At 62.4% G+C, this 56,937-nt stretch carries 49 protein-coding genes and 1 pseudogene (1 of these 50 only partly in view); 20 read left to right on the top strand and 30 right to left on the bottom strand.

Annotated elements, in window-relative coordinates:
• The first annotated feature begins 89 nt into the window (after positions 1-89).
• A complete protein-coding gene (locus PSH78_RS16895; protein WP_305495603.1) occupies positions 90-791 on the top strand; it encodes a TetR/AcrR family transcriptional regulator in 702 nt (233 codons plus the stop codon).
• Positions 788-1,573 carry a pyrroline-5-carboxylate reductase gene (locus PSH78_RS16890; RefSeq protein ID WP_305495601.1) on the top strand — a complete coding sequence of 262 codons (786 nt, stop codon included), beginning with the start codon at positions 788-790 and terminating at the stop codon, positions 1,571-1,573. The genes PSH78_RS16895 and PSH78_RS16890 overlap by 4 nt, the downstream gene beginning before the upstream one ends.
• A 534-nt stretch (positions 1,574-2,107) precedes the next feature.
• Here the strand turns inward: PSH78_RS16890 and PSH78_RS16885 are convergent.
• On the bottom strand, positions 2,108-2,491 hold the full coding sequence (locus tag PSH78_RS16885) for a VOC family protein (RefSeq protein WP_305495600.1): 384 nt from the start codon (positions 2,489-2,491) through the stop codon (positions 2,108-2,110).
• A 130-nt stretch (positions 2,492-2,621) separates the two neighbouring features.
• Entirely contained in the window at positions 2,622-4,658 is a 2,037-nt protein-coding gene (locus PSH78_RS16880; protein ID WP_305495599.1) for an NADH:flavin oxidoreductase, read from the bottom strand.
• A 209-nt stretch (positions 4,659-4,867) separates the two neighbouring features.
• Here PSH78_RS16880 and PSH78_RS16875 point away from each other — a divergent pair, with 209 nt between their 5' ends.
• From PSH78_RS16875 to PSH78_RS16855, 5 genes are all read left to right on the top strand, one after another.
• Entirely contained in the window at positions 4,868-5,617 is a 750-nt protein-coding gene (locus PSH78_RS16875) for an electron transfer flavoprotein subunit beta/FixA family protein (protein ID WP_305495597.1), read from the top strand.
• Positions 5,617-6,552, top strand: a complete 936-nt coding sequence (locus PSH78_RS16870) for an electron transfer flavoprotein subunit alpha/FixB family protein (RefSeq protein ID WP_305495594.1) — start codon at positions 5,617-5,619, stop codon at positions 6,550-6,552. Before PSH78_RS16875 ends, PSH78_RS16870 begins: the two co-directional genes overlap by 1 nt.
• 292 nt (positions 6,553-6,844) lie before the next feature.
• On the top strand, positions 6,845-7,744 hold the full coding sequence (locus PSH78_RS16865; RefSeq protein WP_305495592.1) for a glycine betaine ABC transporter substrate-binding protein: 900 nt from the start codon (positions 6,845-6,847) through the stop codon (positions 7,742-7,744).
• Between the two features lie 125 nt (positions 7,745-7,869).
• Positions 7,870-8,154 (top strand): transcriptional regulator, encoded by a 285-nt coding sequence (locus tag PSH78_RS16860; RefSeq protein WP_305495591.1) that lies wholly within the window; start codon positions 7,870-7,872, stop codon positions 8,152-8,154.
• A 49-nt stretch (positions 8,155-8,203) separates the two neighbouring features.
• Positions 8,204-9,010 (top strand): DMT family transporter, encoded by an 807-nt coding sequence (locus PSH78_RS16855; protein WP_305495589.1) that lies wholly within the window; start codon positions 8,204-8,206, stop codon positions 9,008-9,010.
• A 220-nt stretch (positions 9,011-9,230) separates the two neighbouring features.
• Here PSH78_RS16855 and PSH78_RS26700 read toward each other — a convergent pair whose 3' ends face one another.
• Both PSH78_RS26700 and PSH78_RS26695 read right to left on the bottom strand, forming a co-directional pair.
• Complete coding sequence (locus PSH78_RS26700; protein WP_370871132.1) at positions 9,231-9,935, bottom strand: methyl-accepting chemotaxis protein; 705 nt, start codon at positions 9,933-9,935, stop codon at positions 9,231-9,233.
• Positions 9,936-10,139: 204 nt separating this feature from the next.
• Positions 10,140-10,994: pseudogene (locus PSH78_RS26695) on the bottom strand (cache domain-containing protein); the annotation flags it as partial.
• A gap of 450 nt (positions 10,995-11,444) precedes the next feature.
• On the opposite strand from PSH78_RS26695, the gene PSH78_RS16845 reads away from it, so the two are divergent.
• On the top strand, positions 11,445-12,476 hold the full coding sequence (locus PSH78_RS16845) for a GlxA family transcriptional regulator (RefSeq protein ID WP_305495587.1): 1,032 nt from the start codon (positions 11,445-11,447) through the stop codon (positions 12,474-12,476).
• Between the two features lie 3 nt (positions 12,477-12,479).
• Here PSH78_RS16845 and PSH78_RS16840 read toward each other — a convergent pair whose 3' ends face one another.
• Positions 12,480-13,691, bottom strand: a complete 1,212-nt coding sequence (locus tag PSH78_RS16840) for a YbfB/YjiJ family MFS transporter (RefSeq protein ID WP_305495586.1) — start codon at positions 13,689-13,691, stop codon at positions 12,480-12,482.
• Positions 13,692-13,802: 111 nt separating this feature from the next.
• Between PSH78_RS16840 and PSH78_RS16835 the strand changes: the two genes are divergently transcribed.
• Positions 13,803-14,678, top strand: coding sequence for a LysR family transcriptional regulator (locus tag PSH78_RS16835; RefSeq protein ID WP_305495584.1), 876 nt, complete (start codon positions 13,803-13,805; stop codon positions 14,676-14,678).
• A 153-nt stretch (positions 14,679-14,831) separates the two neighbouring features.
• On the opposite strand, the gene PSH78_RS16830 is transcribed toward PSH78_RS16835, so the two are convergent.
• Positions 14,832-15,554 carry a pirin family protein gene (locus PSH78_RS16830; RefSeq protein ID WP_305495582.1) on the bottom strand — a complete coding sequence of 241 codons (723 nt, stop codon included), beginning with the start codon at positions 15,552-15,554 and terminating at the stop codon, positions 14,832-14,834.
• A gap of 321 nt (positions 15,555-15,875) precedes the next feature.
• Here PSH78_RS16830 and PSH78_RS16825 point away from each other — a divergent pair, with 321 nt between their 5' ends.
• Together PSH78_RS16825 and PSH78_RS16820 are read left to right on the top strand one after the other, a co-directional pair.
• Entirely contained in the window at positions 15,876-16,826 is a 951-nt protein-coding gene (locus tag PSH78_RS16825) for a GlxA family transcriptional regulator (RefSeq protein WP_305495580.1), read from the top strand.
• A gap of 183 nt (positions 16,827-17,009) precedes the next feature.
• Positions 17,010-18,518 carry a winged helix-turn-helix domain-containing protein gene (locus PSH78_RS16820; RefSeq protein WP_305495578.1) on the top strand — a complete coding sequence of 503 codons (1,509 nt, stop codon included), beginning with the start codon at positions 17,010-17,012 and terminating at the stop codon, positions 18,516-18,518.
• On the opposite strand, the gene PSH78_RS16815 is transcribed toward PSH78_RS16820, so the two are convergent.
• The gene (locus tag PSH78_RS16815; protein WP_305495576.1) at positions 18,465-21,275 is read right to left on the bottom strand and encodes a winged helix-turn-helix domain-containing protein; all 2,811 of its coding nucleotides are present in this window, start codon (positions 21,273-21,275) and stop codon (positions 18,465-18,467) included. The genes PSH78_RS16820 and PSH78_RS16815 overlap by 54 nt on opposite strands.
• Before the next feature lie 361 nt (positions 21,276-21,636).
• Between PSH78_RS16815 and PSH78_RS16810 the strand changes: the two genes are divergently transcribed.
• From PSH78_RS16810 to PSH78_RS16780, 7 genes are all read left to right on the top strand, one after another.
• Entirely contained in the window at positions 21,637-22,458 is an 822-nt protein-coding gene (locus PSH78_RS16810) for an alpha/beta fold hydrolase (protein WP_305495574.1), read from the top strand.
• 70 nt (positions 22,459-22,528) lie between these two features.
• A complete protein-coding gene (locus PSH78_RS16805; RefSeq protein ID WP_305495573.1) occupies positions 22,529-23,476 on the top strand; it encodes a LysR family transcriptional regulator in 948 nt (315 codons plus the stop codon).
• Positions 23,473-23,886 (top strand): DoxX family protein, encoded by a 414-nt coding sequence (locus tag PSH78_RS16800; RefSeq protein ID WP_305495572.1) that lies wholly within the window; start codon positions 23,473-23,475, stop codon positions 23,884-23,886. The genes PSH78_RS16805 and PSH78_RS16800 overlap by 4 nt, the downstream gene beginning before the upstream one ends.
• Complete coding sequence (locus PSH78_RS16795) at positions 23,879-24,517, top strand: antibiotic biosynthesis monooxygenase (protein WP_305495571.1); 639 nt, start codon at positions 23,879-23,881, stop codon at positions 24,515-24,517. Before PSH78_RS16800 ends, PSH78_RS16795 begins: the two co-directional genes overlap by 8 nt.
• 118 nt (positions 24,518-24,635) lie before the next feature.
• Positions 24,636-26,474 (top strand): amidohydrolase, encoded by a 1,839-nt coding sequence (locus PSH78_RS16790; protein ID WP_305501304.1) that lies wholly within the window; start codon positions 24,636-24,638, stop codon positions 26,472-26,474.
• Positions 26,475-26,616: 142 nt separating this feature from the next.
• Positions 26,617-27,246, top strand: coding sequence for an isochorismate family cysteine hydrolase YcaC (gene ycaC / locus PSH78_RS16785; RefSeq protein ID WP_030141308.1), 630 nt, complete (start codon positions 26,617-26,619; stop codon positions 27,244-27,246).
• 249 nt (positions 27,247-27,495) lie between these two features.
• Positions 27,496-28,374, top strand: coding sequence for a LysR family transcriptional regulator (locus tag PSH78_RS16780; protein ID WP_305495569.1), 879 nt, complete (start codon positions 27,496-27,498; stop codon positions 28,372-28,374).
• Between the two features lie 56 nt (positions 28,375-28,430).
• On the opposite strand, the gene PSH78_RS16775 is transcribed toward PSH78_RS16780, so the two are convergent.
• The 22 genes from PSH78_RS16775 to PSH78_RS16670 form a co-directional block, all read right to left on the bottom strand.
• Positions 28,431-28,904, bottom strand: coding sequence for a hemerythrin domain-containing protein (locus PSH78_RS16775; RefSeq protein WP_305495568.1), 474 nt, complete (start codon positions 28,902-28,904; stop codon positions 28,431-28,433).
• A 420-nt stretch (positions 28,905-29,324) separates the two neighbouring features.
• Positions 29,325-30,788, bottom strand: coding sequence for an NADH-quinone oxidoreductase subunit NuoN (gene nuoN / locus PSH78_RS16770; protein ID WP_305495567.1), 1,464 nt, complete (start codon positions 30,786-30,788; stop codon positions 29,325-29,327).
• Between the two features lie 7 nt (positions 30,789-30,795).
• Complete coding sequence (gene nuoM / locus PSH78_RS16765) at positions 30,796-32,328, bottom strand: NADH-quinone oxidoreductase subunit M (protein WP_305495566.1); 1,533 nt, start codon at positions 32,326-32,328, stop codon at positions 30,796-30,798.
• 39 nt (positions 32,329-32,367) lie between these two features.
• Entirely contained in the window at positions 32,368-34,221 is a 1,854-nt protein-coding gene (gene nuoL / locus PSH78_RS16760) for an NADH-quinone oxidoreductase subunit L (RefSeq protein WP_305495565.1), read from the bottom strand.
• Positions 34,218-34,526, bottom strand: coding sequence for an NADH-quinone oxidoreductase subunit NuoK (nuoK, locus tag PSH78_RS16755; protein ID WP_003180046.1), 309 nt, complete (start codon positions 34,524-34,526; stop codon positions 34,218-34,220). The genes nuoL and nuoK overlap by 4 nt, the downstream gene beginning before the upstream one ends.
• 4 nt (positions 34,527-34,530) lie before the next feature.
• Positions 34,531-35,031, bottom strand: a complete 501-nt coding sequence (nuoJ, locus tag PSH78_RS16750) for an NADH-quinone oxidoreductase subunit J (RefSeq protein WP_030141317.1) — start codon at positions 35,029-35,031, stop codon at positions 34,531-34,533.
• A gap of 9 nt (positions 35,032-35,040) precedes the next feature.
• Positions 35,041-35,589 (bottom strand): NADH-quinone oxidoreductase subunit NuoI, encoded by a 549-nt coding sequence (gene nuoI / locus PSH78_RS16745; RefSeq protein ID WP_072392816.1) that lies wholly within the window; start codon positions 35,587-35,589, stop codon positions 35,041-35,043.
• Between the two features lie 11 nt (positions 35,590-35,600).
• Positions 35,601-36,608, bottom strand: coding sequence for an NADH-quinone oxidoreductase subunit NuoH (nuoH, locus tag PSH78_RS16740; protein WP_186609329.1), 1,008 nt, complete (start codon positions 36,606-36,608; stop codon positions 35,601-35,603).
• Complete coding sequence (gene nuoG / locus PSH78_RS16735; protein WP_305495564.1) at positions 36,605-39,319, bottom strand: NADH-quinone oxidoreductase subunit NuoG; 2,715 nt, start codon at positions 39,317-39,319, stop codon at positions 36,605-36,607. The genes nuoH and nuoG overlap by 4 nt, the downstream gene beginning before the upstream one ends.
• A gap of 142 nt (positions 39,320-39,461) precedes the next feature.
• Positions 39,462-40,820, bottom strand: coding sequence for an NADH-quinone oxidoreductase subunit NuoF (gene nuoF / locus PSH78_RS16730; protein WP_305495563.1), 1,359 nt, complete (start codon positions 40,818-40,820; stop codon positions 39,462-39,464).
• Positions 40,817-41,314, bottom strand: coding sequence for an NADH-quinone oxidoreductase subunit NuoE (gene nuoE / locus PSH78_RS16725; protein ID WP_003180060.1), 498 nt, complete (start codon positions 41,312-41,314; stop codon positions 40,817-40,819). Before nuoE ends, nuoF begins: the two co-directional genes overlap by 4 nt.
• Positions 41,315-41,316: 2 nt before the next feature.
• Entirely contained in the window at positions 41,317-43,098 is a 1,782-nt protein-coding gene (nuoC, locus tag PSH78_RS16720; RefSeq protein ID WP_305495562.1) for an NADH-quinone oxidoreductase subunit C/D, read from the bottom strand.
• A 73-nt stretch (positions 43,099-43,171) separates the two neighbouring features.
• Complete coding sequence (locus PSH78_RS16715) at positions 43,172-43,846, bottom strand: NADH-quinone oxidoreductase subunit B family protein (RefSeq protein WP_186609323.1); 675 nt, start codon at positions 43,844-43,846, stop codon at positions 43,172-43,174.
• A gap of 10 nt (positions 43,847-43,856) precedes the next feature.
• Entirely contained in the window at positions 43,857-44,270 is a 414-nt protein-coding gene (locus PSH78_RS16710) for an NADH-quinone oxidoreductase subunit A (protein ID WP_030141323.1), read from the bottom strand.
• A 630-nt stretch (positions 44,271-44,900) separates the two neighbouring features.
• Positions 44,901-46,226 carry an isocitrate lyase gene (aceA, locus tag PSH78_RS16705; protein ID WP_014337679.1) on the bottom strand — a complete coding sequence of 442 codons (1,326 nt, stop codon included), beginning with the start codon at positions 46,224-46,226 and terminating at the stop codon, positions 44,901-44,903.
• A 505-nt stretch (positions 46,227-46,731) separates the two neighbouring features.
• Positions 46,732-47,493, bottom strand: a complete 762-nt coding sequence (locus tag PSH78_RS16700; RefSeq protein ID WP_305495559.1) for a secretin N-terminal domain-containing protein — start codon at positions 47,491-47,493, stop codon at positions 46,732-46,734.
• 240 nt (positions 47,494-47,733) lie between these two features.
• Complete coding sequence (locus PSH78_RS16695) at positions 47,734-48,159, bottom strand: GNAT family N-acetyltransferase (protein WP_305495557.1); 426 nt, start codon at positions 48,157-48,159, stop codon at positions 47,734-47,736.
• On the bottom strand, positions 48,152-49,318 hold the full coding sequence (locus tag PSH78_RS16690) for a cupin domain-containing protein (RefSeq protein WP_305495555.1): 1,167 nt from the start codon (positions 49,316-49,318) through the stop codon (positions 48,152-48,154). Before PSH78_RS16690 ends, PSH78_RS16695 begins: the two co-directional genes overlap by 8 nt.
• An 84-nt stretch (positions 49,319-49,402) precedes the next feature.
• Positions 49,403-50,773, bottom strand: a complete 1,371-nt coding sequence (gene purB / locus PSH78_RS16685) for an adenylosuccinate lyase (protein ID WP_305495554.1) — start codon at positions 50,771-50,773, stop codon at positions 49,403-49,405.
• A gap of 247 nt (positions 50,774-51,020) precedes the next feature.
• Positions 51,021-51,644 (bottom strand): high frequency lysogenization protein HflD, encoded by a 624-nt coding sequence (gene hflD, locus PSH78_RS16680; RefSeq protein WP_305495552.1) that lies wholly within the window; start codon positions 51,642-51,644, stop codon positions 51,021-51,023.
• Positions 51,641-52,765: a tRNA 2-thiouridine(34) synthase MnmA gene (mnmA, locus tag PSH78_RS16675; protein WP_305495550.1), complete on the bottom strand. Its 1,125-nt coding sequence runs from the start codon at positions 52,763-52,765 to the stop codon at positions 51,641-51,643. The genes hflD and mnmA overlap by 4 nt, the downstream gene beginning before the upstream one ends.
• A gap of 59 nt (positions 52,766-52,824) precedes the next feature.
• Positions 52,825-53,271: an NUDIX hydrolase gene (locus PSH78_RS16670; RefSeq protein ID WP_305495548.1), complete on the bottom strand. Its 447-nt coding sequence runs from the start codon at positions 53,269-53,271 to the stop codon at positions 52,825-52,827.
• Between the two features lie 206 nt (positions 53,272-53,477).
• Here PSH78_RS16670 and PSH78_RS16665 point away from each other — a divergent pair, with 206 nt between their 5' ends.
• A complete protein-coding gene (locus tag PSH78_RS16665; protein WP_305501435.1) occupies positions 53,478-53,624 on the top strand; it encodes a hypothetical protein in 147 nt (48 codons plus the stop codon).
• Between the two features lie 285 nt (positions 53,625-53,909).
• On the opposite strand, the gene PSH78_RS16660 is transcribed toward PSH78_RS16665, so the two are convergent.
• Positions 53,910-56,135 carry an NADP-dependent isocitrate dehydrogenase gene (locus PSH78_RS16660; protein WP_305495547.1) on the bottom strand — a complete coding sequence of 742 codons (2,226 nt, stop codon included), beginning with the start codon at positions 56,133-56,135 and terminating at the stop codon, positions 53,910-53,912.
• A gap of 481 nt (positions 56,136-56,616) precedes the next feature.
• On the opposite strand from PSH78_RS16660, the gene icd reads away from it, so the two are divergent.
• Positions 56,617-56,937: the start of an NADP-dependent isocitrate dehydrogenase gene (icd, locus tag PSH78_RS16655; protein WP_305495545.1), read on the top strand. Its footprint extends 936 nt past the window's final position; the window shows 321 of its 1,257 coding nt (coding positions 1-321); the start codon lies at positions 56,617-56,619; its stop codon lies off the right edge, out of view.

Genomic DNA, 56,937 nt, shown 5'->3' with positions numbered 1-56,937 from the left:
GCGCTGCGTTGAGCAACTGTACTCAGGTGTACATTCGGCGGGCATCCGAGTACATTCGCGTTACGTACGTTCAACAAGGTGGATGCAAGATGCCCCAGGTAGGGAAGGCGCGCGGCAAGGCCCAGGACGCCGGCTGGCGAGGGTCGCCCGAAGGCTGGCTGGAAGCGGCCTACGAGGCCTTGAAGGAGTCCGGTATCGATGCGGTCAGGGTCATGCCGCTGGCCAAGCGTTTGGGATTGTCACGCACCAGCTTCTATTGGTTCTTCGAGGATCGTGAGCAGTTGTTGGCGGCTTTGCTGTCGCGCTGGCGCGAGACCAACACCGGTGGCTTGATCCGGCAAAGCGAGAGCTACGCCGAGAGCATTTCCGAGGCGATCCTGAATGTCTTCGAATGCTGGCTCAACCCTCAATTGTTCGATTCGCAATTCGAATTCGCCGTGCGCAGCTGGGCGCTCCAGTCCGCTGAAGTGGCGCAGGAAGTCGCCATCGTCGACGAGCAGCGAATGGGCGCCCTGGCGAGCATGTTCAAGCGCTTTGGTTATGACAGCCAGGGTGCCGACGCACGGGCCCGGACGATCTACCTGACCCAGATCGGCTACATCACCATGAACACCAGCGAGTTGATCACCGTGCGTTTCCAGCGCATCCCGCATTACGTGAGCATTTTCACCGGCAAAGTACCCAAGCAGCGCGAGCTGGATCGTTTCTACGGCAAATTCGGCTATGCCGAAAAAGAGCCGGGGATCTTTGTGCCGTTGACGGAAACCTTTGAAGAGACGGCCGGGAAATGAACGCGCCGACGCTGGGCATCATTGGCGGAACGGGCTGGCTGGGCGGGGCGATTGCCAAGGCTGTGTTGGCGCAGGCGCTGTTGCCGGCGGGTCACCTGGTTATCTCCAATCGCTCGGGTGTCCATCCTTTGGCGCAACAAGGCGTTTGTCTGGTCACGGATAACCAGGCGCTGGTGGACCGCAGCGACGTGATCATCATCGCGGTGCGCCCCGAGCAGTTCGCCGGCCTGAGCCTCAACGCTTCTGGCAAGACAGTCATTTCATTGATGGCCGGGATCACCGCGCAGGCCATTGCCGCCCGGACCTCGGCTTCGACGGTGCTGCGGGCGATGCCCAATGCGGCGGTGGAGATCGGGCAGTCGTTTACGCCTTGGTATTGCGCGGGTGTGGTGGATGCGGCGACTAAAGGCCTGGTTCAGCGCTTGTTCGAATGCGTGGGCACGGCTGCCGAGGTTCAGCAGGAAGACTTCATTGATTACCTTTCCGCGCTTTCCGGCACCGGCCCGGCCTTTCCAGCCTTGCTCATGACAGCTCTGGCCAATCAGGCGATGGAGGCCGGCATACCCGCCGAGATTGCGCAGCTTGCGGCGAAGAATGTCGTGGTCCACAGCAGCCAGTTGCTGGCCAGCCATGACGCCCGGCAGATGATCGACGCCCTGGTCGCCTACCGCGGCGTGACCGCCGCCGCCCTGCAAGCGATGACCGAAGGGCATTTCGAGGAGCAGGTGGGGAAGGCATTGCAAGCCGGCGCCGCGGTCGCCCGCCAGGGCCTTCAAGCCTGATTCACTGATCAGGCCTGTGGGAGCGTGCCTGCTCGCGAAAGCGTCAGCCAGTCCAACATCCCTGTCACTCAATCACCGCCATCGCGAGCAAGCTCGCTCCCACATTCTAATCTTTGACAGACACAGGGCATGTGCAACCCACAATCCCTTGTGGGAGCGAGCCTGCTCGCGAAAGCGTCCGTCAGTCCAACATCCCTGTCACTGAACCACCGCCTTCGCGAGCAGGCTCGCTCCCACATTCTAATCTTCGACAGGCACAGGGCATGTGCAACCCACAATCCCTTGTGGGAGCGAGCTTGCTCGCGAAAGCGTCAGCCAGTTCAACATCCTTGTCACTGAACCACCGCTATCGCGAGCAAGCTCGCTCCCACATTCTAATCTTTGACAGACACAGGGCATGTGCAACCCACAATCCCTTGTGGGAGCGAGCCTGCTCGCGAAAGCGTCAGCCAGTCCAACATCCTCGTCACTGAACCACCGCCTTCGCGAGCAGGCCAACACATTCGCCATGCTTGCCTACGTTAGCCCAGCGCCTTACTCAGCCTTGAAGCAATACACCGCCAGCTTGTTCCCATCCAGGTCCCGGGCATAAGCCGCGTAGGCATTCTCTGCCCAGCCACGGGAGCCCGGCAGGCCTTCACAAACGCCGCCATTTGCCAGGGCGGTGGAGTGGAAAGCGCGGACCGCCGCCCGGTTCGGCGCCTCGAAGCTTACGGTGACGCCGTTGCCGATGGATGCCGGATTGCCGTTGGCCGGGTTGAGGACAAAAAACGAAGGTTTGTCGGCGCCCCAGATGGAACCGGCATCATCAAGGTCGGCGACGCGCTTGAGGCCGATCTCTTTCAAAGTGGCGTCATAAAACGCACGGGCTTTCGCCAGGTTGTTGGTGCCGACGCTGACATGGGTGAAAACGGACATCTTGGTTTCCTTTCAGTTGGGGGAATTCGAAAGCGGGTCTGCTGCGCAGCCCAGCGGGAGCAAGCTCCCTCGCCACGGGCTTACCGATTTTCTTGTCAAATGCAGAGCCGGATCCTGATCCGGTCGCGCTTCAGATGTCCTTGACCAACCGCAGCGCATCGTAGATGGCCGCATGGGTATTGCGCGCCGACACCGCGTCGCCGATCCGGAACAGCTGGAAGCGGCCTGTGGGGTTGGTCACGATATTCTGGGTTTTCCCGGCGATCAGGTTGTGCTGCTCGACCGCGCCGTTGTTGCTCGAATGCGGCCGCAACTCAAAGTACAAATCGTCCAGGGGCAGGGTGCCGTGGTTGACCACCACCTGGTCGACCACCCGCTGCTTGTGCACCTGGCCGTAGTCGCTGCCGAAGTGCGCAACCAGTTGACCGTCGCGTTTTTCCACGGAGTCGACCCGATAGGTGACGGTGAAGGTGACGTTCAGGTCTTGCAGGCTGCGCATGTAAGGCACCAGGTTCATCGCCATCACCTCCGGTGCGAACGACCGGTCGGGCGTGACGATTTCCAGTTTCGCGCCGCTGCTGGCGATGATCTCGGCCGCCTGTAGCGCCGCGTGGTCGCCGGCATCGTCGAAGATCAGCACGTTCTGGCCGGGCTTGATATCGCCGGAAATGATGTCCCAGGTCGACACCACCAGCTCATTGCCTTGCTTGAGCACCTCGGTGTGGGGCAGACCGCCCGTGGCGACGATCACCACGTCCGGTTCCTCGGCCATCACCGTATCGGCCTCGGCCCAGGTGTTGAACTGGAACTTCACGCCGAGGCGTTCACATTGCGCCATGCGCCAGTCGATGATGCTGATCATCTCGCGGCGGCGCTCGCTCTGCGCGGTCAAGCGGATCTGCCCGCCTGGCTGGTCGGCCACTTCGAACACGGTGACGTCATGGCCGCGCTCGCCGGCCACCCGTGCCGCCTCCAGGCCCGCCGGGCCGGTGCCGATCACCACCACCTTGCGCTTGAGCGGCGCCTTGGGGATTTCGTGGGGCATGGTGGTTTCGCGCCCGGTGGCGGCGTTGTGGATGCAATACGCGGCGCCGCCCTGATAGATGCGGTCCAGGCAATAGTTGGCGCCAACGCAGGGGCGGATCTCTTCTTCACGTTTTTCGATGATCTTGCGCACGATATGCGGGTCGGTCATGTGCGCGCGGGTCATGCCGATCATGTCGACCTTGCCCGAGGCGATGGCGTGTCGCGCCGTGGCGACGTCCGGGATCTTCGCCGCATGAAAAGTCGGGAAACCGGTGGCGGAGCGGATCTCGCCAGCAAAATCCAGGTGCGGTGAGTTGCGCATGCCCTGGATCGGGATCACGTCGGTGAGGCCGGCATCGGTATCGATGTGCCCGCGTACGACGTTGAGGAAATCCACCAGCCCGCTGTCCTTGAGCATGTGGGAAATCTGCAGGCCATCGCTGGCGCCGAAGCCGCCCGGCAGGTCTTCGTCGCCGGTATAGCGCACCCCCAGCAGGAAGTCCTCACCGCAACGCTGGCGGATGCCGCGCAACACATCGAAAGTGAAGCGCATGCGGTTTTCCAGCGAACCACCGTAGGGGCCGTCGAGATCGTTGGTCAGTGGCGACCAGAATTGATCCATGAGATGCCCGTAGGCCTGCAGTTCCAAACCGTCGAGACCGGCGGCCTTCATGCGTTCGGCGGCGTCCACGTAGTCCTTGATGATCCGGTCGATGTCCCAGTCTTCCAGTTTTTTCGGGAAGGCCCGGTGGGACGCTTCGCGGCGATGGGACGGCGAGACGACCGGCAGCCAATCCGCCTTGTCCCAGCGCGTGCGCCGCCCCAGGTGGGTCAGTTGAATCATCACCGCAGCACCGTGTTCGTGGCATTCGTCGGTCAGGTCCTTCATCCATTTGACCACCTCGTCCTTGTACGCCAGCACGTTGTTGAACACCGGCGGGCTGTCCCGTGAAACCGCAGCGGAGCCCGCGGTCATGGTCAACGCAACGCCGGCCTTCGCCCGTTCGACGTGATAGGCGCGGTACAAATCCTTCGGCATGCCATCCACGGGATACGCGGGCTCGTGGGAGGTGGTCATGATCCGATTCTTGAGGGTCAGATGCTTGATCTTGTAGGGCTGCAGCAGAGGATCGCTGGACATGGTGTTGCTCCGGGAACAGAACATCAGGCTTGGTTTTGACATAACGGTATGTGCAATGTTCATGTGTGTCAACGATTGAGACATAGGTGTACATTTTTCTTGCGCGGGGGAAAAACCAGGATTACCATCCAGTCGAAACAGGGGTGATCCGGCGCGGGCGCGCCATTCATCCGGCATCGATCCAAGTGCGAGGGGGCTGTGCAAAGACCATGAAAGTGCTCGTTGCGGTAAAGCGCGCCATCGACCCGAATGTGAAAGTCCGGGTGAAGGCTGACGGTTCGGACGTTGAGCTCAACGGCGTGAAAATGGCCTTGAATCCGTTCTGCGAGATCGCGGTGGAAGAGGCGATTCGCCTTAAGGAGAAAGGGCTGGCAACCGAAGTGGTGGTGGTCTCGGTGGGCACTTCGGCCGCCCAGGAACAGCTGCGCACGGCGTTGGCACTTGGCGCGGACCGGGCGCTTCTGGTCGAGACCAGCGCGACTCTCGAGCCGCTCAACGTCGCCAAGTACCTGAGCAAAGTGATTGATCAGGAACAACCGCAACTGATCCTGTTCGGCAAGCAGGCGATCGACCAGGAAAACAACCAGGTCGGGCAAATGGTCGCGCAGTTGATCGGCAGCGGTCAGGCCACTTACGCCTCGGCAGTCAATCATGTCGACGGGCAATGGCTCGTCGAGCGTGAGGTCGATGGGGGCAGCCAGGTGGTCGCGCTCTCGACGCCGGCCGTGGTGACCTGCGATCTGCGCCTGAATCAACCGCGCTACGCCTCGTTGCCGAACATCATGAAAGCCAAGAAAAAGCCCTTGGAAACCATTGCCGCCGAGAGCTTGGGTGCGAGCGTGAAGCAACACGCTCGATTGCTGGGTGTTGTCGCTCCACCTGTACGCAAAGCAGGGATCACGGTCGCTTCGGTGGTCGAGTTGGTGGATAAACTGAAAACCGTTGCGGGGGTGATTTGATGCGCACATTGGTGATCGCCGAGCACAGTGCCGGTCAACTGACGGCAGGCACCCGGAGCGCCGTGAGCGCCGCCGTGGCGTTGGGTGCTGAAACGGATCTGCTGGTGATGGGCGGGACGGACGCCTCGGCCGTGGCGCAACAGGCAGCGCTGGCCCAGGGCCTGGACCGGGTGCTGCTCGCACAAGCGGCGGTGTTCGAAAATGCCCTGGCTGAAAACGTCCAGCCGCTGATCACTTCGCTGGTGGCCGAGGGGTATACACACGTCGTTGCCGATGCCAGCAGCATGGGCCGCAATCTGCTGCCACGGGTCGCGGCGAGCCTGGATGTGGGCATGCTTTCGGACGTTACCCACATCGTCTCGGCGGACACTTTCCAGCGGCCTGTTTATGCCGGCAATGCCATCGCCACGGTGCAGTCGCTGGATCCGATCAAGTTGCTCACGGTGCGCGCTTCGGCATTCGCCCAAGCGTTATCCCATGACAAACCCTGCGAAGTGGTTGCAGTGGACGGCGGACAAAGCGCCAGCAACGTACGTTTGGTGAGCGAACAACTGACGGCCAACGAACGGCCCGATCTGTCGAGCGCCCGCGTCGTCGTTTCCGGTGGCCGCGGGATGCAGAGCAAAGAGAACTTCGCCCTGATCGAGCGGGTGGCCGACAAGCTCGGCGGTGCCGTGGGGGCCTCCCGCGCTGCTGTTGATTCGGGGTTCGCACCCAACGATTTGCAGGTCGGGCAGACGGGCAAGATCGTCGCGCCAAAGCTTTACATTGCCGCAGGCATCAGTGGCGCCATACAACATCTGGCGGGCATGAGCGGTTCAAAGGTCATCGTCGCGATCAACCAGGACGCCGAGGCACCGATTGCCCAGGTGGCGGATTACCTGTTGGTGGCGGATCTGTTCGAGGCGTTGCCGGCACTCGAAAGGGCATTGTGAATTCACGACGTAAAACGACGAACCCGTGGCGAGGGAGCTTGCTCCCGCTCGGCTGCGCAGCAGCCGCAAAACCTGGGGCCGCTGCGCGACCCAGCGGGAGCAAGCTCCCTCGCCACGGGTTTATCGACAACCTTGAAAGAGTCAGCCCGCCAACGGGCGGAGGAGGGTAAGCCACACTCGATAGCCGTGATTTCATAATTAGAACTTACCCATGGCCGCCCGCGGTCGTGATGGAAAATGAATGCTTCTGCTGCCCTGCCAATAACTATTAATACAGTCTGCGGAGATGCACATGATGACGTTACCCCGTAAAACTTTTATCGGCTGGTTTGCCGGCCTTGCTTTGGCCTGCGGCAGCCTGATCGCTCAAGCCGAGGAACCGGCGCCCATCCGTATCGGCTGGGTGAACTGGTCGGACACGGAAATCGCCGTGAAGCTGGCGAACACCGCGTTGCAGGATCATCTCAAGCAACCGGTCAAGTTGGTGCTGGCCGACATCGGCATCCAGTTCCAGGCACTGGCCAACGGCAATATCGATTTGATTCCGATGGTCTGGCTGCCGAGCACCCACAAGTCCTTCTATGACAAGTACAAGGACAAGCTCGAAGACCTCGGCGTACTGTATGAAGGCCGGATCGGCATGGCGGTGCCCACCTCGATTCCTACCAGTGAGATTGCCAGTGTCGAAGACCTCAACAAACCCGAAGTGCGGGAGAAGCTCGGCGGCAAGATTCTCACCTCGGAAGTGGGCAATGGTCAGTACAAGCTGACGGAAAAAGCCATCAAGGAATACAAGCTCGACGGCTACAAGATGGTTGCGTCTTCAGAGTCCGGCATGCTCAGTGAACTGGATCGCAACATCAAACGAGACAAGTGGGCGTTGGTCAACGCCTGGAGTCCTCACTGGATGTTTGCCAAATGGCCGCTGCGTTATCTGGATGATCCGAAGCAGATATTCGGTGGCGCCGAGCAGATCCACGCGATTGCCCGCAAAGGTTTCAGCGCCGAGCATCCTGACGTGGCGCGCTTCTTCGCCAACTTCAAGATCCCGAAAGCGGACCTTGAGAAGTTGATGGCGGATGCCCGCGAAAGCACGGCGGACAAGGTGGTTGCCGAGTACTACGCGGCGAACAAGCCGCGCTTCGAAGCGATGTTTGGCAGCCAGACTGCTTCCGCTGCGCCAGCCCAGTAATGGACGTTGTTATCCGATAGTTGTTGCAGTCCGGTGCCCTTGGTCTAGCGTCAAGGGCACCGCCTGCTGAGTCCTCTCGCATGTGTACGTAGGGCGAGGGCTTGTTTCTATTCAGGGGCTGAGTGATGACAGTCACGACACTGGGTATCAAATTGGATGAGGAAACGCGCGCCAGGCTGAAGTCGGCATCGGCCAGGCTGGACCGGACCTCGCACTGGTTCATGAAAAAGGCCATTTTGAACTTCATTGAGAAAGTCGAAGCCGGGGCCGGTGTCGAAGCACTCGTGGCCGTTGAAGCGCTGGAGCGTGATCGGTTGCGCCACAGCATCGCGAGGCGGCGCGCAGATAGCAATCTATCCAAGGACACCGCCCCGATAACGCCGGCCGAGGCTGATGCGCGCGGTGCATGATCATGACGCCCCGCGATCGCGGTCAGGTATCGTCCTGTGCCTTCTATCGATGCTGATCTTTGCCGCGCAGGATGGGGTCACCAAAGTGCTGGTCAAAGATCTCCCGATCGCGCAGCTGGTCATGGTGCGCTATTGGGTCTTCCTGGGTTTCGCTGTCGGCTTTTGCATTTATCAGGACAGCTTGCGGGCTGCCTGGCGAAGCCACCATCCTTACCAGCAGGTCATCCGTGCATTGATCGGAGTGGGTGAAAGTGCCTTGTTTGGACTCGGGCTGCGCTATCTGGGGCTCGCTGAGATGCACGCCCTGTATACGGTGTTCCCCTTGATGACACTGGCGTTGGCGGGGGCGTTTCTCGGTGAGTTCATTGGTGTGCGTCGATGGATTGCCGCCGCCATCGGCTTCACCGGTACGCTGATTATCCTTCGCCCCGGCACCGGTGTCTTTCAACTCGCGGCGCTTATCCCGCTGTTGTCTGCCCTGGGTTTCGCCATTTTCAGCGTGCTGACCCGTCGAATCAGTCGGAAGGACTCGTTCGCTACGAACATGCTTTACATGGGGTTTTTCGGCGCGATAGCGATCACCTTTTCGGGTCTTCCAGGTTGGGTAACACCGAGCCCGGCGCAATGGGGGCTGATCGCGGTGCTTTCAGTTACCGGCGTCGTGGCCCAGCTGCTGTTACTTCAGGCGCTGAAGTACGCAACGGCGGCCACACTCCAGCCGTTCAACTACACCTTGCTGGTGTTCGCCACACTGATTGGGCTGCTGGTATTCGGTGAACTGCCCGACACCTGGACGGTGGTGGGAGCATGTCTGGTGATTGCGGGTGGGATGTATGCGATTAAGGCGAAAGGGTAGCCACCGGGCAGCTACCCAGCGGCTGTGACACCGCCATCGCGAGCAGGCTCGCTCCCACATTTGATCTTCAGCGGACACAAAACTCAGGTAACCGCAGAACCCCTGTGGGAGCGAGCTTGCTCGCGAAGAGGCCGGCACAGTCAACATCCTTACTGACTGTGACACTGCATTCGCGAGCAGGCTCGCTCCCACATTTTTTGGTCTTCAGTGGAGGTAAGATTTAGAACCTGAAGCGTCCCACCAAGCCCTTGAGCTGCCCGGAAATATCGGTCAGCCGCCCCGAACCGGTTTGCGCCGTATGGGCGAATTCCTCGACCAGTTGCGCATCGGCATGAATCTGCGCGATGTGCCGGTTGATGTCTTCGGCCACCTGATGCTGTTCCTCTGCCGCCGTGGCGATCTGGGTGTTCTGGTCGCGGATCGAGTCCACCGAGGTGCGGATCTTGTCGAAGCTGTCGCGGGCTTGCTGGATGCGCTCGACGCTGGTGTGCGACCCTTGCAGGCTGTTCTGCATCTGTTGCGTCACTTCCTGGGTGCGCCGCGCGAGGTTGCCGAGCAGGCTGTCGATCTCGCCGGTGGAATCGGCGGTACGCCGGGCCAGGGCGCGCACCTCGTCGGCCACCACGGCAAAGCCACGGCCCTGATCACCGGCGCGCGCGGCTTCGATGGCGGCGTTGAGCGCCAGGAGGTTGGTCTGTTCGGCAATTGAGCGAATAGTGTCGAGGATGGTGTTGATGTTCTTGCTGTCCTGCTCCAGCGCTTGCATGGTCTGGGTCGACTTTTGCAGGTCCTCGCTCAGTTTCATCACGCTGCCCGTGGCTTCGCCAATGTGATGCTGGCCGTCGTGCACGTCGCGATAGCCTTCGTCCGCGCTGACGGCGGCCTGGCTGCACGAGCGGGCCACTTCGTTGGCGGTGGCGACCATTTCGTTGAACGCGGTGCTCACCAGCTCCACGGCCTGGCGCTGGCGCCCGGCGGCATCGTTCATGTTCTGGGCCACGTTGCTGGTATCGGCCGCGGCAGTCTGCAGGTCGGAAGAGGCGCTGCCGATGCGCTGCATCAGTTGCGCGATCATGCCCAGGAACTGGTTGAACCAGCCCGCCAGGGTGGCCGTTTCGTCCTTGCCCTGCACCGACAGTTTACGGGTGAGGTCACCTTCACCTTCGGCGATTTCCTGCAGGCCATTGGCAACACCGCGGATCGGCCGCACGATCACGCTGGCGAAGCTGGCGCCGACGATGGCGAAGACCACGGCCAGCGCGGCGGCGATGGCCGCGATCAACCAGGTCAGGCTCGAAGCCTCGGCCATCACCTCGTCGCGCTTGATCAGGCCGATGAAGCGCCAGCCCAGGCTTTTGGACGTGACGATGTTAGCCATGTAGGGCACGCCATCGATCTCGATCTCGGTGGCGCCATCGCTGCTCTTGGCCAGCGCGGCGTAGTTGGGGCCGAGGTCAGCCAGCGGCTTGAAGTTGTGCTTGGCCTCGGCGGGGTCGACCAGCACGTTGCCGCTGGCCTCCACCAGCATCAGGTAGCCGCTGTCGCCCAGCTTGATGTTCTTGACCAGTTCGGTCAGCTGCTTGAGCGACACATCGAGGCCGACCACGCCGACCAGCTTGCCGCTGGCATCGGCGACGGTGTGCACGATGCCGATCAACGACACGTCGTCCGGTGCCCAGTAATAGGCATCGGTTTTCACGGTGGTGCCAGGCGCCGCAATGGCCGCCTTGTACCAGGGGCGTACGCGCGGGTCGTAGTTGGAAATCTTCGGATCATCCGGCCAACTGGCGTAGCCGCCGTCCGCCAGTCCCAGGGACAGGTAGGCGGTGGTTGGATGGCTCTTGGCGAACTGGTCAAAAATCGCCAGCAGCTGTTTGTTGTTCTCGGTAAGGGGGATTTGCGCGGCGTCAGCGCCCGAGTAGTTCTTCAGGTCCTTGGCCGCGACGATCCGCGGGTCCTTGGCGAAGAATTCGACGTTCTGCATGATGCCGTCGAAGAACTGCTTCATGCCGTTGTCGATCTGGCGGATCTCGCGGCTGCTGCTGTCCAGGAAGTTGGCTTGTGCCGCATCGCGCAGGTTCAATACAACGAGCACCGCCACCAGGATAACCGGGAGGCAGGCAATGGTCGCGAACGCCCATGTCAGCTTCTGTTTGATATTCATGACTTCTCCCGCGGGTATTTATCGGTGTTGGAAAGGGCGGAAACAGTAGCGGTGAGCGTTGCGAACTCTTGGGGGAAAAGCGCCCATGCCTACTCTCAGGCTATCGACCAATGTCGTATTCCCTTGAGGTCGCCACTGGTCAGACGTCGCTAACGCTGACAGTGATGTCGCGCAGGCGATGGTTGCCTTTGCGGTTAGTCGGGAAGATGGCTTGGCTCGGGCAATCCGCCCGGGTCCGGTCCAGATCGCCTTCCTGTCTCACGAGGCCCCATGCCCAGCGCATTCGAAAGCGTACTCAAGAACAAGAACATGGCCTATCGTCCCCAAGGGGCTGCGCCTGTGGGACAGGCGCCGGTGCGCGTCGCGTTTGTGCTGATGGACAACTTTTCCATGATGTCCTTTACCGGCGCGGTGGACGCACTGGTCACCGCCAACCTGATGAGCGACATGCCGCTTTATGAAGTGCTGACGGCGGGCGCTTCGGGCGGGCAGGTGACGAGTGACCTGGGCATCGTGATTTCCACCGATATCGAGCTGGCGCAATTGCCCGATAACCTCGACGTGCTGATCGTCGCCGGAGGCTTTCGCGTGAAGTTGCAGGGCACGCCGTTGTTGCGGCGCAAGCTGCGCGCCCAGGCAACGTCCGGGGCCATCGTGGGAGGGTTGTGGAACGGCGTGTTTTTTGTGGCAGAGGCAAACCTGCTCGATGGTTTCGAATGCGCGGTCCATCCAGAAAGTCGGGCGACGATGGCCGAGATGTTCCCCCATGTGAAAGTCACCAGCCGCGCCTATGTCGTGGACCGCGAGCGAGTCAGCTGCGCGGGCGCCAACAGCTCGCTGCGCATGATGCTCCAGCTGATCCGCCGCACGGGCGGGGAGGCGCTGGTGGGGGCGATTGAAGAGATCCTTCGCTGCGATGAGTCCGGGGACGACGCTACGGACCTGCCGCCGATCTTCGTCGAGACCGATCCGACGCTGCCGGAAAGCCTCAAGCTGGCGTTGGAACTGATGTGGCAGAACGTCGAGGAGCCCTTGACGATCGATGAGCTGGCGGCCTGCGTCAAGGTCTCCAAGCGCCAGCTGGAACGGCGGTTCTGCCGGTTCCTCGGTGCGACCCCGACGCGTTATTACCTGGAACTGCGCCTGACACGCGCACGCCAGCTCATCCAGCAGACCAACCGCTCGGTCACCGAAATCGCCGTGGCCACCGGCTTCGTCAGCTCCCCGCATTTCCAGCGACGTTTCCGCGATTTTTTCGGGGTGCCGCCGGGTAGCTATCGTTCGACGTTTGGGCGCAAGTAAGGCTTAGCCGCGCCCACCTCTGCTCCTTGCGAACCGCTTGGGCATGAAATCGAGCAGCAGCGCCACCACAATCGCCCCCGCAGAAACCAGGAACAGCACCGCGTGCTGTCCACCACTGGCATTGAACAGCGCCGAATAGCCGAACCCGGCCAGCGCCTGGAAGGTGGCGAACGAAACGGTGGCGCGGCTCCAGGCGACTTGCTGGCGATGATGGTCCGGCACCAGTTCGTGCACCCGGGCCAGGGCCAACGGCACGATGCCCGGCGGGAACGAGCCGATCAGCACGGCCAGTACCGCCAGCGCCAGGAAGCTCTGTGAAATCGCCAGCAGGCCAAGGGCAACGGCCTGGACGGCCAGCACCAGTCGTATGCTTTTGCGCGCGCCCAGATGGTCGGCGAGAAAGCCGTAGCTTACCGGGCCGATAATCGCGCCGAGGCCGTACATCACCCAGACCAGCGCACCGACATGGGCGCCGGCCTTGAGGCCACGCGCTACGTAGTCCACCAGGAACACCATTGCCGGGACCAACCCTGCCGCCATGAAGGCGTATTCGGCAAACAGCTGATACACGGCGCGGGGCGTGGGTTCGGCCGGTGTGGCGTGTTTCGCGACGCTTGTCGCCTGGGCAGAATCTTCCGGCCAACCGAACCAGCTCAGCCCGGTCAGCACCAGTGACAACACGCCGAGCCCCAGCCAGGTCGCTTGCAGACCGTGGCTCAACAGCGGCGGCACAAGCGTTCCGGAGCCGGCGATACCCAGCCCGATGCCAAGGAAAATCGCCCCACTGGCCAAGCCTCTGCGCGCGGCGGGCACATGCGGCAGTACGGTCGCCGCCACCAGCACCATGATCGCGCCGCCGGCGATGCCCGACAGCAGCCGCCAAGCGAAATACCAGATCACCGACACCGGGAAGGCGCAGGCAAAAAATGCCGCCGTCACGGCCAGCATCATCAGGCGCAGCGCCTGCTTGTTGCCCAGGCGCCGAGCCATGGGCCGGCCGAGCAGGGCGCCGATCAGGTAGCCCACCAGGTTCGCCGCTCCCAGGTAAACCACGTCGTTGGCGCTGAACCAATGCGCTTCGATCAGCGATGGAATCAACGGCGTGTAGGCGAAGCGCGCGAGGCCGATGCTGACGAGGCTGGCGCAGAGGCCGGCGAAGATCGGCAACCAGATGCCTGTCGGGGGTGAGTCCAGCGCCGTGGATTGGGTGTGCATGGGAACGCTCCTCGGAAAGGTTTATGGCGTCCAGCATATCGGCTATCGTTGGAGCGTTTATGCAGCGATTTCGCGGCGCAGTGATGCAGATTTGCAGCAGGAGAGGGGCGGATGAATTGGGATGACGCGCGGGTGTTTCTCGCGGTATGTCGGGAGTCGACCCTGCGTGGAGCGGCGCGGGTACTGGGCGTGGATCAGGCGACCGTGGGGCGGCGGATCGTCGCGTTGGAAAAATCCTTGAACGCCGCGTTGTTCCTGCGCACCTCCGACGGTTATGCGCTGACGGCGGTGGGCGAAGCGGCGCTCAAGGCCGTGGAAAAAATGGAGCAGTCGGCCCTGGAGCTTGAGCGTCGCATCCAGGGCCTGGACGATCGGCTGATCGGCAACGTACGCGTCGCCACCACCGATTCGTTGGCGATCGATTTCCTCATCCCAGCCATCGCTCGCCTGCATGCGCGGCATCCCGACGTCCGCGTACAACTGGACGCCTCCACGCAGATCATCAGCCTGGTCAAGCGTGAAGCGGACATTGCCGTGCGCAATACCCGGCCCGACAACCCTGATCTCATCGCCCGGCGGATCGCGCGCTGGCCGGTGGGGCTGTTCGCCTCGCAGGATTACGTCGACGCCCACGGGGAGCCTGCGCCGGGCAGTGCTTTCGAAGGGCATGACCTGGTGGTCTATCAACCGTATTTGCAGGGTCAAAAGGATTTCACCCTGGTGGCCGAGCCGGTCGGCCGAGGACGGATTGTCGCCAGCCTGAGCTCAAGCCTGCTGGTACGCAGGTCGATCGGGGCGGGTATCGGGGTGGGAGAAATTCCGGTGTACATGGGCGAGCGCGACGGGCTGGTGCGGCTTTGGCCGCAGCGCACGCGGCCGCTGCCGTATGAGGTGTGGCTGGTGACTCACGCGGATCTGCGCCACACGGCGCGGGTGCGGGCGGTGATCGATGAGATCGTCGCGGCGTTTTCCAAGGAGAACGAGTAGATCTTCAGCGGCCCCACATCTGAGTACGACATAAAACAACTGTGGGAGCGAGCTTGCTCGCGATGGCGGTGGTCAATCCAACATTAATGTTGCTCGACCCACCGCGATCGCGAGCAAGCTCGCTCCCACAAATTAATCTCACAGCTGCCGATGTTATGGCATTTGCGGCAGTTCCTGCGGCCGCAGGTCAAACACCAGCACCTCGGCATCCTGGCCGTTGCCCAGCGTCAATGCCTGTTCGTTGCGTACCCGCACACCGTCGCCTTCCTGCAACGCCACGCCGTTGAGCTCGACGCTGCCCCGGGCCACATGCACATAGGCATAACGATCAGCGGCCAAGGTCAGCGTGGCGCGTTCTTCGCCATCGAACAGCCCGGCATATACCCGTGCGTCCTGGCGTACGTGCAACGACCCCTCGGCGCCGTCCGGGGAGATGATCAGTTGCAGGCGACCGCGTTTCTGTTCGGTGCTGAAGTGCTCCTGCTGGTAGCGCGGCGTGGCGCCTACGACATTGGGCACGATCCAGATCTGCAGGAAGTGCACCGGCTCGTCCGCGCTGTGATTGAACTCGCTGTGGGCCACGCCACTGCCGGCGCTCATCAACTGCACATCACCCGGACGAATCACCGAGCCCGTGCCCAGGGTGTCCTTGTGTTCCAGCGCGCCTTCGAGCACGTAGGAGAAAATCTCCATGTCCCGGTGCGGGTGCTGGCCGAAACCTTTGGCGGCGGCAACCCGATCGTCGTTGATCACCAGCAGGTCGGAAAAACCCTGTTGGTTGAGGTCGCGGTAGTTGGCGAAGGAAAAGGTGTGGAACGACGTCAGCCAGCCGTGACGAGCGATGCCGCGATCAGAAGCTTTGCGAAGGGTCAGCATGATGATTCTCCTGGTTCAGTGGGCGGTGGCCTTGGCCGTTCGCCGGGTACAGAAGAAGGTTAATGGTTATCGGCACATTCAATAAGCGGCTGAATCTGGAAATACTGTCCGTTCTGAGTGGGCAATCTCGCCGGGAGCGCTGCGCTTCGTCATAATGCCCACCGGTGACCGCTGGTCCCTGTGGGAGCGAGCTTGCTCGCGATAGCGGTGCCCCAGTTACATAGATGCCGGCTGGACGGACGCTATCGCGAGCAAGCTCGCTCCCACAAGGTCCTCGGTCGCCAACCGGTAGCATGTTCCCCTTGTTTTGGCGTCCTCCCCATGAAAACCGTTGCAATGGTGCTGTTCCCCGATTTCCTGCTGCTCGACATGGCCGGGCCGCTCGAAGTGTTTTCCATCGCCAATCGTTTTCTCGCACCGGACCAGCACTATCAGTTGCTGACCCTGGGCACCGAGCGTGGGGCGTTGCGAGCCTCCAACGGCGTGACTGTCCAGGCCGACATCCATATCGACCAGGCTTGGGCGGCCTACGACGTACTGCTGGTACCGGGCGGGCCTGGTGCCTATAACGATCGGCATCCGGGTTTGCACACCTGGTTGCGGGCGTCGGCGCAGCGGGCCACGCGCTACGGGTCGATCTGCACGGGAGCCTTCATCCTGGGAGAGGCGGGCTTGCTCGACGGCTATCGGGTCACCACCCATTGGCATTACACCGAACGCTTGATCCAGCGGTTCCCCAAGGCGTTGGTCGAGACCGACAAGATCATCTTGCATGACCGACGGTTGATCACCTCCGGCGGTGTCACCGCCGGTATCGACATGGCCCTGTCCATCGTCGCCCAGGACCATGGTCGCAAAGTCGCGCTGGATGTGGCCAAGGTCTTGCTGGTGGTCATGCAGCGCCAGGGCGGGCAAGCGCAGTTCAGCCCGCTGGTGGCGGCGGTGGCGGCACAGGAATCGGCGGTTACCCGGGTGCAGCATTATGTGATGGAACACTTGGAAGAGCCGTTTTCCATCGAGCGCATGGCCGATCTGGCCGCCATGAGCTCAAGGCATTTCGCCCGGGTTTTCCTGCGCGAAGTCAAAATGACCCCGATGGAGTTCCTGCAAGGTGCGCGCATCGATCGGGCGCGGCAGTTGCTGGAGTCCACCGACTTGCCGCTCAAGACCGTGGCTTTTCGCAGTGGCTTTGGCAGCGTCCGACATATGCGCCAGTTGTTCAGCGAAAAACTCGGCCTGACACCGGTCCAGTACCGCCAGCAGTTCAGTTGAGCCTTCGGTGTCCGTCCAGGGCACCGTGATGTCCGTGATGCGCCCTGTGCCAGCATTGTTCTCTGCCCTGTGGCTGCCAAGATAACGGCGAACCCTCTGCAAAGGATGCGCAGGAGCCAGGGCAGGTGTGTGCGGCGATCCGCAGCGCCACGCCCGGACCGGTTTTCTGTCGCTGGATCGCTCATGAACAGCTTCACCAAACCTTGCGCCGCAACAGCGGCGAGCACCGAAACAACGGTGCGCTTCGGTCCGTTTGTCTTTCACCGCCAACAGCGGCTGATCACCCGCGATGGCGAGCCCCTGGCCCTGGGCGGTCGCGCTCTGGACATCCTGCACATACTGGTTGCCCATGCGGGCGCCTTCGTCAGCAAGCAAACCCTGATTGCCCAGGTCTGGCCCGACAGCGTGGTGGAAGACATCAACCTGCGGGTGCACATCGCCGCCTTACGGCGGGCGTTCGGTGCCGGACAGGATGGCAATCGGTACATTCTCAATCATCCGCGCCAGGGCTACTGCTTCGCCGTGCCCCTGACCCCGCAGCCGAGTGCTGAATCATACGGCGCCAGGCGCTCCGAGCGGCACAATCTGCCTGCGCGCCTGAGCCCGGTGATCGGTCGCGACAAGCTGCTGGGACGGCTGTTGGTCGAGGTTCCTCGCCAGCCCCTGACCTCCGTCGTCGGCCCGGGCGGTATCGGCAAGACCACGGTGGTGTCGCGGGCGGCGGAACTGTTGCTTGAGCACTTTGCCGACGGCGCCTGGTTTATTGACCTGGCGGCGATCAGCGACCCGGCCGAGGTCTGCCCGCGGATCATGCGAACCTTTGGCCTGACGGGCGGCTCGCTGGAGCAGTGCCTGCAATCGTGCCGGATGTTGCTGGTGCTCGACGGCGCCGAACACCTGATTGATGCTTGCCGGGAACTGGCCTTGACGCTGCGCTCAGCGGCCCCTGGCGTATCGCTGTTGTTGAGCAGTCGCGAAGCCTTGGAGCTTGCAGATGAACATGTCGTGCAATTGGCCGGTCTGGCCGTGGCGACGGCCAGCGAGCCCGGTCACCTGATACTGGCGAGCCCGGCGGTGCGCTTGCTGGTCGATCGGGTCGCTGCCCGACAGCAGGGCTTCAAGCCGGGTGAACGCGACCTGGCGCTCCTGGCACAGATTTGCCAGCGCCTGGACGGGTTGCCGTTGGCGCTGGAGCTGGCGGCGGCCCAGGTTGATGTGCTGGGCGTGGCGGGGGTCCTGGAACAGTTGGACTACGGTCTGTCACTGTTGAGCCACGGCCGCCGTACAGCCGTGGCGCGCCACCGCAGCCTCGACGCGGCGCTGGATTGGAGTTTCGAGCGCTTGGGCAGCGACGAACGGACGGTGTTCCAGCGGCTGGCGGTGTTCGAGGAGCCGTTCACGTTGAAGGCTGCGCTGGCTGTGGTCAGTTGCACTGACGTCGGGGTGGGGCGATTGCCCTGGCTGCTGTCACGGCTGGTCAAGCAGTCGCTGGTGATGGTCGAACAAGGTGCCGAAGGCAATCGCTATCACCTGCTCAATACCACGCGTGCCTATGCCTTGGAAAAGTTGCGCCGCGCTGGCCAGTGGCAGTCGCTCCATCGGCGCTACGTGTTGCAGGAGGCCTGGCTGGCGCGGCGTTCAAGACCCGAGCTGGCGAGTCAACGTCTGGAGCAGCGCGCCAGCTTCCTTTAGGTCGGGTGTGTCGAATCCTTCGCTGAAGCGCCGATAGACCGAAGCGAGCACATCCTGCGCTGCCGCATCCTGGCCGCGCCGTCGCCACAGCCGGGCCAGGGACATGGCACTGCGTAACTGCCAGGCCAGTGCGCCTTGGCTCCGGGCTACCGCCAGCGCGGCGTGCAAGTACTCTTCGGCACGGCTTTCTGCGCCTGCTTTTCCCTCGGCCAGCAACGCTTCGGCAGCGACGCGCAGGATTTCCGCCGAGCACCAGCCTGCCGCGCCGCTATGGGCGCGCTCGATCTGCTGCGGGCTGACGGCAGCGCCGCGCAGAGTGACGACGGTATCCTCGATCAGGCCGCAAGCGCCCAAGTGCGACTGCGGGCTGGCGCCGTCGAAGGCGCGCTCGTAATGGCCAGCCCAATCATGAAAGAGCATGACCGAATGGCGTTTGGCCTGCTGCTTCAACATGTCCAGCCGTTCCCGGGCGGTCGGCTGATCGCCGGTGTAATGGGCGATCACGCAACCGGCGATCGCCAGGGTGTAGCAGATCGAAAGGCCGTGGTTGATCTGCAGGGCAATCTGTAGCGCGAGGTTGGCCGTGCGCCGGGCTTTTTCGGCGAAGCCTTGCAGCCAGAGGATGCGCGACAGGATCGTCAGCGCGGCCACGCTCTGCTCGTATTGCACGCCGAAACCATGGCTGAAGCGGCTCAGGTGACCATTCTGGGCCAGGCGCTGGATGACCTGCTCGGCGTCACGTCGCGCGCCGTCCTGGTCGCCGGTGAAATGCAGCGCGAGCACCCGCAGGCGCTGGGTACTCAAGGACAGGACCGGGTCGCCCGGCAGGCCCAGGCGATCGAAATCCAGGCTTTGCTTCAGCGCCTGCTGATAGCGGCCGGCGCTGAGATTGACCGTCATGTGGCCCGACAATGCGCGCAATTCGCCCGCCCGGTCCTGGCACTGCCGGGCCAGGTGGCGGGCGGTGACGAACGCCTCGACGGTGGCCGGCGTACCACCCTCGGTGTGGTAGTTGAAACTGCCGTGGGCCAGTTCCAGGGCGAGGGTCAATCTCGGGCACGGCGAGGGGCTGGCCCTTAGCAGCGCCCGCGCCTTGCTGACATACAGCCCGTGTTCCTTGAGCAGCGACAGCTCTTGCCAGAGCGGCAGGGTGCGCGCGGCCAGGCGGATCGCCACGGCGTGCGAACCCTGCGGGCCCAGCCCACGGTCGAGCGCCGCGCGGATGTCGTCCCGATAGGCCGCGTACCGTGCGATCCACGCTCGCGTGGAAGTGTTTTCCCAATCCTTTTCAGCCTGTTCCATGAGCGTCAGGCAGCGCTCGGCGTGGCGCTCCCGGGTGGCGGCCAGTTCCCCGGCCTCCAGCAGTTTTTCCAGGGCGTAGCTGCGCGTGGTGTCCAGCAACCGATAACGCACCTCATCATCGCCGATCTCGACATTGAGCAACGATTTCGCCACCAACTGGCTGATCGAGACCAGCACCTGTTCCGGCGCGACATGCTGGCCGATGATGACTGCCGCTGCCGACGCCAGGTTGAAACTGCCCATGAACACCGCGAGGCGCCGCAGGCAGGTTTGTTCGCACGGCGTGAGCAGCGCGAAGCTCCAGTCCACCGTGGCGCGCAGGGTCTGCTGGCGCGGTGCGCTGGCATGGCTGTCATGGTCGAGCAGGGCGACGCTGTCCTGCAGTTGCCGGCACAGCGCCTCCAGCCCAAAGCGCCCGAGCTGGGCGGCGGCCAGTTCGATCGCCAGGGGAATGCCGTCGAGCCGCTGGCAGATATCGACGATCAGCGGAACCTCGTGGTCCGTCAGCTCGAAATCGTCCTGGCTGGCCATCGCGCGTTCGGCGAACAGTTGCAGCGCCGGGAATTCCAGGGCCGGATAACCTTCGATGACCATGCCCCTTGGCGGAAACGCCAGCGAATCGAGGCGCTGCACGTGTTCGCCTTCGGCGCGCAGGCCTTCGCGGCTGGTGGCCAGGATGTGCAGGTGAGGCGCGCCGCGCAGCAAGGTTTCGCAGAGCAGCGCAACGGCATCGATCAGGTGTTCACAGGTGTCGATGACCAGCAGCAGATGGCGGTCCTTGAGTTGCCGAACGATCGCGTCGAGCGGTTCGCCGTCATGCAGTGTCAGCTCCAGCAGCGCGCAGAGGTTGGGGGCGATCATGGCCGCGTCGTTGAGCGAGGCCAGGTCCAGCAGGCAGGTGCCGTCGCGGTACTGGCCAAGCAGCCGTTCGGCAACCCGCAAGGCAACGGTGGTCTTGCCGATGCCGCCGCTGCCGACCAGGCTGATGAAGCGTTTGCGCGGGAGCTGCGCCACCAGGCTCTCCACCAGGCCCTGGCGGCCGATCATGCGGGTACGGCGCGGCGGCAGGTTGCGCGCCAGGGAGGGGTGGGGGATGCGCGCCAGTTCCTCGGGCGCTTCGAATGTCACCGGCGCGACAAAACTGTAGCCGCGCTGCGCCACCGTGACGATATAACGCTGGCCGGCCTGGCCATCGCCCAAGGCCTTGCGCAACGCCGCCACGTGAACCCGCAGGTTGGTGTCCTCGACCACGCTTTTCGGCCAGACCCGGGCGATCAGTTGCTGCTTGCTCACCACTTGGCCGGCGTGTTCGAGCAGCACCAGCAGGATTTCCACCGCCCGCCGCCCCAGGCGCAACGGTTGTCCACCCTCGAGCACCAGGCGCTGGCGCGGATGGACCCGGTAAGGGCCGAAATGCACCGTCTGTTCGACGGGCAGGCTGAGGTATTGGCTCATGGTCTGCTCATTGTTCCGTTCCCGCTGTACCCGAGCATATTCCTCAGGTTTTGCGTCAAGCGCAACGGTGTGAGGCTCCGCGCAGAGCGAGCGGCAGACACAACCCCTGTGGCGAGGGGATTTATCCCCGCTGGACTGCGAAGCAGTCCCAAGACTGTCATCTCGGAGTGCCAGATATATTTGGGGATTGCGCTTTGGGGGGCCGCTTCGCGGCCCAGCGGGGATAAACCCCCTCGCCACAAAAGCAGTTCCCTCTGAGGTTTAACACCGCCGTCCCAAAAAAATTAACAACGTTTAACTCACGCACATTCCCCCCTTGGCCGGACCATAAAGCGATCCACCGACCTCAAGGAATCACGTCATGAGCACTTTCATCACCCGCGACGGCACCGAGATCTACTACAAGGATTGGGGCAGTGGCCAACCGGTGGTCTTCAGCCACGGCTGGCCGTTGAATTCGGACAGTTGGGAGGCGCAGATGATGTTCCTGGCGTCCAACGGCTATCGGGTGATTGCTCACGACCGTCGTGGTCACGGGCGTTCCAGCCAGCCTTGGGACGGCAACGACATGGACACCTACGCCGATGACCTGGCCGAGCTGATCGAGCGCCTGGACCTCAAGGACGCGGTGTTGCTCGGTTTCTCCACCGGCGGCGGCGAAGTGGCGCGCTACATCGGTCGGCATGGCGCCGCCCGCGTCGCCAAGCTCGGCCTGATCTCGGCGGTCACGCCGCTGATGCTCAGGACCGCGGCCAACCCCGGCGGCCTGCCCATCGAGGTATTCGACGGCTTCCGCCAGGCCTCCCTGGCCGACCGTTCTCAGCTATACAAGGATGTGGCCAGCGCATTTTTCGGCGCCAACCGTCCGGGTGCCAAGGTGTCCCAGGGCATGATCGACTGGTTCTGGATGCAGGGCATGCTCGCCGGCCACAAGAACGCCTACGACTGCATCAAGGCCTTCTCGGAGACCGATCTTTCCGAAGACCTGCGCAACATCGATGTGCCGACCCTGGTAGTGCATGGCGATGACGACCAGGTAGTGCCGATCGAAACCGCCGGCATCGCGGCCGCCAAGCTGCTCAAGAACTCCCAGCTGCTGGTCTATCCGGGCGCTCCCCACGGCCTGACCGACACCCACAAGGACCGGCTGAACGCCGACCTGCTGGCGTTCATCCAGGGTTGATGCAAGCACGACAAGACCTGTGGGAGCGAGCCTGCTCCCACAGGATCGGTATTGAACAGGAACAACACCCATGAACCGCAACGATCTACGCCGCCTCGACATGAACCTGCTGGTGATCTTCGAGGCGCTGATGTTCGAGAAGAACCTGACCCGTGTCGCCGAAAAGCTGTTCATGGGCCAGCCGGCGGTGAGCGCGGCGCTCGGGCGACTGCGGGATCTGTTCGATGATCCGCTGCTGATCCGTCACGGCCGGGGCATGGAACCGACGCCTCGGGCCCTGGCGATCCTGCAGGAATTGCAGCCGGCCATGGACACCATTTCCGGCGCGGTCAGCCGGGCCAAGGCGTTCGATCCGTCCACCAGTTGCGACGTGTTCCGCATCGGTCTGTCCGACGATGCCGAATTCGGCCTGTTTCCACCGCTGCTCAGTCAATTGCGCGAAGAAGCGCCGGGCATCATCGTGGTGGTGCGCCGGGCCAATTTCCTGCTGATGTCGTCGTTGCTCGCCAGCGGCGAAATCAGCGTCGGCGTCAGCTACACCACCGATCTGCCGGCCAATGCCAAGCGCAAGAAACTGCGGGACATTCCCTGCAAGGTCCTGCGTGGCGACAAGCGCCCGGGGCCGCTGACCCTGGACGACTACTGCTCGCGACCCCACGCCATGGTGTCGTTCTCGGGCGACCTGAGCGGCAACATCGACCTGGACCTGGCGCGCATCGGCCGGGCCCGCAAAGTGGTCTTGGCAGTGCCGCAATTCAGCGGCCTGCGCGCCTTGCTGGCGGGCACCGAGCTGATCGCCACAGTGCCGGACTATGCCGCCTGCGCGCTGGTGGAGGGCTGCGCGTTGCGCGCCGAAGACCCACCGTTCGAGATCAATGCCGCCGAGTTGTCGATGGTCTGGAGCGGCGTCCACGACAACGACCCCGCCGAGCGCTGGTTGCGCTCGCGCATCGCCACCCACATGTCCCAACCGTTGCCGGCAGCCGCCTCGACGGACCCGGCCGGAGCTCACCGATGAACGCCACTGACGAACGCCGCATGCAGAACCTCGGCCTGCTGTTCCTGCGCCTGAGCGGCGCGCTGTTTTTGCTGTGGGTCCATGGTTTGCCGAAGCTGCTGAACTACAGCGCCGAGCTGACCCGCATCGAAGACCCGTTCCACCTCGGCGCGGCGCCCACGCTGATCCTGGCGATTTTCGCCGAGGTGCTTTGCCCGTTGCTGATCATGGCCGGCGTGCTGGTGCGCCTGGCGTGCCTGCCCATCCTCTTCCTGCTGGCCGTTGCGCTGCTCGTGGTGCACCCGCAATGGAGCCTGGAAGAAGGCCAGTTCGGCTGGTTGCTGCTGATCATATTTACCAGCGTGTTCATTGCCGGCCCGGGAGGCCTGGCGATCAGCGCGCGTTTTGCTGGAGTGCTGCGTCATGCCTGAATCCCAAACCCTTGAATCAACGGCGATCCCGGCGATCCCCGGCTTCGATGAAATCGTCACCCTGGTAGTCAAGCACCGGGTCAGGGCCGGGCAGGACGGCGCCTATGAAGCCTGGTTGCGGCGCATCGTCAGCTTAGCCGGCCAATGGCCGGGGCATCTGGGCGTGGACGTAGTCCGAGGCAAGCAGGGCGGGTTGTCGCTGTTCACCTGCGTGCTGCGGTTTTGCTCCACCGAGGCCATGCAGCGCTGGCTGGACTCGCCCGAGCGCCGCGAACTGGTGGAAGAGGCTGCGCCATTGCTGGCGGACGGCGACCAGACAGAAGTCGCCCCGCACAAGGAATTCTGGTTCGCCCCGCTGGCCGATGCCGCGACGCCGCCACCGCGCTGGAAGCAATCGGTGGTGACCTTGCTGGTCATCCTGCCGCACACCTTGCTGGTGCCGTTGCTCTGGGGCCCGCTGCTGCAACTCAACGCGTTTCTGTCCAACTACGTGGTTGCCACGTTCCTGATCACCGTGACCATCGTGCTCTCGGTGGTGTACGTGTGCATGCCGCTGGCGACGCGTCTGTTCGCGCCGTGGCTGGAAGCGTCCAAGGCCCACCAACACCTGGAGCCCGGCGATGGCCAATAAAGACGACCCGACCGATCCGCTGCGCCGCCAGTTGCTGGCCGCCGGATCCCTGCTCAGCGCGGCGGCGGCTTTCTGGCCACGCCTGTCTCTTTCATCTTCCCATCCAGAAGGACATCCAATGAACGCCGATCTGATTCTGTTCAATGGCCAGTTCCATACCGTCGACCGTGAAAAACCTCGCGCCAGCGCGGTTGCCATCAGCCAGGGCCGTTTCGTCGCCGTGGGCACCGATGCCGAGGCCATGGCCTTGCGTGGCAGTGGCACCCAGGTCATCGACCTCAAGGGCCGCACCGTCATTCCCGGCCTCAACGACTCGCACCTGCACCTGATCCGCGGTGGCCTGAACTACAACCTGGAACTGCGTTGGGAAGGCGTGCCGTCTTTGGCCGACGCCTTGCGCATGCTCAAGGACCAGGCCGATCGCACCCCGACCCCGCAATGGGTACGGGTTGTGGGGGGCTGGAACGAATTCCAGTTCGCCGAAAAACGCCTGCCGACCCTGGAAGAACTGAACCAGGCCGCGCCCGACACCCCGGTGTTCGTGTTGCACCTGTATGACCGCGCCTTGCTCAACCGCGCCGCGCTGCGGGTAGCCGGCTACACCCGCGACACCCCGAACCCGCCGGGCGGCGAGATCGTGCGTGACAGCAGGGGCGAGCCCACCGGCATGCTGGTGGCGCGGCCCAACGCGATGATCCTCTACTCGACGCTGGCGAAAGGGCCGAAGCTGCCGCTGGAATACCAGGTCAACTCCACCCGCCAGTTCATGCGCGAACTCAATCGCCTGGGCCTGACCAGCGCGATCGACGCCGGCGGCGGCTATCAGAACTACCCGGACGACTACGAAGTCATCGAGCAGTTGGCTCGCGAGCAGCAGTTGACGGTGCGCATCGCCTACAACCTGTTCACCCAGAAACCCAAGGAAGAGCTCACCGACTTCAAGAACTGGACCGGCAGCGTCAAGCTGCACCAGGGCGACGACTTCCTGCGGCACAACGGTGCCGGTGAAATGCTGGTGTTCTCGGCGGCGGATTTCGAAGACTTCCTCGAACCGCGTCCGGACCTGCCGCCGGGCATGGAGCAGGACCTGGAGCCGGTGGTGCGTCATCTGGTCGAGCAGCGCTGGCCGTTCCGCCTGCATGCCACCTACGACGAATCCATCAGCCGCATGCTCGACGTGTTCGAGAAGGTCAACCGCGACATTCCGTTCAACGGCCTGCCGTGGTTCTTCGACCACGCCGAGACCATCACGCCGAAAAACATCGAGCGGGTCCGCGCGCTGGGTGGTGGCATCGCGATCCAGGACCGCATGGCCTTCCAGGGCGAGTACTTCGTCGACCGCTACGGCGCCAAGGCCGCCGAAGCCACGCCGCCGATCAAGCGCATGCTGGCCGAAGGCGTACCGGTGGGCGCCGGCACCGACGCCACCCGCGTCTCCAGCTACAACCCGTGGACTTCGCTGTACTGGATGGTCAGCGGCCGCACCGTCGGCGGCCTCTCGCTGCACGAAGAAGGCCTGCCGCGGCTGACCGCGTTGGAGCTGTTCACCCATGGCAGCGCCTGGTTTTCCTCGGAGCAAGGCAAGAAGGGCCAGATCAAGGTTGGCCAACTGGCGGACCTGGCAGCCCTGAGCGCGGATTTCTTCAGCGTCGAGGAAGAAGCCATCAAGTGGATCGAATCGGTGCTGACCGTGGTGGACGGCAAGGTCGTCTACGCCGCCGGCGACTTCGAAAAACTCGGCCCGGCCAGCGTCCCGGTGCTGCCGGACTGGTCGCCGGTGGTCAAGGTTCCCGGCCACTGGCGCCCGGCTTCGCCATTGCAGGCGCAAGTCCACCAGTGCAGCGGGCCGTGCAAGGTGCATTCCCACAGCCATGAACGGGCGCGTCTGTCGAACGTGCCGGTCAGCGACTTCCAGGGGTTCTGGGGCGCGTTTGGCTGTTCGTGTTTTGCCTTTTAACTGACAAGCATATTTCCCTGTGGGAGCGAGCCTGCTCGCGAAGGCGTCGGCACATCCGACATCGCCGCAAGCTGACACACCGTCATCGCGAGCAGGCTCGCTCCCACAAGGTTTCGTAATATCCATCCAAAGGAGTCATCCCATGAGCAACGTTCCCGCCTACAACCGCCTGAACAAAGACGACGCGGTCGTCCTGCTGGTCGATCACCAGACTGGCCTGATTTCCCTGGTCCAGGATTTCTCGCCCAACGAGTTCAAGAACAACGTGCTGGCCCTGGCTGACCTGGCCAAGTTCTTTGGCCTGCCGACCATCCTGACCACCAGTTTCGAACAGGGCCCCAATGGCCCGATCGTGCCGGAGCTCAAGGAAATGTTCCCGGACGCGCCGTACATTCCACGCCCTGGCCAGATCAATGCCTGGGACAACGAAGACTTCGTCAAGGCAATCAAGGCCACCGGCCGCAAGCAATTGATCATCGCCGGCGTAGTGACCGATGTCTGCGTGGCGTTCCCGACCCTGTCGGCCCTGGCTGAAGGTTTCGACGTGTTTGTCGTGACCGACGCCTCGGGTACGTTCAACGAAACCGTGCAACAAGCCGCCTGGGTACGCATGACCGCCGCCGGCGCGCAAATGATGAACTGGTTCTCGGTGGCCTGTGAGCTGCACCGCGACTGGCGCAACGATATCGAAGGCCTGGGCAACCTGCTGTCCCAGCGCATTCCCAACTACCGCAACCTGATGAACAGCTACTCGGCGCTGACTGCCAAGTAAGCTGCTTTATTGCTGCACGGATGCCCGCCAATGTGCGGGCATCTTTTTATCTGGCAAATGACCATTGTGGCGAGGGGATTTATCCCCGTTGGGCTGCGCAGCGGCCCCAAAACAGGCTGACTGGGTGTGTCAGAATGCTCATATATTTGACTATTGGGGCTGCTGCGCAGCCCAGCGGGGATAAATCCCCTCGCCACAGGTTTGTATTCGGCTTGGATGTCTAAATAAAGCCCCACCCACGGAATGACAATGAACCCCTTCGAAGAAATGCGCATCTTTGCCCAGGTCATGGAGTCGGGCAGTTTCACCGCCGCGGCGGACAAGCTTGGGTTGTCCAAGCAGTTCGTCAGTCGCAAGTTGATGGAGCTGGAGCAGCGGCTTGGGGTTCGGTTGCTCAATCGCTCAACGCGCCGCCTGGACGTCACTCCGTTGGGCCAGCGCTATCATGAGGCGGCGTTGCGTCTGCTCAGCGAAGTCGAGCAGGTGGAGCAGGGCATCAGCGGCCAGACCAGCGAGCCGCGCGGAACCATCCGCCTCAGCGCTCCGTTGTCCTTCGCCGTGGCGCACCTGGGCAGCCTGCTGCCGTTGTTCTTGCAGCGCTACCCGGATGTCACCGTGGAGGTCGACCTGAGTGATCGCTCGGTGGACCTGCTGGGGGAGGGTTACGACCTCGCGCTGAGGATCGGTGTGCTGGAAGATTCGACCCTGATCGCGCGGCGCATCGCGAGTATCGAGCGAGTGTATTGCGCCAGCGCCGCGTACCTGGCGCAGCGAGGCACGCCGACGCGACCGGAAGACCTGCGCAGCCACGACTGTTTGCCGTACGGCCATAGCCGTCAGGTGCAGTGGCGATTCGCCGGAAAGGGCAAGCCGTTGGCGCTGGAAGTGGTGGGACGCATGCGTGCCAATAACGGCGACTTGCTCAGGGATGCGGCGATTGCCGGCATGGGGATTACTTACCTGCCGACCTTCATCCTCGGTGAGGCGTTGAGGGATGGGCGGCTGATCAAGGTGTTGGAGGGATTCGAGACCGAGCCCCTGACGCTGTCGGCGGTCTATCCACAACATCGACAAAGCTCGCGACCGGTGCAGGCGTTGGTGGAATTCTTGCGTGAACACATGCAGTAGGTGGCGCAAAACGCATTCAGCCGTCCCTGGGACGGCTGAATTTCAAGGCGCCTTGATCAGGCAGCCAGGTTGGCGGTGAACTCTTTTTTGTACTGGGCCTTCACGGCTTCCATCTGATTGCCCAGTTCTTCGAGCTTGGCCTTGCCGAGGATTTCTTCGGCTTTAGGAAACATTTCTTCCTCTTCTTCCTCGATGTGATGTTCCAGCAACTCCTTGACCACTTTCACGCGACCGGCGAACTCAGGCTGGGAAGGGTCGGTGTTTTTCAGGTCGGGCAGCACCAGGGAATCGACGGTGCGGTGCTCTTCCTTGGCTTCGTAGTACATCTCGGCTTCGTCCTTGCCGCCTTCCTGCTTGAAGGCCGGATAAAGGATTTCTTCTTCCAGGCGGGTATGGATGGACACTTCCATTTCCAGCTTGGCCAACAGTTCGGTGCGTTTCTTGATGGCGCGGTCGGTCGATTCGCTCAACTGGGACAGGATGCCCTTCACGCGTTCATGGTCGGCTTTCAACAGGTCGATGGCGTTCATGTGTTGCTCCTCGGTCATTCACGGATGCGGGCCGGCTTCGAGCGCCGACGCCACCTAACAGGACAGGTGCATCCACCGTGCCAGCCGAGCCGCTTGATAAAACTCTTTTGAATCAATGACTTAAATTATCGAGACTTTTCACCATCGTGCAGGCTGCATGAGGCCCGCTGAAAATGCCTTGCACTTTGCGCTGCGGGGTACGTTGTGTGGCCCAGAAAAACACCGACCCGTGGCGAGGGAGCTTGCTCCCGCTCGGCTGCGCAGCAGTCGTAAAATTTGCCTGACCTGACGCGGTGAAGCGATGGGGCTGCTGCGCAACCCAGTGGGAGCAAGCTCCCTCGCCACGGGTCAAATCCAGCTCAAAAAAAAAGCCCGCATCTCACGATACGGGCATTTTTGTCAGCGATGACGCTCAGGCGATCAGCCGGCCAGGCCCGCCTGCTGGACCAGCGTCAACAACGGCTGCGGGTACACGCCGAGGAAGAACGCCAGGACGGCGATGGCCAACAGCATCACGCCGCCTGCCTTCTGTTCCCAGTGCAACTCGGCATCGTGACGACGCAGGTTCGGTTCCATCAGGTACAGGGTGACCATCACGCGCAGGTAGTAGAACACGCCGATGGCACTGCCCAGCACCAGGGAGCCGACCAGCCACCATTGGTGGGCCTCGACGCCGGTGGCGATGATGTAGAACTTGCCGATGAAGCCGGCGGTCAGCGGGATGCCGGCCAGGGACAGCATCATCACGGTCAGCACGGCAGTCAGGTACGGACGCCGCCAGAACAGGCCGCGGTATTCGTACAGGGCGTCGGCGTCGCGGCCGTTGTACGGCGAGGACATCAGGGTGATCACGCCGAAGGCACCGAGGCTGGTGATCACGTAGGTCACCAGGTACACGCCGATGGCTTCCACGGCCAGGCCTTTGCTGGCGATCAGGGCGATCAGCAGGTAGCCGAAGTGGGCGATGGACGAGTAACCGAGCAAACGCTTGAGGTTGCTCTGGGTCAGCGCCAGCAGGTTACCAAACAGGATCGACGCGATGGCGATGATCGTCAGCACGTTGCTCAGGACACCGCTGCTGGCCACTGGCGAGATCTGGAACAGCCGGACCATCACCGCGAACACCGCCACTTTCGAAGCGGTCGCCAGGAACGCCGCCACCGGCGCCGGGGCGCCTTCGTAGACGTCCGGGGTCCAGAGGTGGAAGGGCACCAGCGACAGCTTGAACGCCAGGCCGATCAGCATCATGCCCAGGCCCAGTTGCGCGATCGGGCTAGGCAGGCCGGTGGCCGCCAGGGCCTGGCCGATGCCGACGAAGCTCAGGGTGCCGGCTTCGGCGTAGAGCAGGGCCATGCCGAACAGCAGGAACGCGGAACCGGCCGCCGACAGCACCATGTACTTGATGCCGGCTTCCAGCGAACGCTTGTTGAAGAAGGCATAGGCCACCAGGCCGTAGACCGGCACCGACAGCAGTTCCAGGCCAATGAACAGGCTGGCCAGGTGCTGCGCGCTGACCAGGACCAGGCCACCGGCGGCGGCCATCAGGATCAGCAGGTACAGTTCTTCGCGGTTGCCCGGGTAACCCGAACCGCCATCACCCAGGTAGGCGTGGGCGAGGGTGACGCAGGCGAGGGTGGCGACCAGGATCAGCGCCATGTACAGGCAGGCGAAGCTGTCGATCTGGATCAGTGGCGTGACCGCCAGTGGCGCGACTTTCAGGGCCGGCAGGATCGACAGCAAGGCCAGGTTCAGCCCCGCCACCGACAGCAGGAAGGTCTGCGAGTGATTGCGCCGCCAGGCGATCGCCAGCATCACCACGATGATCGTGGCGCTGGTGATCAACAGCGGCGCAAGCGCGATAAAGTGTTGAATCGTGAATTCCATAGCGCTCTTACCGGGCCGAAGCGAGTTGAGAGAAGGCGGTGCCGAGCCACTGCTGCACGCCATGCATCGTGGCGGCAGAGGTGTCGAGGAACGGTTGCGGGTAGACGCCGAGGTAAACCAGCAGCACCGCAAGGCCGAGCACCATGATCAGTTCGCGACCGTCCATGCCACGCAGCACTTCGTCCGACTTGGCCGGACCGAAGTAGGCGCGGTGGATCATGATCAGCGAGTAGACCGAACCGAACACCAGGCCGGACGTGGCGATCGCGGTGATCCACGGTGCGCTGACGAACGAGCCGATCAGGATCAGGAACTCGCCGACGAAGTTGCCGGTGCCTGGCAGGCCCAGGGAAGCGGCCGCGAAGAACAGGCTGATGGCCGGCAGGTAGGCGATGCGCGACCAGATGCCGCCCATTTCTCGCATGTCCCGGGTGTGCAGGCGCTCGTACAACTGGCCGCTGAGGATAAACAGCGCCGCGGCCGACAGGCCGTGGGCGAGCATCTGGATCACCGCGCCTTGCAGGGCCAGCTGGCTGCCGGAGTAGATCCCGATCAGCACGAAGCCCATGTGCGAGACGCTGGAGAAGGCGATCAGGCGCTTGATGTCGGTCTGGGCAAACGCCAGGAACGCACCGTAGAAAATCCCGATCAGGCCCAGCGTCATGGCAATCGGCGCGAACTCCGCCGAGGCATTCGGGAACAGCGGCAGGGCGAAACGCAGCAGGCCGTACGCCGCCGTTTTCAACAGGATACCGGCCAGGTCCACGGAACCGGCGGTCGGTGCCTGGGCGTGGGCGTCCGGCAGCCAGGAGTGGAACGGCACTACCGGCAGCTTCACCGCAAAGGCGATGAAGAAGCCCAGCATCAGCACGTACTCGGTGGTGCGCGACATCTGCACTTTCAACAGGTCGGCGTAGTTGAAGGTAATCACGCCAGTATTGTTGAAGTTCACCAGCACCAGGCCAAGGATCGCCACCAGCATGATCAGGCCGGAAGCCTGGGTGAAGATGAAGAACTTGGTCGCCGCGTAGATCCGGGTTTTCTTGCCGTCCGAAGAACTGTGACCCCAGAGCGCGATGAGGAAGTACATCGGCACCAGCATCATTTCCCAGAAGAAGAAGAACATGAACAGGTCCAGCGCCAGGAACACGCCGACGACACCGCCCAGGATCCACATCAGGTTCAGGTGGAAGAAACCGACGTGACGCTGGATCTCTTTCCAGGAGCAGAGTACCGAGAGAATACCCAGCAGGCCGGTCAGCAGGATCATCAGCAGCGACAGGCCATCAAGGGCCAGGTGCACGCTGATGCCGAAGCGCTCGATCCAGGTGTGCTTGAACTCAAGCGCCCAGGTCGGATCGGCGCCAGGCGCCGGTGCAAATGAATAGTCGCCGGTCGCCCACAGCCAGAGGCCGAGCGCGAGTTCCAGGGACATGGTCAGCAGCGCAATCCAGCGCGGGAGGGTAGAGCTGGAACGCTCCGCCATCCAGCACAGCAGGCCGCCGATGAAGGGGATCAGGATTAGCCAGGGCAGAATCATGACGGGCTCGTTTCCTTTCGCAAGTTCGCAAGGTTCATATCAGACCGCTACCAGCACGATGGCGCCGATAACCAGCACGGCGCCAGCCGCCATGGAAGCCGCATACCAACGCAGTTGACCGGTCTCGGTACGGCTCAGGGCGGTGTGGCCGCCCTTGGCCATGCGCGGGATCAGGCCAATGGTCTGGTCGAGCGGGTCTTTGCGCAGAATGTGGCTGATCGCAAGGTATGGCTTGACGAACAGTTTGTCGTAGATCCAGTCGAAGCCCCAGGCGGCGAACCACCAGGCCGAGAGGAAACGCCCGATGCCGCTGTTGGCGATGGCCGTGACGAAGCGGCGCTTGCCGAGGAACAGCAGGGCGGCCAGCAGGATCCCCGCCAGGGCGATGGCGCCCGAGGCGATTTCCAGGCTGTGCTTGGCTTCGCCGCCGGCATGGCCGACGCTTTGCGGCAGCACATCGGCCAGCGGTGGGGTGATCATTGCGCCGACGAAGGTCGACAGCACGATCAGCACCGACAGCGGCAGCCAGTGGGCGATGCCGTGGCCGGCGTGGGCTTCGGTCTTGGCTTCACCGTGGAACGCGATGAAGATCAGGCGGAAGGTGTACAGCGAGGTCATGAACGCACCCACCAGGCCGGCGTAAAGCAGGCCCTGGTTACCGCTGGCGAACGCTTCCCAGAGGATCTCGTCCTTGGAGTAGAAACCGGCGGTGACCAGTGGCAGGGCCGCCAGGGCCGCGCCGCCAACGATGAAGCTGGCGTAGGCCAGCGGCAGTTTTTTCCACAGGCCACCCATCTTGAAGATGTTCTGCTCGTGGTGGCAGGCAACGATCACCGCACCGGAAGCAAGGAACAGCAGGGCCTTGAAGAAGGCGTGGGTCATCAGGTGGAAGATCGCGCCTTCCCAGGCGCCGACGCCCAGGGCCAGGAACATGTAGCCAATCTGGCTCATGGTCGAGTAGGCGAGGATACGCTTGATGTCGGTCTGCACCAGCGCGGCAAAACCGGCCAGCACCAGGGTCACGCCGCCAACGAGGCCGACCAGGTGCAGGATGTCCGGCGCCAGGGCGAACAGGCCATGGGTACGGGCGATCAGGTAGACGCCCGCGGTGACCATGGTCGCGGCGTGGATCAGTGCCGAAACCGGGGTCGGGCCGGCCATCGCGTCCGCCAACCAGGTCTGCAGCGGCAGTTGCGCGGATTTACCGACAGCACCGCCCAGCAGCATCAGGGTCGCGAGGACGATCCAGAAGTCACCGGCCTTGAAGTGCTCCGGCGCACGAACCAGCAGCTCCTGGATATTCAGCGTGCCCAGTTGCTGGAACAGGATGAACAGGCCGATGGCCATGAACACGTCGCCGATGCGGGTCACGATGAACGCCTTGAGCGCGGCGTTACCGTTGTTGCGGTTGCTGTAGTAGAAACCGATCAACAGGTACGAGCACAGGCCCACGCCTTCCCAGCCGAAGTACAGGAACAACAGGTTATCGCCGAGCACCAGGAACAGCATGCTGGCGATGAACAGGTTGGTGTAGGCGAAGAAGCGCGAGTAACCGGCTTCACCGCGCATGTACCAGGACGCGAACAGGTGGATCAGGAAACCCACGCCGACCACCACGCCAAGCATGGTCACCGACAGGCCGTCCAGGTAGAGGGCGAAGTTCGGCGTGAAGCCTTCCACCGCCATCCACTGCCACAGCACCTGCACGTAGGCGCCACCTTCCGGTGGGGCGACGTTGAATTGCCAGATCACGTAGGCGGTGACGAGGGCGGACAGGCCGATCGAGCCCACGCCAACCAGCGCCGAAAGGTTTTCCGACCAGCGTCCACGGGAGAACGACAGCAGCAGGAAACCGATGAGGGGAAATACGAAAGTCAGGAAGAGAAGGTTCATCCGCGCATCTCGCTGGCAGCGTCAATATCGAGAGTGTGGAAGCGGCGGTACAGCTGCAACAGGATCGCCAGGCCGATACTGGCCTCGGCGGCTGCCAGGCTGATCACCAGGATGAACATGATCTGTCCATCCGGTTGCGCCCAGCGCGCGCCCGCGACGATGAAGGCCAGGGCGGAGGCATTCATCATGACCTCCAGGCTCATCAGCACGAACAGAATGTTGCGGCGGACCATCAGGCCGACCAGACCGAGACAGAACAGGATGCCGGCAACCGCCAGACCATGCTCGAGAGGGATAGCAGGCATGTGATTACTCCTTCGCCTCGTTACGGCCCAAATGGAACGCCGTGACGACTGCGGCAAGCAGCAGCATCGAGGCGAGTTCGACCACCAGCAGGTACGGACCGAACAGGCTGATGCCCACGGCCTTGGCGCCTACGGTGGTGTGGCCGATGGCCTGGCCGCTCTGGTGGGCGAACAGCACATACAGCAGTTCACCCAGCAGCAGCGCGGAGAGAATCACCGGCCCGGCCCAGATGCCCGGCTTGAGCCAGGAGCGTTCCTGCTGGACGGCCGCCGGACCCAGGTTGAGCATCATCACCACGAATACGAACAGCACCATGATGGCGCCGGCGTAGGCGATCACTTCCAGGGCACCGGCGAACGGTGCTCCGAGAGCGAAAAAGGTCATGGCCACGGCGATCAGCGAAATGATCAGGTAGAGCAGGGCGTGCACGGGGTTGGTGTTGGTGACCACACGAAGCGTGGACACCACCGCGATACCCGATGCGAAATAGAAAGCGAATTCCATCTTTCTTCCTTAAGGCAGCAAGCTCTTCACGTTGATCGGTTCGGCTTCGTTCTGCGCGGCGCCTTTCGGCTTACCGGCAATGGCCATACCTGCAACACGATAGAAGTTGTAATCAGGGTTTTTACCGGGACCGGAAATCAGCAAGTCTTCTTTCTCGTACACCAGGTCCTGACGCTTGAAATCGGCCATTTCGAAATCCGGCGTGAGCTGGATCGCGGTGGTCGGGCACGCTTCCTCGCACAACCCGCAGAAAATGCAGCGCGAGAAGTTGATACGGAAGAAGTCCGGGTACCAGCGACCGTCTTCGGTCTCGGCTTTCTGCAGCGAGATGCAACCTACCGGGCACGCCACGGCGCACAGGTTGCAGGCCACGCAGCGTTCCTCGCCGTCAGGGTCGCGGGTCAGGACGATGCGGCCGCGATAACGCGGCGCCAGGTAGACCGCTTCTTCCGGGTATTGCAGGGTGTCGCGCTTGCGAAAGCCATGGCCGAAGATCATGACCAGGCTTCGCAGTTGGGTACCGGTACCCTTAACGATGTCGCCAATATATTTGAACATGGGTCAAATCCTCACTGAACCGCGGCCGCGGGCGCGTTCATCAAAACGATCGCAGCGGTCACCAGCATGTTGATCAGGGTCAGCGGCAGGCAGAACTTCCAGCTGAAGTCCATCACCTGGTCGTAGCGTGGGCGCGGGATCGAGGCGCGCAGCAGGACGAACAGCATGATGAAGAACGCGGTCTTCAGGGCGAACCAGACGAAGGACAGTTGCGGCAGGATGCCGAACGGACCGTGCCAGCCGCCAAAGAACAGCGTTACCAGCAGCGCCGAGATCAGGATGATGCCGATGTACTCGCCAACGAAGAACATGCCCCATTTCATGCCGGCATATTCAATGTGGTAACCGTCGGCCAGTTCCTGTTCCGCTTCCGGCTGGTCGAAGGGGTGACGGTGAGTCACGGCGACGCCGGCGATGAAAAACGTACAGAAACCGAAGAACTGCGGAATGATGAACCACAGGTTCTGGGCCTGGTACTCGACGATGTCGCGCATGTTGAACGAGCCGGCCTGGATCACGATACCCATCAGCGACAGGCCCATGAACACTTCATAGGACACGGTCTGGGCCGAGGCCCGCAGGCTGCCGAGCAGGGCGAACTTGTTGTTGCTCGACCAACCGGCGAACAGCACCGCGTACACCGAAAGACCGGCCATGGCGAAGAAGAACAGCAGGCCGATGTTCAGGTCCGCCACGCCCCAGGTCGGGGTGATCGGGATGACCGCGAAGGCGATCAGCAAGGCGCTCATGGCCACGACCGGTGCCAGGGTGAAGATCACCTTGTCGGCAAACGGTGGCGTCCAGTCTTCCTTGAAGAACATCTTGATCATGTCGGCGGCGATCTGGAACATGCCGAACGGGCCGACGCGGTTCGGACCGTAGCGGTCCTGCCACCAGCCCAGCAGGCGACGTTCGACGAAGCTCAGCAACGCGCCGCAGACCACCACGGCCAGCAGGATCACGATGGCCTTGAGGACCGTCAGGATCACCGCGATCACTTCAGGGGTGAACCAGCTCATTGCGCCGCCTCCTGCAGACCGTCGACAGTCTTGCCGAAAATCGCCGGTGGAATGCCCGCCAGGCCAGCCGGCAGGGCCACCAGGCCGGCGCCCAGTTCTTCATTGATGCGCAGCGGCAGACGCAAGGTCCGGCCCGCAACGTTCAGGCTCAGCAAGGCGCCATCGTTGACGCCCAGGCGATCGGCTTCGGACTTGGCCAGCGACACGTAGGCCGCCGGGATGCGCTCCTGCACCGGCTCGGCCTTGGAAGAGTTCTCTTCACTGCCGAACAGGTGATGGAACGGCACGACCTGCCAGGTGCCCGGTGCCGGGTTGAAGGCGCGTGGCACGCTGGCGAACCAGCCGAGGCCATCGCCCTGGCTTTCGATCAGGCGGGTGCCCGGATCACCGGCGCGCAGGTGACCGCCGACTTCGTCCTGGAACTTGTTCCAGGCTTGCGGCGAGTTCCAGCCCGGCGACCAGGCGAACGGCACTTGGGAGCGCGGTTCGGCGGAGCCCGAGTAACCTTCCATGGAGAAGGCGAACGCGGTGTCATTGTCCTGCGGCATACGCGGTTCGTGCACGCTGATATTGGCGCGCATCGCGGTGCGACCGGAGTAGCGCAGCGGTTCGCGCGCCAGCTTCAGGCCCTTGATGCGGAACGCGGCGGACGGCGCGGCGTCGACGATGCGGGCCAGTTGCGGGCTGCTCGAAGCGACGGCGGCGGTGACGTGGTCCAGCTGGGTCCAGTCGATCGGCTGGTTCAGCAGGGTCGCGCGCAAGGCGTGCAGCCAGCGCCAGCCTTCGTGGACCAGGATGCTGGCGTCCAGGTATTGCGGATCAAAGACCTGGAAGAAGCGCTGGGCGCGACCTTCCTGGCTGACCAACGTACCGTCGCCTTCGGCGAAGCTCGCCGCCGGCAGCACCAGGTCGGCGCGGTCGGTGGTGGCGGTCTTCTGATGGTCGGCGACGATCACCACCTTGGCGGCGTTCAGCGCAGCATCGACCTTGGCGTTGTCGGTGCGGGTGAACAGGTCGTTCTCCAGCACCACGATGGCGTCGGCGCTGCCGTCGATCACTGCTTGCAGGGCGGCATCGACCGATTCGCCACCGAGCATGGCCAGGCCGAGGCTGTTGGCTTCCGGCACGACCAGGCTGATGGAACCGTTCTTCTCGCGCAGCTTCAGGGCCTTGGCGATGTTGGCGGCGGCTTCGATCAGCGCCTTGGAACCCAGCGAGGTGCCAGCGATGATCAGTGGACGCTTGGCCGCCAGCAGGGCGTCGGCGATGCGCTGGGCCAGGCCGGCGGCTTCGCTGTCCAGGCCGTCGACGGCCGGGGCGCTGGCGTCCAGGGCGTGGGCGACGGCAAAACCGATGCGCGCGAGGTCGTCCGGAGCGGCGTGGACGCATTCTTCGGCGACGTCGTCGAGCTTGGTTTCAGCGAGGCTGGCGATGAACAGCGGGTTCAGCGCGTGCTGGCCGATGTTCTTCACCGCTGCGTCGAGCCACGGCTGGACGCGCATGGCGTCGGCCATGTCCTCGGCCTTGCCTTTTACCGACTGACGCAGGGCCAGGGCCATGCGGGCGGCGGTCTGGGTCAGGTCTTCGCCGAGGACGAACACCGCGTCGTGATCTTCGATGTCGCGCATCGTCGGCACGGGCAGCGGGCTGTCCTTGAGCACTTGCAGCACCAGGCGAATACGTTCCAGCTCGCCGGCTTCGATGCCGCTGTAGAAGTGCTCGGCGCCGACCAGCTCACGCAGGGCGTAGTTGCTTTCCAGGCTCGCCCGTGGCGAACCGATGCCGACAATGTTGCGACCGCGCAGCAGTTCGGCGGCCTTGTCCAGGGCTTCGTCCAGGCTCAGCTTGGCGCCATTGGCGAGCAGCGGCTGGCGCGGGCGGTCCTTGCGATTGACGTAGCCATAGCCAAAACGGCCACGGTCGCAGAGGAAATACTGGTTCACCGAACCGTTGTAGCGGTTTTCGATGCGGCGCAGTTCGCCGTAGCGTTCGCCCGGGCTGATGTTGCAGCCGCTCGAGCAGCCATGGCAGATGCTCGGTGAGAACTGCATGTCCCACTTGCGGTTGTAGCGCTCGGAGTGCGTCTTGTCGGTGAACACACCGGTCGGGCAGACCTCGGTGAGGTTGCCGGAGAACTCGCTTTCCAGGGTGCCGTCTTCAACGCGACCGAAGTACACGTTGTCGTGGGCGCCGAACACGCCCAGGTCGGTGCCGCCGGCGTAGTCCTTGTAGAAACGCACGCAGCGGTAGCAGGCGATGCAGCGGTTCATCTCGTGGGAAATGAACGGGCCGAGGTCCTGGTTCTGGTGGGTGCGCTTGGTAAAGCGATAACGGCGCTCGTTGTGGCCGGTCATCACGGTCATGTCTTGCAGGTGGCAGTGGCCGCCTTCCTCACAGACCGGGCAGTCGTGAGGGTGGTTGGTCATCAGCCATTCGACGACGCTGGCGCGAAACACTTTCGCTTCTTCGTCGTCGATGGAGATCCAGCTGCCGTCGGTGGCGGGGGTCATGCAGGACATGACGATCCGACCACGCTTGTCGTTCTCGTCGGTGTACTGCTTGACCGCGCACTGGCGACAGGCGCCAACGCTGCCAAGGGCGGGGTGCCAGCAGAAATAAGGAATGTCGAGGCCCAGCGACAGACATGCCTGTAACAGGTTGTCTGCGCCATCGACTTCGAGCTCTTTGCCGTCTACGTGGATAGTGGCCATGGTTCAAAGTTCTTCGTTGGCCCGGTGTCAGCGGGCGTGGCTAATGGAATCTTGTTATTCGTCCGAATCCAAACAGCCTCGGTGAAAAGGCGTCATCGAACGAAAGGCGAAGGGCACGGACCCTTCGCCTTGTTAAGCGTCGTTACGCGCCGACCATGGTCGGCGAGACCACCTGATTGAGATCGCCCGCGCGGGTGGGCGCGATGCCGGCCTCGAATTCAGGGCGGAAGTATTTGATTGCGCTGCCCAGCGGCTCCACGGCACCCGGTGCGTGAGCACAGAAGGTCTTGCCTGGGCCGAGGAAACCGACCAGACCCAGCAGGGTCTCGATGTCGCCGGCCTGGCCCTGGCCGTTCTCGAGGGCCATCAGCAGCTTGACGCTCCATGGCAGGCCATCGCGGCAAGGGGTGCAGAAACCGCAGGACTCGCGCGAGAAAAACTGTTCCATGTTACGCAGCAGGGAAACCATGTTGACGCTGTCGTCCACCGCCATCGCCAGGCCGGTACCCATCCGGGTGCCGACCTTGGCGATGCCGCCGGCATACATCTGTGCGTCCAGGTGTTCCGGCAACAGGAAACCGGTACCGGCGCCGCCGGGCTGCCAGCACTTGAGCTTGTAGCCGTCGCGCATGCCGCCGGCGTAGTCCTCGAACAGCTCGCGCGCGGTGACGCCGAATGGCAATTCCCACAGGCCAGGGTTCTTGACCTTGCCGGAGAAGCCCATGAGCTTGGTGCCCATGTCTTCGCTGCCGTCACGGGCCAGGGATTTGTACCAGTCCACGCCGTCGGCGATGATTGCCGGCACGTTGCACAGGGTCTCGACGTTGTTCACGCAGGTCGGCTTGCCCCAGACGCCGACAGCGGCGGGGAAGGGCGGCTTGGAGCGCGGGTTGGCGCGGCGGCCTTCGAGGGAGTTGATCAACGCGGTTTCTTCACCGCAGATGTAGCGCCCGGCGCCGGTGTGGACGAACAGCTCGAAATCAAAACCCGAGCCGAGGATGTTCTTGCCCAGCAGGCCGGCGGCCTTGGCTTCTTCCACGGCACGGTTCAGGTGCCTGGCGGCGGTGGTGTATTCGCCGCGCAGGAAAATATAGCCACGGTAGGTTTTCAGCGCGCGTGCACTGATCAGCATGCCTTCGATCAGCAGATGGGGCAGTTGCTCCATCAGCATGCGGTCTTTCCAGGTGTTGGGTTCCATCTCGTCCGCGTTGCACAGCAGGTAGCGGATGTTGATGGACTCGTCCTTGGGCATCAGGCCCCACTTCACGCCCGTGGGGAAACCCGCGCCGCCACGACCCTTGAGGCCGGAGTCTTTCACGGTCTGGACGATGTCGTCGGCAGCCATGTCGGCGAACGCCTTGCGCGCCGCGGCATAGCCGTTCTTCGCCTGGTATTCGTCCAGCCATACCGCCTCGCCGTCGTCACGCAGGCGCCAGGTCAAGGGATGGGTTTCGGCCGAACGCTGGATGCGGTTGGCGGGCCCGAAGGAAGTCAGGGTCATACGTAGCCCTCCAGCAGTTTGGCGACGCCATCCGGCTTGACGTCACCAAAGGTGTCGTCGTCGATCATCAGCGCCGGTGCCTTGTCGCAATTGCCCAGGCAGCACACCGGCAGCAGGGTGAAGCGGCCGTCGGCGGTGGTCTGGCCCAGGCCGATGCCCAGCTTGCCCTGGATTTCGCTGACCACCGACTCGTGGCCGCCGATGTAGCAGACCATGCTGTCGCAGACGCGAATGATGTGGCGGCCTACCGGCTGGCGGAAAATCTGGCTGTAGAACGTGGCGACGCCTTCGACGTCGCTGGCCGGAATGCCGAGGATCTCGCCGATGGCGTAGAGCGCGCCATCCGGCACCCAGCCACGTTCCTTCTGGACGATCTTCAGGGCTTCGATCGACGCCGCGCGCGGGTCTTCGTAGTGATGCAGCTCGTGCTCGATGGCCGAGCGCTCGGTTTCGCTCAGGGCGAAACGGTCTGTCTGGATAAGCGTGCTGTTCATGCTTAGCGGTCCACGTCGGCCATAACGAAATCGATACTACCCAGGTACGCGATCAAGTCCGCGACCATGCTGCCTTTGATCACCGAAGGGATCTGCTGCAGGTGCGGGTAGCTTGGGGTGCGAATCCGGGTGCGGTAGCTCATGGTGCCGCCATCGCTCGTCAGGTAATAACTGTTGATGCCCTTGGTCGCTTCGATCATCTGGAAGGATTCGTTGGCCGGCATGACCGGGCCCCACGAAACCTGCAGGAAGTGCGTGATCAGGGTCTCGATGTGTTGCAGCGTGCGCTCTTTTGGCGGCGGCGTGGTCAGCGGGTGGTCCGCCTTGTACGGGCCTTCCGGCATGTTGCGCATGCACTGCTCGATGATCTTGACGCTCTGGCGCATTTCCTCGACGCGAACCAGGCAGCGGTCATAGGCATCGCCACTGGACGCCAGCGGGACTTCGAACTCGAAGTTCTCGTAGCCGGAGTACGGGCGCGCCTTGCGCAGGTCGAAATCAAGGCCGGTGGCGCGCAGGCTCGGGCCGGTGACGCCCCATTCCAGCGCTTCCTTGGTGTTGTACGCGGCGACGCCGACGGTACGCCCCTTGAGGATGCTGTTCTGCAACGCAGCCTTGGTGTATTCGTCCAGGCGCTTGGGCATCCACTCGACGAAATCCTTGACCAGCTTTTCCCAGCCGCGCGGCAGGTCGTGGGCAACGCCACCGATGCGGTACCACGCCGGGTGCAGGCGGAAACCGGTGATGGCTTCGATCACGGTGTAGGCTTTCTGGCGGTCGGTGAAGGTGAAGAACACCGGTGTCATGGCGCCCACGTCCTGGATATAGGTCCCCAGGAACAGCAGGTGGCTGGTGATCCGGAAGAACTCGGCCATCATGATGCGGATCACGTTGACCCGGTCCGGCACCGTGATGCCCGCCAGTTTTTCCACCGACAGGACGTACGGCAGGTTGTTCATCACGCCGCCGAGGTAATCGATGCGGTCGGTGTACGGAATATAGCTGTGCCAGGACTGACGCTCGCCCATCTTCTCGGCGCCACGGTGGTGGTAGCCGATGTCCGGGACGCAATCGACGATCTCTTCACCGTCCAATTGCAGGATGATACGGAACGCACCGTGGGCCGAAGGGTGGTTCGGGCCCAGGTTGAGGAACATGTAGTCCTCGTTGGCGCCGGAACGCTTCATGCCCCAGTCTTCCGGCTTGAAGCGCGCGGATTCTTCCTCGAGCTGCTGCTTGGCCAGGGTCAGGCTGTACGGGTCGAACTCGGTGGCGCGGGCCGGGAAGTCCTTGCGCAACGGGTGACCTTCCCAGGTCGGCGGCATCATGATCCGGGTCAGGTGCGGGTGGCCGGGGAAGTCGATGCCGAACATGTCCCAGACTTCACGCTCGTACCAGTTGGCGTTCGGCCAGATGCCGGTCACGGTCGGCACGCTGAGGTCGCTCTCGGACAAGGCGACCTTGATCATTACGTCACTATTACGCTCGATCGACAGCAGGTGGTAGAACACGGTGAAGTCGGCGCCCGGCAGCCCCTGGCGCTTGGTGCGCAGGCGCTCGTCCACGCCGTGCAGGTCATAAAGCATGACGTACGGCTTGGGCAGGTTGCGCAGGAAAGTCAGGACTTCGACGAGCCTGGCGCGGGCAACCCAAAGCACCGGCATGCCGGTGCGGGTGGCCTGGGCGGTGAACGCCTCGGCGCCAAAGCGGTTGTTCAGTTCGACGACCACATCCTGGTCGTCTGCCTTGTAAGGCGGGATGTACAGAGCACTGCCTGTAGTCATGGTTATTTATCGCTTTCGGTCAACGTAAAGAATGAAGCCAGGTTCTCGTTTCTTCTACAGAACTAGAGCTGGATCAGACTTCGTCGGGGCTGCGCAGGTTGGTGACTGCGATTCGCTGTTCGCGGCGCTGTTCCTTTTGCGACGGCATGTCGGCGCGATAGACGCCTTGATCACCGACGACCCAGGACAGTGGGCGACGCTCCTGGCCGATGGATTCCTGCAGCAGCATCAGGCCTTGCAGGAACGCTTCGGGGCGGGGCGGGCAGCCGGGCACGTAGACATCCACCGGGAGGAACTTGTCGACTCCCTGGACCACGGAATAAATGTCGTACATGCCGCCGGAATTGGCACACGCGCCCATGGAAATGACCCACTTGGGTTCCAGCATCTGTTCGTACAGGCGCTGGATGATGGGAGCCATTTTCAGGAACGGCGTACCGGCGATAACCATGAAGTCCGCCTGGCGCGGCGATGCCCGGATTACCTCGGCGCCAAAGCGCGCGATGTCGTGGGGCGCCGTGAAGGCGGTGGTCATTTCCACGTAGCAGCACGAAAGGCCGAAGTTGTACGGCCACAGGGAGTTCTTGCGACCCCAGTTGACCGTGCTGTTCAGCACGTCTTCGAGCTTGCCCATGAAGATGTTCTTGTGAACTTGATCCTCTAACGGATCGGAAACGGTTTCCCGCTTGCCGATCGGATACTGCTCGTTAGGAGCATCGGGGTCGATCCTGGTGAGATTGTATTGCATTGCCAAAGCCTCATTGTTTCAGCTTCGCCTGCCGCTTGCGCCGAGCTTCCGGAGCCCAATCAAGAGCCCCCACCCGGTAAAGGTAGACAAGACCTGCCAACAGAATTGCTATGAAAACGAGAGCTTCGACGAATCCGGTCCAGCCGCTTTCGCGGACGGACACAGACCATGCAAAGAGAAAAAGGGCTTCGATATCGAAGATCACGAAGAGCATCGCGACCAGATAGAATTTGGCTGAGAGCCGCAAGCGGGCGCCACCGGTAGGCAGCATGCCGGACTCGAACGGTTCATTCTTGCTGCGGCCCCAGGCTTTTGACCCGAGCAGGCTCGACACGCCGAGCATGAAGGCACACAGGCCGACAACACCCAGAAGGAAAATGGCAAAGCCCCAGTTGTGGGCCATGAGTCCTGTCGCTTCGGGCATGCTGGAAATCCTTAACAGAGAGCAAAGGTCTCTGAGCTTGAAAAGAAATAACGCAGTGACGATATGTCGCAGCAATCAATCGCGGTGATTTTATGGCTAAACACCGGGCAAGTAAAATTCCTATAGCGAAATTATTTATTGGAATAAGGACATAGCGCGCCTCCACTCCCTCGCGAGCCCGGCCCCGTGGGGATTGGCTGTCGAATCCACAAGGGAATTTCGTTTTGAATGTAACAATGGAAACGACCTTTAAATGATAATTATTATTGTTTGGCCTTCAATCGCCGCATCAGCTCGATACAACAACTGAGAACATGTCTTATATAGCGGTGACCGCAGTTGTCAGCGCCGGCCGTTTTACTCTTTTTCAGACTGCCCGATACTGCGTTCGATCAATTTTTCTGCGTATCCACTCATTTTCCTGTGGGAGCGAGCTTGCTCGCGATAGCGGTGTGTCAGTCATCTGCATTTCAACTGGTCTGACGCTATCGCGAGCAAGCTCGCTCCCACAAAGGGTAGGGGCAGTTTGCGAAGCATAGGCAAAAAAAAGCCCCGAACCAGTCGGGGCTTCAAATCGTCGGCCTTGCGGTTAGCTTTTATTCGGTCCGCAAGGGCCGTTTACACGTGCAATCAGTGGAACTGTTCTTCTTCGGTCGAGCCGGTCAGTGCGGTCACCGATGAGGTACCGCCCTGGATCACGGTGGTCATGTCGTCGAAGTAGCCGGTGCCGACTTCCTGCTGGTGGGCCACGAAGGTGTAGCCTTTGGCGGCGTCAGCGAACTCCTGCTCTTGCAGCTTCACGTAGGCGGTCATGTCGTTGCGGGCGTAGTCGTGCGCCAGGTTGAACATGCTGTGCCACATGTTGTGGATGCCGGCCAGGGTGATGAACTGGTGCTTGTAGCCCATGGCGGACAGTTCGCGCTGGAACTTGGCGATGGTCGCGTCGTCCAGGTTTTTCTTCCAGTTGAAGGAAGGCGAGCAGTTGTACGACAGCAGTTGGTCCGGGTATTCCTTCTTGATCGCTTCGGCGAAGCGACGAGCCTCGTCCAGGTCCGGCTTGGCGGTTTCGCACCAGATCAGGTCGGCGTACGGGGCGTAGGCCAGGCCGCGGGCGATGGCCTGGTCGAGACCGGCGCGCACCTTGTAGAAGCCTTCCTGGGTACGGGTGCCGGTGACGAACGGCTGGTCGTACGGATCGCAGTCGGAGGTCAGCAGGTCAGCGGCGTTGGCGTCGGTACGGGCCAGGATGATGGTCGGTACGCCGGCAACGTCGGCGGCCAGGCGCGCAGCGGTGAGCTTCTGTACGGCTTCCTGGGTGGGAACCAGTACCTTGCCGCCCATGTGGCCGCATTTTTTAACCGAGGCCAGCTGATCTTCGAAGTGCACGCCGGCGGCGCCTGCCTCGATCATGCTCTTCATCAGTTCGTAGGCGTTCAGTACGCCGCCGAAACCGGCTTCGGCGTCAGCCACGATTGGCGCGAAGTAGTCGATGTAGCCTTCGTCGCCCGGGTTCTTGCCGGCTTTCCACTGGATCTGGTCGGCGCGACGGAACGAGTTGTTGATGCGCTTGACCACGGTTGGAACCGAATCCACCGGGTACAGCGACTGGTCGGGGTACATGGACTCGGCGGAGTTGTTGTCCGCAGCCACTTGCCAACCCGACAGGTAGATGGCCTGGATACCGGCCTTGACCTGCTGCACAGCCTGGCCGCCGGTCAGGGCGCCCATGCAGTTGACGAAGTCTTTCTCGGGACGGAAGGCTGGCTTGGCGCCCTGGGTGACCAGGTTCCACAGCTTCTCGGCGCCCATTTTCGCGAAGGTGTGCTCAGGTTGCACCGAGCCACGCAGACGGACGACGTCAGCAGCCGAATAATTGCGCTTCACGCCTTTCCAGCGCGGGTTTTCAGCCCAGTCTTTTTCAAGGGCTGCAATTTGCTGTTCGCGTGTCAGTGCCATGGAAATAAACCTCGTCGCGTCTTGTATGGATGGTCGTTCCGGGCTGGAAGGTTCCAGCTCGTCAATCGCACCAGTCATTGGTGTGAAGGGCTGCTCGCTGACCAGGAGGCTGGCGTACAAGTCGGTTCAGGCGGGGAGGCGACGGGATGAACGATGGGCTCGAGGGGAAAGTGAGCAGGTAGGGGCGTGCTGCGGGCGCATTCGGGCGTCGTGGGCCTTCATACGAACTCAGAGTGATGCCGGGTTACCTAGTTACGCTTCCGTCCCTCGGGACAACTTCGTTCCAGTCGCAACCTCGTCAAACACACCTTGTGGGCGGTACAGACACGAATCGGCTCGCAGGGTAGTTGCGAGCTTCGACCCGAAGGCCCTTGCCAGGGCCCCTGATTAGCGGGAGCGAGGCCATCATGCCTTCGGTTTTTTGGCTCGTCAAACGTTTTGTAGTGCTTTTTTCCAGGCACTACATCTTTGGTCTAATACGACTTATCAGTCAGTTTCTGGTGCTTCAGTTCAGCGTATCGACCTTGACCCGCAAAATCACGTCATCCCGGCCTTGGGTCGAGTAGCTGCGGGTCAGGCCTTGTTTATCGGCCTGATTCTGCCGATTCACCCCGGCCAGGGTGATCCACTCGCCCAGGCGCCCGCTGACGGTTGTGTCGGTGCTTTGCACGTTCACTACATCGGGACGTTCCTGGCTCATGCGGTCACGGTTGGTGCTGATGCTCAGATGAACGGTCTCGCCGGTGACGCTGGCCGTTACGTAAAACCCTTGGGTGACGTTGCGGTATTCGGTCTGGCTTTGCATGCGCCCGTAGCCATCGGTCTGGTTACTGGTGAAGGGCACGCTCTGGCCCACCTGGATCAGCGCCGGCTGGCCCTCGCTGGCCTGGATCTGCTGCACGCCGCCGTCACGGCTGGCGGTGCTGCGGTTGATGATGCGGGTCTGGCTGGGTGCGGCGCCGTTGATCGAGTAACCCTGGTCGCCTTGCAGGTTGTTTTCATTGGTGTCGACCGTGATCAGCAGGCGCTTGGGAGCCACGTCGAGCTGCGCCAGGAATTGTCGAAGTTCTTCGATCTTGCCGGGTTCGGCGTTGACGATCAGCTGGTTGCCGTAAGCGCTGACCTGGCCATCCTTGCCGATGAAGTTCTGCGCCACCGGCAGCAAGTCCGCGCTGGTGCGGTAGTTCAGCGGCACGATTTCGGTAGCCGCCATGACTGACAGGCTGCAACCGAGCAGCAGGGTGGTCAGCAGGGTACGTAGGGACATGTCCATTTCTCCGCGAGACAAAAGCTGGATATTGCCAGTTTGTCGGCCCCGGGTGGGGCAAGTTGAATGGTAGACGGCAAAACGCCCCGGCATCGGTGGATGGCGGGGCGCTTAGGGATGGCTTCAGGGCCTCATCGCGAGCAAGCTCGCTCCCACATGAGTCGCGAGTGTACGCAAATCATAGGTTCGCCGCTGGCCCCTGTGGGAGCGAGCTTGCTCGCGATGGCCGCACCACGGTCTTCAGGCCGAATGACGGACCATGTCCACGTGAGGAATCCCGGCTTCGAGAAACTCCTCGCTGACCACCGCGAAACCCAGTCGCTCGTAGAACGGCGTGGCGTGCACCTGGGCGCTGAGCATCTGCTGCTTGAGCCCGCGCTTCTCGGCCTCGGCGATTGCTGCATGCATCAGCGCATCGCCGACCTTCAGGCCGCGCCAATCCTTGAGGACCGAGACGCGGCCGATATGGCCTTCAGTCAACAAGCGCGCGGTGCCGATGGGGAAGTCGCCTTCGAAGGCCAGGAAATGCACGGCATCCTGATCGTCCGAATCCCACTCCAGCTCCGGCGGCACGGATTGCTCGGCAATGAATACCGCTTCACGAATGCGCCGGATCTCGGCGTTATCCTTTTGCCAGTCTGCGACACGAACGTGAATTTTATTCATCGGCGAACCCCAGGCTACCTTGCTTGACCAACTCATGAATGAGGCCGCGACCGTCCTCGTCGGCCAGCCAGGGGCCGAGGTTTTCGATGTGCAGCGCGTCGGCGGCACAGATCATCTTCAGCAGGTCGCGCAATTTGCCCGGCAAATAACGGCTCTGGCCGCTGGCGAACAGCAGCAGGTCGTCATCGACTTCCGACCAGGCCAGGCGAGCGCTTGGGTTGCGAATGATCACCGCGCCCTGTTCCAGGCCGGCCAGCAGATCGTCTTCTTCCAGCTCCGGGCCGACGACCAGTTCCGGATAGCGCGGCTCGGTCATGAACTGGCCGAACCAGGTCAGCAGCAGGCGCTCGTCGCTCATGTGCTCGGCCAGCAGGCCCTTGAGGCGGTCCAGGGCGTCATGCTGGATCTGATGCGGATCGGCGACAGGCCGCGCATCGGCGTCGGTGTAGCGCTCTTCGTCCGGCAGGAACTGGCTGAGGAAGTCGGTGAAATGGGTCAGCACCTCGGCGGCGCTCGGTGCGCGGAAACCCACCGAATAGGTCATGCAGTCATCCACGGCGACGCCGCAGTGGGCCAGGCGCGGCGGCAGGTAGAGCATGTCGCCAGGTTCCAGGACCCATTCCTCGGTCGCCTCGAAATCGGCGAGGATGCGCAGGTCTGCATGGGGCAGCAGCGGGCTTTCGGAGTTGCACATCTGGCCGATTTTCCAGTTGCGCTTGCCGTGGCCCTGCAGCAGGAACACATCGTAGTTGTCGAAATGCGGGCCGACGCCGCCACCTGGGGCAGCGAAGCTGATCATCACATCGTCGATGCGCCAGCTCGGCAAAAAGCGGAAATGCTCCAGCAGCTCGCTGACTTCCGGCACGAATTGATCGACCGCCTGCACCAGCAGGGTCCACTCGCGCTCCGGCAGTTTGCTGAATTCGTCTTCGGCGAACGGACCGCGACGCAATTCCCAGGGGCGCTCGCCGTGTTCGATCACCAGGCGTGACTCGATCTCTTCCTCAAGCGCAAGGCCGGCCAGTTCGTCGGCGTCGATCGGGCTTTCGAAGTCAGGAATGGCCTGGCGGATCAGCAGGGGTTTCTTCTGCCAGTAGTCGCGCAGGAACTCCCGTGCCGTGATACCGCCCAGGAGTTGCAGTGGAATGTCAGAATTCATGTGTAACCTATTGAAAAAATATACTTTTCAGACGCGAATAAAAACGCCCGGCGCGGCCGGGCGTCTCAAAGGTGAAGCGATGTGTCAGATGCGCTTGGCTTGTGCCGCCGCGTTGCCGATGTAGCTGGCCGGGGTCAGCTTCTTCAGCTCTGCCTTGGCCTCGGCAGGCATGTCCAGGCCATCGATGAAAGTCTGCAACGCGTCCGGGCTGATGCCCTTGCCACGGGTCAGTTCCTTCAGCTTTTCATAGGGGTTTTCGATGTTATAGCGACGCATCACGGTCTGGATCGGCTCGGCCAGGACTTCCCAGCAGGCATCCAGGTCGGCGGCGATTTTCTGCTCGTTCAGTTCCAGCTTGCTGATGCCCTTGAGGCTGGCCTCGTAGGCGATGACGCTGTGGGCAAAACCTACGCCCAGGTTGCGCAGCACGGTGGAGTCGGTCAGGTCGCGCTGCCAGCGGGAAATCGGCAGCTTGCTCGCCAAGTGCTGGAACAGCGCGTTGGCGATGCCCAGGTTGCCTTCGGAGTTTTCGAAGTCGATCGGGTTGACCTTGTGCGGCATGGTCGAGGAACCGATTTCGCCGGCGATGGTGCGCTGCTTGAAGTAACCCAGGGAGATGTAGCCCCAGATGTCACGGTCGAAGTCGATCAGGATGGTGTTGAAGCGCGCGATCGCGTCGAACAGCTCGGCGATGTAGTCGTGCGGTTCGATCTGGGTGGTGTACGGGTTGAAGCTCAGGCCCAGCTCGTCTTCGATGAAGGCACGGGCATTGGCTTCCCAGTCGATGTCCGGGTAGGCCGACAGGTGGGCGTTGTAGTTGCCCACGGCGCCGTTGATCTTGCCCAGCAGTGGCACGGCGGCCACCTGGGCGATCTGGCGCTCCAGGCGATACACCACGTTTGCCAGTTCCTTGCCCAGGGTGGTCGGCGAAGCCGGTTGACCGTGGGTACGCGACAGCATCGGCACGTCGGCGAAGCGGATCGCCAGTTCGCGGATGGCCTGGGCGGTCTGGCGCATCAGGGGCAGCATCACGTCGTCACGGCCTTCGCGCAGCATCAGGGCGTGGGACAGGTTGTTGATGTCCTCGCTGGTGCAGGCAAAGTGAATGAATTCGCTGACGTTGGCCAGTTCCGGCAGCTTGGCCGCCTGCTCCTTGAGCAGGTATTCGATCGCCTTGACGTCGTGGTTGGTGGTGCGCTCGATCTCTTTGACGCGCTCGGCGTGCTCCAGCGCGAAATCGTCGGCCAGGGCGTTCAGTACCGCGTTGGCTTCGGCGGAAAAGGCCGGTACTTCGCCAATGCCAGGATGAGCGGCCAGGCGCTGGAGCCAGCGCACTTCAACCAGAACGCGGGCACGGATCAGGCCGTACTCGCTGAAAATAGGGCGCAGGGCCTGGGTTTTGCCGGCGTAGCGGCCGTCTACAGGGGAAACCGCAGTGAGCGAAGAGAGCTGCATGGGGTGTTCTCGGACAGTCGGGCAACGAAATGGGGCGCGTATCATACATGAAATCCAGCGCCGGTCCGTTGCCAACTGACCGACGTGTTACGCGTATCGAGATAAAACTGTTTATTGCCCGTGGCGAGGGAGCTTGCTCCCGCTGGGCCGCGAAGCAGCCCTGAATCCAAGCAGCGCGCTAGACCCGCCGGGCTCAGGGGCTGCGTTGCAGCCCAGCGGGAGCAAGCTCCCTCGCCACAAAGGCGACTTATTCGTTGCGCATCAACGGGTAAAGCTCTTTGAGCAATTTGCGCCGGCTGATCACCAGCTGCCAGCGATGCCCACCCAGTTGCCGCCACAGCCGCGCCGAGCGAATCCCGGCCAGCAACAGGGCGCGGATCTTCGAAGCGTTACTAGGCTGCTGCAGGTTGCGCATGTCGCCATGCACCTGGATGCGCTGGCGCAGAGTGCTCAAGGTGTCTTGGTACAGCGCACCGCAAGCGGCGATCACGTTCTCGTGGGACGGGCCGAAGTGTTCGACCTGGGACTGGATCTGGGGCAGGCGTTTGCCGATGGTCTCCAGCAGATCGTCGCGCTTGGCCAACTGGCGCTCCAGGCCCAGCATCGACAGGGCGTAGCGCAGCGGCTCGCGTTGCAGGGCGCTGGGGTCGCGCTCCAGGGCGCCGATCAGCGCACGGTAGCCTTCGCGCAGGTTCAGGTCATCGCCACCATAGACTTCCAGGGTGTCCTTGGGGTCGCGTACCAGCAGGCTGCCGAGCATACAGCCCAGGCCGGCTTCGGTGGCCTGGCCGGTCTTGGCGATCCGGTCCACCAGCACCGCGGCGAGAAACACCCCGCCGAGTGCCGTCAGTTGTTCCTGGATCGGCGTCATGCCTGGCTGCTCCATGGCTCGGCGACTTCTATCACGCCGCCGCCGAGGCAGATTTCACCGTCGTAGAACACCACGGACTGGCCGGGCGTGACCGCGCGCTGCGGATCATCGAACGTGGCGCGATAGCCGCTGGCGGTTTTTTCCAGAGTGCAGGGCTGGTCGCTCTGGCGGTAGCGAACCTTGGCCGTCAGGCGGCGCGGTTCGCTGAGGTCGACCGGGTTGACCCAATAGATATCGGAGGCGAGCAGGGCGCGGGAAAACAGCCATGGATGGTCGTTGCCCTGGCCAACGATCAGCTCGTTGTGCTCCAGGTCCTTGACCAGCACGTACCACGGCTCTTCACCGGCGTCTTTCAAGCCGCCGATGCCCAGGCCCTGGCGCTGGCCGATGGTGTGGTACATCAGGCCATGGTGGCGGCCGATGACTTCGCCTTCGGTAGTCTTGATCTCGCCCGGCTGGGCCGGCAGGTATTGCTTGAGGAAATCGCTGAAGCGTCGTTCGCCAATGAAGCAGATCCCGGTGGAATCCTTCTTCTTGGCGGTGGCCAGGTCATGTTTCTCGGCAATTGCGCGCACTTCGGGTTTTTCCAGCTCGCCCACCGGGAACAGGGTCTTGGCGATCTGTTCACCGCCGACGGCGTGCAGGAAATAACTCTGGTCCTTGTTCGGGTCCAGGCCCTTGAGCAGCTCGGTACGACCGTCGATGTCGCGGCGGCGCACGTAGTGGCCGGTGGCGATCAGGTCGGCCCCGAGCATCATGGCGTAGTCGAGGAACGCCTTGAACTTGATTTCGCGGTTGCAGAGGATGTCCGGGTTCGGCGTGCGACCGGCCTTGTATTCGGCGAGGAAGTGCTCGAACACGTTGTCCCAGTATTCCGCGGCGAAGTTGGCGGTATGCAGCTTGATGCCGATCCGGTCGCAGACGGCCTGGGCGTCCGCCAGGTCGTCCATGGCGGTGCAGTATTCGGTTCCGTCGTCTTCTTCCCAGTTCTTCATGAACAGGCCTTCCACCTCGTAACCCTGCTCGATCAGCAGAAGGGCGGAAACGGAAGAGTCCACGCCGCCGGACATGCCGACTATGACGCGTTGCTTGGGGGTGTTCGAAGAGGCTGGATCACGCATAGGAATTCAATGAGTGTCTTGAAAAAGGACGCGATTCTATCAGGCCCGGGCGTGCAAGGCTAAAGAGAAGGGCGGATAAGCTCCAGGCTGTGGCGATGGCCGGCCAGGTAATCGTCGATGCAGCGGATGACCAGCTCGCTGCGCCAGCGGTCGCGCTGTGCCAGCAATTCGTCGCGGGTCAGCCACTTGGCGCCGAGGATGCCGTCGTCCAGTTGGTAATCCGGGTGGTGTTTCAGGGCTTTGGCGGCGAAGCAGACCCGCTGGTAGGTCACGCCGTTGCTCGGGGCGGTGTAGAGGTAAATGCCGGTGACGCTGGTGGGTTCGACGTCCCAGCCGGTTTCTTCGAGGGTTTCGCGTATGGCGGCTTGGATCAGGGTTTCGTTGGGGTCCAGGTGGCCGGCGGGCTGGTTGAGCACTGCTCGTCCGCCTTTGGATTCTTCGACCATCAGGAAGCGGCCTTGGTCTTCGACGATGGTGGCGACGGTGATGTGGGGTTGCCAGTTCATGAGACTCCTCTGTTTTCGTTTTTCGGGTTGGGCGGCAGCGGGATTGTTGACTGGGTACATATCCATTGCTGCGGTCACGGCTGCTTATGGTTCCGCTCTTACAGCGGGTCACTTTTTTCAGACGCCAAAAAAGTAACCAAAAAGGCTTTGCCCCACCACTCGGTGCCTCGCCTGGGCTCGGCATGCCCTCACTCCGGCATTGCTCCGTGGGCCGCCGCGAAGGGCCGTCCCTGGCCCAGCGCGGCTATCCCGGCATCCATGCCGGGATGCCCACTGCGCAATGCCTGCGTTCGGCCATCGTGGTTAATGGGGCGCCCCAGATCAGGATCAAGATCAAAAGCGAGGCGGCCTGATAGCGGGCCTGGTTCTTGGTGAGACCGTGTTTCTCCTGTGGGAGCGAGCCTGCTCGCGAAGGCGGCCTGGCAGCCGACCTGTCTCTGGCGGCTGTACTCCAATCCAACTGTGGGAGCGAGCTTGCTCGCGATAGCGGTGGGTCAGTCAATATTTGAATTGAATGATGAATTGCAATCGCGAGCAAGCTCGCTCCCACAGGGTCGGGTGCTGTCTGATGGATAGTGTAAATGCCAGAAACACAAACCCCGGCACCAGGCCGGGGTTTGTGGTGTTTCCTTGCAACCTTATACCAGCGCAGCAATCGCCGCGTTGAAGGTGTTGCTCGGGCGCATGGCCTTGCTGGTCAGCTCAGGGTTGGCGAAGTAGTAGCCGCCGATGTCCACTGGCTTGCCTTGGACGGCGTTGAGCTCGGCAACGATTTTTTCTTCGTTGTCGGTCAGGGTCTTGGCCAGGGTGGTGAACTGCGCCTTGAGGGCTGCGTCGTCATCCTGGGCGGCCAGTGCCTGGGCCCAGAACAGGGTCAGGTAGAAGTGGCTGCCGCGGTTGTCGATGCCGCCGACCTTGCGCGAAGGCGACTTGTTGCGGTCCAGGAATTCGCCAGTCGCCTGGTCGAGAGTCTTGGCCAGCACCAGTGCTTTCGGGTTGTTGTAGGTCACGCCCAGGTGTTCCAGGGATGCGGCCAGAGCCAGGAACTCGCCCAGGGAATCCCAACGCAGGAAGTTCTCTTCCAGCAGTTGCTGAACGTGCTTGGGCGCCGAACCGCCGGCGCCGGTTTCGAACAGGCCGCCACCGTTCATCAGCGGCACGATCGAGAGCATCTTGGCGCTGGTGCCCAGTTCCATGATCGGGAACAGGTCGGTCAGGTAGTCACGCAGTACGTTGCCGGTCACCGAGATGGTGTCCTTGCCTTCGCGGGTGCGCGCCAGGGTGAACTTCATCGCGTCGACAGGCGACATGATGCGAATGTCCAGGCCGCTGGTGTCGTGATCCTTCAGGTAAGCCTGGACCTTCTCGATCATCACGCCATCGTGGGCGCGCATCGGGTCGAGCCAGAAGATCGCCGGGGTGCTGCTGGCGCGGGCACGGTTGACGGCGAGCTTGACCCAATCCTGGATCGGCGCGTCCTTGGTCTGGCACATGCGGAAGATATCGCCAGCCTCGACGTTCTGTTCCAGCAGGGTACGACCGTCGCTGTCCGAGACGCGGACCACACCGTCAGCCTTGATCTGGAAGGTCTTGTCGTGGGAGCCGTACTCTTCGGCTTTCTTGGCCATCAGGCCAACGTTCGGCACGCTGCCCATGGTGGTCGGGTCGAAGGCACCGTGTTGCTTGCAGTCTTCGATCACGGCCTGGTAGATGGTCGCGTAGCAGCGATCCGGGATCACGGCCTTGGTGTCGTGCAGCTGGCCGTCGGTGCCCCACATCTTGCCGGAGTCACGGATCATGGCTGGCATCGAGGCGTCGACGATGACGTCGCTCGGCACGTGCAGGTTGGTGATGCCTTTGTCGGAGTTGACCATCGCCAGTGCCGGACGAACGGCATAGACCGCCTGGATGTCGGCTTCGATCTGCGCCTGCTGCTCGGCCGGCAGGGCCTTGATGCGGGCGTACAGGTCGCCGATGCCGTTGTTCAGGTTGAAGCCGATCTGCTCCAGTACCTGGGCGTGCTTGGCCAGCGCGTCCTTATAGTACTCAGCCACGATCTGACCGAACATGATCGGGTCGGAGACCTTCATCATGGTCGCTTTGAGGTGAACCGACAGCAGTACGCCTTTCTGCTTGGCGTCTTCGATTTCGGCGGCGATGAAATGGCGCAGGGCATTTTTGCTCATGACCGCGCAATCGAGGATCTCACCGGCTTGGACGGTGGTTTTTTCTTTCAGGACAGTGGCAGTACCGTCCTTGGCGATCAGCTCGATCTTCACGCTGCCCGCGGCGTCGATCAGGGCGGCTTTTTCGCTGCCGTAGAAATCGCCGGTGCTCATGTGGGCCACGTGGGATTTGGAGTCGGCAGCCCAGGCGCCCATCTTGTGCGGGTGCTTGCGAGCGTAGTTCTTCACCGACAGCGGCGCGCGGCGGTCGGAGTTGCCTTCGCGCAGGACCGGGTTCACGGCGCTGCCCTTGACCTTGTCGTAACGGGCGCGCGTTTCTTTTTCGGCGTCGGTGGTCACGGTTTCCGGGTAGTCCGGCAGTGCGTAGCCCTGGGCCTGCAATTCCTTGATCGCGGCCTGCAGTTGCGGCACCGAGGCGCTGATGTTCGGCAGCTTGATGATGTTGGCTTCAGGCGTGACGGCCAGGTCGCCCAGTTCGGCGAGGTGGTCGGCTACGGCTTTGTCACCCAGTTGCTCGGGGAAGCTGGCCAGGATGCGCCCTGCGAGGGAGATATCGCGGGTCTCCACGGCGATATCGGCCGAAGCGGTGAAGGCTTCGACGATCGGCAGCAGCGAATAGGTGGCGAGGGCAGGCGCTTCGTCGGTGAAGGTATAGATGATCTTCGAGCGGGTGGGCATATTCGGATTAACTCTCTTCTTTGCTAAAGCATGCGCAGAAACTCGAGGGGCGCCGGGTAAGCGCGTTCGTTCAAAGTCATCCGTGAGCCGAATGTCGAGGTTTCTTCGCGGTGATGTTGGGTGCATCAGTCGAGCGTCAAGCGGTCGGGCCGCGGTAACGGTCCGGCTTTCAAATTGGCGGAAAGTCTCGTGATAGAGCCGTCAGCCGTCGTGACCCTGTGGTCAGCGGCGGCATTATACATAGGTAGCTGGCGATCTGCCGACGGTTCATAGACTTCCGTATACGTCCATTGGTCTAAACGTCGCATGCCGCGGGGCTGGACTATGCTCAAGTTTGGCGCTTTTCCCTTGGTTTTCAGGCTTGTACGCGGCGAACTCGGTTTATTTGCCGAGGACGGGCCGAACGTAGGGTTTGCGTGCCGATACAACTGGGGTACGCTCGAACGCAGCCAGATGTTCAATCCAAGCAATGGAGTTCAGCATGGGGTATCAAAAGATTCAGGTTCCAGCCGTCGGTGACAAAATCACCGTCAATGCAGACCATTCTCTTAATGTTCCCGACAATCCGATCATCCCTTTCATTGAAGGTGACGGCATTGGCGTTGATATCAGTCCGGTCATGATCAAGGTTGTCGACGCCGCGGTCGAGAAGGCTTATGGCGGCAAGCGCAAGATTTCCTGGATGGAAGTCTATGCCGGTGAAAAAGCCACCCAGGTCTACGACCAGGACACCTGGCTTCCCCAGGAAACCCTGGACGCGGTCAAGGACTACGTGGTTTCCATCAAGGGCCCGCTGACCACC

This window comes from Pseudomonas sp. FP198 (genome assembly GCF_030687895.1).
GTDB lineage: Bacteria > Pseudomonadota > Gammaproteobacteria > Pseudomonadales > Pseudomonadaceae > Aquipseudomonas.
Note: the sequence above shows the minus strand (reverse complement) of the source record. Positions and strands in the feature narration are given on the sequence as shown.

What these genes read in the sequence shown, in the direction of transcription:
- PSH78_RS16895 (WP_305495603.1), top strand. Translation starts at nt 90, where the DNA reads ATGCCCCAGGTAGGGAAGGCGCGCGGCAAGGCCCAGGACGCCGGCTGG.
- PSH78_RS16890 (WP_305495601.1), top strand. Translation starts at nt 788, where the DNA reads ATGAACGCGCCGACGCTGGGCATCATTGGCGGAACGGGCTGGCTGGGC.
- PSH78_RS16885 (WP_305495600.1), bottom strand. Translation starts at nt 2,491, where the DNA reads ATGTCCGTTTTCACCCATGTCAGCGTCGGCACCAACAACCTGGCGAAA.
- PSH78_RS16880 (WP_305495599.1), bottom strand. Translation starts at nt 4,658, where the DNA reads ATGTCCAGCGATCCTCTGCTGCAGCCCTACAAGATCAAGCATCTGACC.
- PSH78_RS16875 (WP_305495597.1), top strand. Translation starts at nt 4,868, where the DNA reads ATGAAAGTGCTCGTTGCGGTAAAGCGCGCCATCGACCCGAATGTGAAA.
- PSH78_RS16870 (WP_305495594.1), top strand. Translation starts at nt 5,617, where the DNA reads ATGCGCACATTGGTGATCGCCGAGCACAGTGCCGGTCAACTGACGGCA.
- PSH78_RS16865 (WP_305495592.1), top strand. Translation starts at nt 6,845, where the DNA reads ATGATGACGTTACCCCGTAAAACTTTTATCGGCTGGTTTGCCGGCCTT.
- PSH78_RS16860 (WP_305495591.1), top strand. Translation starts at nt 7,870, where the DNA reads ATGACAGTCACGACACTGGGTATCAAATTGGATGAGGAAACGCGCGCC.
- PSH78_RS16855 (WP_305495589.1), top strand. Translation starts at nt 8,204, where the DNA reads ATGCTGATCTTTGCCGCGCAGGATGGGGTCACCAAAGTGCTGGTCAAA.
- PSH78_RS26700 (WP_370871132.1), bottom strand. Translation starts at nt 9,935, where the DNA reads ATGGTCGCCACCGCCAACGAAGTGGCCCGCTCGTGCAGCCAGGCCGCC.
- PSH78_RS16845 (WP_305495587.1), top strand. Translation starts at nt 11,445, where the DNA reads ATGCCCAGCGCATTCGAAAGCGTACTCAAGAACAAGAACATGGCCTAT.
- PSH78_RS16840 (WP_305495586.1), bottom strand. Translation starts at nt 13,691, where the DNA reads ATGCACACCCAATCCACGGCGCTGGACTCACCCCCGACAGGCATCTGG.
- PSH78_RS16835 (WP_305495584.1), top strand. Translation starts at nt 13,803, where the DNA reads ATGAATTGGGATGACGCGCGGGTGTTTCTCGCGGTATGTCGGGAGTCG.
- PSH78_RS16830 (WP_305495582.1), bottom strand. Translation starts at nt 15,554, where the DNA reads ATGCTGACCCTTCGCAAAGCTTCTGATCGCGGCATCGCTCGTCACGGC.
- PSH78_RS16825 (WP_305495580.1), top strand. Translation starts at nt 15,876, where the DNA reads ATGAAAACCGTTGCAATGGTGCTGTTCCCCGATTTCCTGCTGCTCGAC.
- PSH78_RS16820 (WP_305495578.1), top strand. Translation starts at nt 17,010, where the DNA reads ATGAACAGCTTCACCAAACCTTGCGCCGCAACAGCGGCGAGCACCGAA.
- PSH78_RS16815 (WP_305495576.1), bottom strand. Translation starts at nt 21,275, where the DNA reads ATGAGCCAATACCTCAGCCTGCCCGTCGAACAGACGGTGCATTTCGGC.
- PSH78_RS16810 (WP_305495574.1), top strand. Translation starts at nt 21,637, where the DNA reads ATGAGCACTTTCATCACCCGCGACGGCACCGAGATCTACTACAAGGAT.
- PSH78_RS16805 (WP_305495573.1), top strand. Translation starts at nt 22,529, where the DNA reads ATGAACCGCAACGATCTACGCCGCCTCGACATGAACCTGCTGGTGATC.
- PSH78_RS16800 (WP_305495572.1), top strand. Translation starts at nt 23,473, where the DNA reads ATGAACGCCACTGACGAACGCCGCATGCAGAACCTCGGCCTGCTGTTC.
- PSH78_RS16795 (WP_305495571.1), top strand. Translation starts at nt 23,879, where the DNA reads ATGCCTGAATCCCAAACCCTTGAATCAACGGCGATCCCGGCGATCCCC.
- PSH78_RS16790 (WP_305501304.1), top strand. Translation starts at nt 24,636, where the DNA reads ATGAACGCCGATCTGATTCTGTTCAATGGCCAGTTCCATACCGTCGAC.
- ycaC (WP_030141308.1), top strand. Translation starts at nt 26,617, where the DNA reads ATGAGCAACGTTCCCGCCTACAACCGCCTGAACAAAGACGACGCGGTC.
- PSH78_RS16780 (WP_305495569.1), top strand. Translation starts at nt 27,496, where the DNA reads ATGAACCCCTTCGAAGAAATGCGCATCTTTGCCCAGGTCATGGAGTCG.
- PSH78_RS16775 (WP_305495568.1), bottom strand. Translation starts at nt 28,904, where the DNA reads ATGAACGCCATCGACCTGTTGAAAGCCGACCATGAACGCGTGAAGGGC.
- nuoN (WP_305495567.1), bottom strand. Translation starts at nt 30,788, where the DNA reads ATGGAATTCACGATTCAACACTTTATCGCGCTTGCGCCGCTGTTGATC.
- nuoM (WP_305495566.1), bottom strand. Translation starts at nt 32,328, where the DNA reads ATGATTCTGCCCTGGCTAATCCTGATCCCCTTCATCGGCGGCCTGCTG.
- nuoL (WP_305495565.1), bottom strand. Translation starts at nt 34,221, where the DNA reads ATGAACCTTCTCTTCCTGACTTTCGTATTTCCCCTCATCGGTTTCCTG.
- nuoK (WP_003180046.1), bottom strand. Translation starts at nt 34,526, where the DNA reads ATGCCTGCTATCCCTCTCGAGCATGGTCTGGCGGTTGCCGGCATCCTG.
- nuoJ (WP_030141317.1), bottom strand. Translation starts at nt 35,031, where the DNA reads ATGGAATTCGCTTTCTATTTCGCATCGGGTATCGCGGTGGTGTCCACG.
- nuoI (WP_072392816.1), bottom strand. Translation starts at nt 35,589, where the DNA reads ATGTTCAAATATATTGGCGACATCGTTAAGGGTACCGGTACCCAACTG.
- nuoH (WP_186609329.1), bottom strand. Translation starts at nt 36,608, where the DNA reads ATGAGCTGGTTCACCCCTGAAGTGATCGCGGTGATCCTGACGGTCCTC.
- nuoG (WP_305495564.1), bottom strand. Translation starts at nt 39,319, where the DNA reads ATGGCCACTATCCACGTAGACGGCAAAGAGCTCGAAGTCGATGGCGCA.
- nuoF (WP_305495563.1), bottom strand. Translation starts at nt 40,820, where the DNA reads ATGACCCTGACTTCCTTCGGGCCCGCCAACCGCATCCAGCGTTCGGCC.
- nuoE (WP_003180060.1), bottom strand. Translation starts at nt 41,314, where the DNA reads ATGAACAGCACGCTTATCCAGACAGACCGTTTCGCCCTGAGCGAAACC.
- nuoC (WP_305495562.1), bottom strand. Translation starts at nt 43,098, where the DNA reads ATGACTACAGGCAGTGCTCTGTACATCCCGCCTTACAAGGCAGACGAC.
- PSH78_RS16715 (WP_186609323.1), bottom strand. Translation starts at nt 43,846, where the DNA reads ATGCAATACAATCTCACCAGGATCGACCCCGATGCTCCTAACGAGCAG.
- PSH78_RS16710 (WP_030141323.1), bottom strand. Translation starts at nt 44,270, where the DNA reads ATGCCCGAAGCGACAGGACTCATGGCCCACAACTGGGGCTTTGCCATT.
- aceA (WP_014337679.1), bottom strand. Translation starts at nt 46,226, where the DNA reads ATGGCACTGACACGCGAACAGCAAATTGCAGCCCTTGAAAAAGACTGG.
- PSH78_RS16700 (WP_305495559.1), bottom strand. Translation starts at nt 47,493, where the DNA reads ATGTCCCTACGTACCCTGCTGACCACCCTGCTGCTCGGTTGCAGCCTG.
- PSH78_RS16695 (WP_305495557.1), bottom strand. Translation starts at nt 48,159, where the DNA reads ATGAATAAAATTCACGTTCGTGTCGCAGACTGGCAAAAGGATAACGCC.
- PSH78_RS16690 (WP_305495555.1), bottom strand. Translation starts at nt 49,318, where the DNA reads ATGAATTCTGACATTCCACTGCAACTCCTGGGCGGTATCACGGCACGG.
- purB (WP_305495554.1), bottom strand. Translation starts at nt 50,773, where the DNA reads ATGCAGCTCTCTTCGCTCACTGCGGTTTCCCCTGTAGACGGCCGCTAC.
- hflD (WP_305495552.1), bottom strand. Translation starts at nt 51,644, where the DNA reads ATGACGCCGATCCAGGAACAACTGACGGCACTCGGCGGGGTGTTTCTC.
- mnmA (WP_305495550.1), bottom strand. Translation starts at nt 52,765, where the DNA reads ATGCGTGATCCAGCCTCTTCGAACACCCCCAAGCAACGCGTCATAGTC.
- PSH78_RS16670 (WP_305495548.1), bottom strand. Translation starts at nt 53,271, where the DNA reads ATGAACTGGCAACCCCACATCACCGTCGCCACCATCGTCGAAGACCAA.
- PSH78_RS16660 (WP_305495547.1), bottom strand. Translation starts at nt 56,135, where the DNA reads ATGCCCACCCGCTCGAAGATCATCTATACCTTCACCGACGAAGCGCCT.